This window comes from Candidatus Njordibacter sp. Uisw_039 (assembly GCF_047730075.1).
Lineage (GTDB): Bacteria > Pseudomonadota > Gammaproteobacteria > Pseudomonadales > Balneatricaceae > Njordibacter.
In genome coordinates this window covers 1-42,500 of sequence record NZ_CP159831.1, presented here as the reverse complement: position 1 = coordinate 42,500, position 42,500 = coordinate 1, and the positions used below count along the sequence as shown (strand labels likewise).

The window sequence follows — 42,500 nt, the reverse complement described above, 5'->3', positions numbered from 1 at the left end:
AAATCAATAATATAGTAGCGATAGGGATTTCAAATACGATGCCAAAGGCAAAAAAGAGTTTCAATACAAAATCGAGGTAAGCGGAGATATCAGTCATCACCTTAATGTCTTCCGGACCCGTTGCCGTAAAGAAGCCAAAGATAAGTGGGAAAACTATGTAGTAAGCAAAAGCAATGCCCAAATAGAACAGCACGATACTCGACCCTAACAAGGGAAAAGCTAAACGCTTCTCTTTCTTATATAGACCCGGAGCAATAAAACTCCAAGCTTGGTGCAATATGAATGGCATACCCAAAAATAGTGCCAGCACCATGGTTAATTTAAATGGTGCCAAAAATGGAGAGGCTACCTGGGTAGCTATCATAGTTGAGCCTTCAGGCAACAAGCTGCGCAACGGATCAGATAAGTATAAGTAGAGATCATTAGCAAAAGGGAACATGCAGGCAAAAAACAACACCACCAAGACTACTGCCTTTAATAACCGGTTACGCAGCTCTATTAAGTGCCCCATTAGGGGTAGTTCGGACTCTTGATCTTTGGTGTAGGCCTTTGTTTCGTTCATACTATATTCCAAAAACGGTTAAGACCCACCAATTGAGGGTTCTTTGGGTTCAGCTTGATTTTCTTGTGCTGCAACTACTGGAGCTTCCATAATATCCGTTTCTGCTTGTAATTCAGCCATTCGACCTTCAATAGCTTTGCGGTTTTCATCAGCCTTTTTACGAATTTCGTCGATCCTTAACTCTTCTTGAATCTCTTTTTGAACACCACCAACGGTGCGCTTTATCTTGCCCACCCACATCCCGACAGTTCGCACCGCAACAGGCATGCGCTCTGGGCCCAGTATTAGCAACCCAATAACAGCCACCAACACTATTTCTGTAAAACCAATGTCAAACATAGAGTCAGCCGTTACTTGTCAGTTTTTTCTGATTCTTTTTCAACAGAAGTGTCTGCAGTAAAACTGGCGTCCTGCTTGTCATTGATAGCTTTTGGCTCTGCTGTGCCATCTTTCATCGCCGACTTAAAGCCCTTGACTGCGTTGCCTAAATCGCCACCAATGTTACGGAGCTTCTTGCTGCCAAATAACAACAAGATAATCGCTAAAACGATCACTAACTGCCAAATACTAATTCCACCCATACCCATACCTTATCTCCTAATAAATAAATTACTGGCCACGATTAGCCTTTTCTACTAAACCCGACAGATCAAACCGACGTTCTAACTCTTGTAACACAGCGGTATGATCTTCACCCAAATGCGATAGCATAACCATACAATGGAACCATAAATCCGCCGTTTCAGCAATAACGTCTTTAGTCGTAGCCAGATTTTGTGCATCTTTCGCGGCCAAAATTACTTCCGTGGTTTCTTCGCCAATTTTTTCTAGTATTTTGTTCAAACCTTTTGCATGCAAGCTGGCTACGTAGGAAGATTCTGGCGCCGCCTGCTTGCGCTCTGCCAACACCAGTTGCAGAGCATTCAACACATCATTCATGATTATAGATCTCCTTTGGGTCTTTAGCTACTGCAACATCTTCGAGCCACTGACCAGCCTCCAAACATTTAAAGAAACAATGGGGGCGGCCCGTATGGCAAGCGATACCACCGATCTGCTCAACTTTTAACAAAACCACATCAGCGTCACAATCTAAATGTAGGCTATGTAACTTTTGCACATGGCCTGATTCTTCACCCTTACGCCATAACTGTGCCCGCGAACGCGACCAATACACTGCCCGCTGCTCGTGTTCAGTTAACAGTAATGACTCTCGATTCATCCAAGCCATCATTAAGACTTGTCCCGTCTGATAGTCTTGGGCAATAGCAGGCACCAAACCTTTGTCGTCCCACTTAATTTGATCCACCCAATGGTCAGCAGACATCAGCGATTACCTCTATTCCACAACACCAGTATACCAACAAGGGTTAGCACCATACTTGCTGGTGCAACCCATACTTGATCCGCCAAGGGTATAGGATGAACCACAGCAGCGCCTATGACCAGGCTTAGGCCAATCAAACCACTCCAATGACCTTTTGGCTTTTGCGCATCTTTGAGGGCAACAGACGCTGCCAGAGGCCGTGCTGACTGCAGCAAAGCATCGTGCACTAAACTCGGTAAATAGGGTAGTTGTTGCGCCAAATCTGGCCATTCTTGTTTCAGTTGCCGATACACCTGCTTAGGACTCATTTGGCGCTTAAACCACTGCTCCAGGATTGGCTGGGCCGTTTCCCAAAGGTTCAATTGTGGGTACAACTCACGACCCAAGCCTTCTATATTAAGCATGGTTTTTTGCAATAGAACCAACTGAGGCTGTACCTGCATATTAAATCGACGGGCCGTTTGAAATAAACCCAACAACACTTGAGCAAAAGAAATTTCTGCCAAAGGTTTTGAAAAGATGGGCTCACTCACACCACGAATTGCACCTTCAAATTCATGCACCTTAGTATCTGCAGGCAACCAGCCACAATCCACATGTAGCTGGGCGATTTGCCGATAGTCACGCTTAAAGAAGGCCAACAATATGCGTGCTAAGTAGGCCTGATCTTCCTGAGTAAGACTACCTACAATGCCAAAATCCACCGCCATATACTGTGGATCATGAGGTAATGTTGGATTTACAAAGATGTTGCCTGGGTGCATGTCGGCGTGAAAAAAGCTGTCACGAAACACTTGCGTGAAGAAAATCTCAACCCCACGCTTGGCCAGTTCTTGTCGACTAATGCCAGCCTTTTCAATGGCTGCAATATCATTCACACGAAGACCGTAAATTCGTTCCTGCACCAACACCGATGGATTGCTTAACTGCCAGTATATTTTGGGGATATACAACAAATTGGAATTTTCAAAATTGCGCCTCAATTGACTGGCGTTGCCCGCCTCGCACTGCAAATCTAGCTCGTCTAAAATAGTCTTTTCGTATTCATCAATGACGTCTTGCAAGCGTAAACGGCGAAGGTCCGCAACCGCGGCATTGATGACTTTTGCCAATAAGCGCATCAGCCGTAAATCGCGCTCAATGGTCAGCCTAATACCTGGGCGTATAATCTTCACAACAACCGATTCACCACTCACTAAACGGGCGCTATGAACTTGTGCAACAGAAGCAGAAGCGAGTGGCTCATCATCAAATTCGGCAAAAGCCTGGCCTACACTTTGCTTCAAGGCTTGCTCTATTAGGCGTTTAGATTGCTGACTGTCAAACGGCGGTACATTATCTAGCAGTGTCGCCAATTGTTCCGCCAAGTCGTCATCCAACATATCCCTGCGAGTAGATAGGAGCTGGCCAAGTTTAACAAACACGGGGCCTAAATCAATCAGCGCTAAGCGGATACGCTGTGAAACTGTACCGCGCACAGGTACTAATAAACGCCACGGCATACACCAAAATATCAGCCGCACTGGCAATGGTAATGCATAGCCTAACAAGGGTAGATCTAAACGATACCGAATGATGACACGAACAATAGAGAAGCCACGGAAAATTGCTTTCATGGGTTGGTTATATTCCCACTACTTACGGCTTAACGCCGTAATGCAAAGCTACAATGCCGCCAGTCATGTTGTGGAATCGACAGTTGATCAACCCTGCCGCTTCCATCATGCCCTTTAAGGTAGCTTGGTCTGGATGCATACGAATAGATTCTGCCAAATAACGATAACTGTCTTCATCATCGGCAATGAGTTTGCCTATTTTTGGCAAAATATTGAAAGAATACGTATCGTAGACTTTGGTAAGTAGCGGGTTATCAGTTTTAGAAAACTCCAATACCAATAATCGTCCACCAGGTTTCAATACCCGCCGCATTGAGGCTAAGGCCTTATCTTTATCAGTAACGTTGCGTAATCCAAAGGCAATGGTAATACAGTCAAAGCTGTCATCAGGAAACGGCAGTGCTTCGGCGTTGGCTTGTACATAACTTACGTTGCCAACGACGCCTTTATCAATTAAACGATCACGTCCAACCTTAATCATAGACTCATTAATATCAGCCAAAATGACTCGACCTTGCGTCCCCACCAGGTCACTGAAGCGCATGGTAAGGTCTCCCGTACCACCGGCTAGATCCAACACCGAATCGCCTGTCCTAACGCCACTCATTTCAATAGTTTGGCGCTTCCACAAGCGATGAATGCCCATAGACATGAGGTCATTCATAACGTCATATTTTGCTGCTACAGAATGAAAAACACCAGCCACTCGGCTTACTTTGTCACCCGTAGGTACTTCTTTAAAACCAAAGTGTGTGGTTGGCTTGGGGCCTTGATCGCTCATGTGCGTGCATGTCCGTTTATAAACTTAGGCTTACGCCCTATGGCCCCATTCTACCTTGCTGCTATGGCCTTGTCGTGGCCTTAATCAAGCTTATTGATTTTCCAGCTCTACTAGGTAATCTACTACTGCTAGCATACCTTCCTTACTACCTGCCAACGTTGCGTTAACCATATACTTGCCGTTTACCAACATCGAAGGCACACCCGTAATTTGAGCTTGGGCAGCTAGGCGATTAGCTTGGCGTAGTTTGTTTTGTAGATCGAAAGAATCATAAGCACTATCAAAATCCGCTTTACTCACGCCATGTTCAGCAAAAAAACTAGCTAAGGCTTGACGATTAGTCATCCGGCGCTCATCAATATGTACCGCATCGTACATCGCTTGGTGGGTCTGTTCTAACACACCTAAGTTTAGGGCAACAAAATAAGCCTTGGCATAGGGTTCCCAGCTGCGGCCAAAAATTACTGGAATAGGCATAAAGGTTACGCCATCAGTTTGCTCACCAGCCCACTTGTGTAGCTGTGGTTCAAAGTTATTACAGTGAGGGCAGGTATAGCCAAAAAACTCATTAACTACCACGGCGTCAGTACGTGATGAGCTAATAGGCTCATCCAACACGACATAATGTATGCCCGCTTGGTAGTCTGCAGCCAAAGCAAATAATGGCAAACTGACTAGGGCGATGATAGCGCCAATTTTTTTCAACATAATATATCTCCTAATTGATCTTGTAAGATTTCATAGTAATGCCTAGGGCTGCATATGCGAGGTCATTTACAGTGTCTTTACTCACGCTTTATCCTGTAAATAAAAAAGGTGGCCTTAGCCACCTTTTTAGTTACCTCATGCACCTATTCAGATAAGCCTTGGACATAGCTCGCTACTGCTTCAATCTCTTTGTCACTCATCAGCGCTGCAACTTGCTGCATCATCATAGCCTGGCCGTTGGTTCGCGTTTCTGTACGGTATGCTTTGAGCTGGGCGATAACATAATCTGCATGCTGTCCACTCAAAGCAGGAAATGCTGCTTGTGCGTTACCAGCTCCAGTTGGTGAATGACAGGCTGAACATGCAGCGACGCCTTTAGCCGCAATCCCTGCACGGTATATTTGACGACCTAGGTCAAGCAATTCAGGGTCAGTTGCGCCAATAGTGACTTTTTGAGCACTATAATAGGCAGCAAGGTCCGCCAAGTCTTGGTCAGTTCGGCCAGTTAGAATGCCACTCATTTGCGGTACACTTCGAGCTCCATCACGAATGTCTATCAGTTGCTTAGTAAGATATAGCTCACCTTGGCCAGCCAGCTTGGGGAAGCTAGGAATCATACTATTACCATCAACGCCGTGGCAACCACCACATACTGCTGCCTTACCTTGTCCTGCTTCAGCGTTTCCACCTGCATAAGAAAAACTCATCCAGCCAAGGCCAATCATCAAACATACAACTAGTTTCTTCATGGGTATTCCCGTAATTTTATAAAATGAACTGTTCAATGGCAGCATTATAAGGGTCAGTTGGCCCGACTTCAATGACACAACACCTGTCTAAGGCGCAGATCGCCTGTTTAGCAGCGTTTATTTTTGTAAAAATAATGTAAAATAGGCGCCAACCTATCAATGATACCCGCTATGACAGTCCAACACCTAAAGTTTCGCTCTGCAAAATTTACTACTAGCGCAAGCAAAGTCAGTGAATGTCCTGAAGATATCGGTTGTGAAGTCGCCTTTGCTGGCCGCTCTAACGCTGGAAAATCTAGCGCCATTAACGCACTCACTCGTAACCCTAGCCTAGCGAGAACTAGTAAAACGCCTGGGCGTACCCAGCTGTTAAACTTTTTTAACCTTAACATTGACTACTGTCGATTGGTGGACTTGCCAGGATACGGCTACGCTAAGGTTCCCGTAGCGATGCAATTAAAGTGGCGCAAGCACCTTAACCAATACTTAGAAGTGCGCCAAAGTCTCTCGGGCTTGGTATTAGTCATGGATATACGCCATCCACTAAAAGAATTTGATCGTATGATCATTGATTGGTGTATTGCCTCAGAACTACCGCTACATTTGCTACTAACCAAAGCAGACAAGCTAAAAAAGAATGGCATCATGAAAGCCAAGATGGAGGTTAACAAAGGTCTACCTGAACACCCAGAGGGTTTGATCAGCATGCAAAGCTTTTCTGCCTCTAAGGGAGATGGTATCGCTGATTTAGAGCGCCAGTTGGTGCTCTGGATGAAGCCCGTTGTTAACGCTAAAGCTGCCACTGAAGAGCCTGATGACAAGGTAACAGTAGATGAAGTGAATGAATTTATTGTTGAGGGACTAAGCCCAAGAGAAGGCTAGTCTTCGTTAGTTTGCATCCATGCCACCACGGCACCCAGAACATGCCATACAAAAAAAACCCTGAAGACCGAGGGGGCGGTGTTCAGGGTGGCATTTTTTTATTATGTTGATAACACTAGCTAACTACATACTCAGATGCTTTTTATTTCATTTAGTTCCACCTAATTTATTTATTTTTGAAATTAATCAAAACTTAATGAGCCTGATCCCAGTTTTCACCCACTCCCACATCAACAATTAGCGGCACTAAAAGCTCTGCAGCTCCTTCCATTGCTGACTTTACTCCCACAATTAGTGCATCTACTTGCGTTGAATCTACCTCAAAAATTAATTCGTCGTGCACCTGCATTGTCATACGTGCATGCAAACCACTAGACCCTAGCCACTCATCTACCTTGATCATCGCACGCTTGATAATGTCTGCTGCAGTACCTTGCATCGGAGCATTAATGGCCGTTCTTTCAGATGCTTGACGGGCAATGGCATTGCGCGCTTGAATGTCTGGCAAATACAGCCTGCGGCCATAAATAGTTTCTACATAACCTTGCTCAGCAGCTTTTTCTTTGGTTTGATCCATGTATTCTTGCACCCTCGGATAGCGCGCAAAATAACGGCCTATATAATCTTGGCTCTGGGCCCGGCTAATCCCCAGTTGCTTAGCCAAGCCAAACGCTGACATGCCATAAATTAAACCAAAATTAATGGCTTTGGCACTGCGTCGCTGGTCACCAGTTACTTGGTCAACAGTCACTCCAAACACCTCTGCTGCAGTAGCCTTGTGTACATCCTGACCAGCGGCAAAAGCATTTAACAAGCCTTCATCTTTAGAAAGATGGGCCATAATGCGCAATTCTATTTGTGAATAATCCGCTGCCACCATCACTTGGCCCTTAGGCACAATGAACGCCTGTCTTATTTGGCGGCCTTCGCTGCTGCGGATGGGAATGTTTTGCAAATTCGGATCACTAGAGGACAGACGCCCTGTGGCTGCCACCGCCTGATGGTAAGACGTATGAATACGCCCAGTAGCAGGGTTTATTTCTAGGGGCAGCTTATCTGTATAGGTTGATTTTAATTTACTGAGGCTGCGGTATTCCAACAGCAATTTCGGCAGCTCATGTTCTTGAGCTAACTCTTTCAACACCGCTTCTGCTGTTGATGGTTTTCCTTTAGGGGTTTTTTTAGTCACTGGAATGCCCAATTTTTCGTACAAGATCGCACCCAACTGCTGGGTTGATGACAAGTTAAAGACTTCCCCTGCAACTTCATAGGCTTGACGTTCTAGTTCTATTAGCCGCTTACCAAGGACCTGACTTTGCTCACCCAGCACCTTGGCATCAACCAAAGCGCCAATACGCTCCATACGTGACAACACTGTAACTAGCGGCCGCTCTATGGTGTCATAAACCGAGGCTAGTTCTGGCTCTAAGGCTAAACAGTCAGAAAAATACTGCGCCAGCCTTAGTGTAATGTCTGCGTCTTCAGCAGCATAGGGTCCAGCTTGCTCTATATCTATTTGGTTAAACGTAAGTTGTTTAACGCCTTTGCCGGCAATATCCGTATATCTAACAGTTTGATAGTCAAGGTAGTGTTGCGCCAAGGCGTCCATATTATGGCGACTGGCAGTAGAGTTCAGCACGTAAGATTGCACCATGCTATCAATTATTTGCGCCCGCCAGGTGATGTCATAATTGGCTAAAACGTTGATGTCATATTTTAAATTTTGCCCACAAATAACTTGTCTAGAGTCTTCTAACAAAGGCTTTATGGCTGCAATAAGGTCTGGCCGGCTAATTTGTTCTGGCGCACCCACATAGTCGTGGCCACAAGGCACATATACCGCCGTACCTGCCTCTACGCACAATGAAATCCCCACCAATTGAGCTTCCATGTAGTTAAGGCTAGTGGTTTCCGTATCAAAGGCAAATACAGAGGCCTCTCTGCAGGCTTTTAGCCATGGTTTCAGTTCAGCCAAAGTGGCGATTGTGCTGTACTGCTTAGTGGTCACAACTGCAGGAATAGGCGCTGCTATCTTAGGTTTGGCATCCGCTAGGGGTATAACATTAGAAATGCCCTGCCCCTGAGTCAACGCCTTAGGCAGACTGCTTGCAGTCACTCCATCTTGAATCAACACATTGGCCCATGACCTAAATTCCAAATCTTGGTACAAAGCCAACAATGCTGCCTGGTCTACTGGTTTAGGTGCCATTTGATCTAGCGCTTGTTCCAACTCTACATCTAACTTAATGGTGGTTAGTGCCTGGGAAAGGGGCAAGAACTCGAGGGCATTGCGTAGCTTTTCACCGATTTTTCCACCAATTTCATGGGCATTTTTCATCAGCTTCTCTAACGTATCGTAAGTCGCCAACCACTTCACTGCCGTCTTGGGGCCGGCTCCTGGCACTCCCGGTATGTTGTCTGCTGTATCGCCAACAATTGCTAAATAATCAATGATCTGATCTGGCCTTACGCCAAACTTTGCTACCACGCCCTCTTCATTGAGGTAGGTATTGGTCATGGTATTCACTAGGCCAACATGAGGGCTCACAAGCTGAGCCATGTCCTTATCTCCAGTGGATATTAGCGTATCAATGCCCTGAGCCGTAGCTTGTGCAGCTAAAGTGCCAATAACATCGTCAGCCTCCACGCCTGAGATCATCAACAGTGGCAGGCCCATGGCCTTAATGATTTGATGTATTGGCTCTATTTGTGGGCGCATGTCATCAGGCATAGGTGGCCTATGGGCTTTATATTCTGCATACATTTCATTACGAAATGTTGGCCCCTTGGCATCAAATACCACTACAATATTAGCATTGGTGTAATCCTTCGCTAGACTACGCATCATATTCACCACGCCCTTAATGGCGCCCGTAGGCATACCTTTACTGTTATTCAACGGCGGCATCGCATGGTATGCCCTAAACAGATAGGATGAACCATCTACCAATACAACAGGGGTGGAAAGTTTTGCAGTCATGATGTCTTCTCAAACGAATCTTGGTGGGTGCTTATGGTTTAAATAATACCATAATGGAGCACCCTAAACTTGAATTGAAGTCTCTCTCGGCGTACTATTTGCAGCCGATTCAATGACCACATTAAGTTTTATAAAGTAGTAATCTTATGGCCGTATACACCCACCTTAGCAGTGCCCAAATTAGCGCTTACATTGCTCCATTTAGCCTAGGCGACTTGGTGGACTTTAAAGGCATTAGTGGTGGCATTGAAAACACCAACTATTTCGTTACCACTCAGCTAAAGGGTCAACCACAGCAGGATTTTGTGCTCACACTATTTGAGGACCTCAGTTATGACGAAATGCCCTACTTTGTTGACTTAACAGAGCACTTGGTGGCCCATAATGTTACTGTTCCCGCGCCCTTCCGGGACAAGGACGGTAGAGCTTTGAGCCTATTGGCTAATAAACCAGCATTATTATTCCCTCGATTTGCAGGCGATCACTTGGCCCGATCAGAAATTGGGGTAAGCCAATGCGCCGTCATGGGCCGTGAGTTAGCTCGTTTACATGTGGCTGGTCAAGAGTTTGCTAAAGTCCGCCATAGCCACCGTGGCCAAAAATGGTGGAGTGAGTTAGGCCCTAGAGCTGCGAAATGTATTGATGGAGAAGGTGCAACCATGCTGATGATGGCCATTGGACAGTACGATGCCATGGTGGCGCAGCAACCAGATTTACCTATGGGAGTGGTACATGGTGATTTATTTCACGACAACGCACTGTTCAACCAAGGTCAGCTTAGCGCCACTATTGATGTGTACAACGCCAGTAATGACTACTTATTGTTTGATGTAGCCGTCACCGTAAATGACTGGTGTATAGCTCCCGATGGCAGCATCTCCCCACGTCTATATGACTCGTTTTTACAAGCTTATGCTGAGGTGCGTGCATTTAACCCCGCAGAACAGCAGTACTGGAACGCCATGCTAGTGGCAGCAGCTATGCGCTTTTGGCTGTCTCGCTTAGAAACCTACCACGGCTTAGATGCTCATCAGCGCGAGGACGGCGTTACCGTACTTAAAGACCCCAATGTATTTCGGGATATCTTAAGCCACCGGATGCAACAATTTCAGCAACTGCCATAGCTATTGGTAACATTTCACTTATCTGCACCACAGCTTAATACAGCCTTCTGAAGTTCGTTCACATAACCGATTAGGGAATCGCTATTAGTTGCTAAAATATCAATTGTGATGCGATCTATACTAGGACTGAGGACAGCATTTACAAGCTTAGGCCTAACCTCGTGGTCTATCAAAACACAGGCCACTTTCTGCTCTTGTGCAAGTTGAGCAATAGTAGCTAACTGCTTGGCTCCTGGTGGCTGATCATCAGCACCAGTAAAACTAGCCAAGTGTTGTAGTCCAAAATATCCCTCAAACCCACCAATGCCATCGTGGTAAACTAAATAGCCTTGATTTTTTTGAGTTAATGTAAACTGATGTGCAAGTAGTTGCTGCTTTAATTTATTCATCTGGTTGAGCCATGCATCACTATCCCAGTCTTTGCCCATGCGTAGGCTTAGTTGCTGTAACCCTTGCAACAAATATTCAGGACTTGTCCATGGGTGCTGGCCATACTCTAACGCCAGTTGCCCTTGGTTAATAATAAATTGTTGGTGATCTGGTATTTGCGCCATCACTTTGGCTAAGTATGGTTCTACCTTGGGCCCAAGCCAAACCACAAGCTCTGCTCCTTGCAGACGACGAATATGACTAGGCTTTAGGCTAAAATCATGGGGCGAGACATTGGCAGGCAATAGTGGCAGACGAACATCCCCTGTCACCTCTTTGACTATTAGAGAAAGGGCCTGCGTACTGGGTAAAATACTTACGGCATCTGATGCACTGGTGCCTGAGCACCAGACAGTAAACAACAATAGCATTTGAGCGGCAAAACGCACAGTAAACAACATAATAGTGACCATTTGTTAGAGAGTATTCGAAATCTGCGCGCATGTTATGTTATATTATAACAATAATCAAACTATGAAGATATTCTAATGCAAGCTACAGCATTTTCACCCCACGACCATACTCACTGTATTAGTAGCGCCATAAGCCATGCTCAAAGCCTATGTGCTAACCGTGGCGTAAGACTCACCCCTGTGCGCCAACGAGTGCTCGAATTGGTATGGCAGAGCCATCAACCGATCGGTGCCTATGAGTTGTTAGCCAGTTTAGCTAAGGAGGGCTTTAATTCGGCACCACCTACCGTGTATCGTGCCCTTGAGTTTTTAAGTGATCAAGATTTGTTACATAAATTAGAAAGTGTTAATGCCTATGTGGGCTGCTGTAATCCAGACACACCACATCAAGGGCACTTCCTGCTCTGCCAAATCTGCCATCAAGCCCAAGAGCTGGACAGTCAATACATTACCTTAGCCCTTAAACTTAGTGCCGATCAGCATGGTTTTGAAATACAACACCACACCATTGAGATTGTGGGCACCTGCCAAGGCTGTCTGGACAAGTCAAAAACGCCGGAGTCAGTCCTATGAGTGAAGTTTTGCTCTCAGCCACAAACCTAGGTGTAAAGCGTGGCAACAGGTGGCTTATTAAAGATGTAAACATTTCTCTAGCAGCAGGCCAAATCACTACCGTGATTGGCCCTAATGGGGCTGGAAAATCTACCTTAGTTCGTAGCTTACTAAAATTGATTAACACCACTAGCGGAGACATTAGCGCCATAAAGGGACTACGTATTGGCTACATGCCCCAGAAGCTAAAACTGGAAGATACCTTACCGCTAACGGTGGCTCGCTTTTTAGATTTGGGTCGCCATAAACAACACCAGCTGAGCCCCCAACTGTGGCACAATCTGTTACATGAATGTCGCACCGAAAAGCTCCTCAATCGCCCCATGCAACAGCTTTCCGGCGGTGAAACACAAAGGGTGCTATTGTTACGGGCCCTACTGCGAAGACCCCATCTATTGGTATTAGACGAACCAGTTCAAGGTGTAGACGTTACTGGCCAAGTGTCTTTGTATAACCTTATTGGCGAGGTGCGGAATATTTTAGGCTGTGGCATCCTTATGGTTTCCCACGACTTACACCTAGTGATGGCAGCAACAGATCAAGTGATTTGTCTAAACCAACACATTTGCTGCTCTGGGCACCCTGAACAAGTGACTCAAGATCCTGCATTTACAGATTTATTTGGCCCCCAAGGCGCTGGTAATTTGGCCTTGTATAACCATCAGCATAATCACCACCACACCAGCCATGGCGACATTATTGCGGGCCAACACAACGAGGACTGTGATCATGGCTGATTTTCTATTATGGGCGTGGCTAGGCGGATTAATGATTGCTGCCATTGCTGGGCCTTTAGGATCTTTTATGGTGTGGCGAAGAATGGCCTATTTTGGCGATACTCTTGCCCATGCAGCTCTTCTAGGGGTTGCTTTAGGTTTATTGTTACACGTAAACATTAGCCTAGCAGTGGTGCTGGTATGTTTGTTGTTGGCCATATTACTCAGCACACTAATGCATAAGCGGATTATTGCAACAGATACCTTGTTGGGTATCCTCTCCCATGCTAGCTTGTCTCTTGGACTTGTAAGCTTGAGCCTTTTTGATCATCAGAACATTGATTTAATGGGTTTTTTATTCGGTGACTTACTAGCCATTGGTCAACAAGACCTCATGTGGATCGCCTTAGCCTGCGCTCTCGTCTTAGGTATATTGGTATGGATATGGAAACCTTTATTGTCCATTACGGTGAACGAAGAATTAGCTCAAGTTGAGGGCATTAACGTGGCTTGGATGCGTACCTTGCTGATGCTGTTGGTAGCTGTGGTAATTGCTGTGGCGATGAAAGTGGTTGGCGTTTTACTAATTACTTCGCTATTGATTATACCTGCCGCTGCAGCCCGCCGCTTGTCCGATTCACCAGAGCAAATGGCGCTGCTTGCCAGCTTACTTGGCATGTTAGCCGTAAGCGGTGGTTTGGCTTTGTCTTGGTTTTACGACACCCCTGCTGGCCCCTCTATAGTGGTCATCGCCAGCGCTCTGTTCTTTTTGTTGTTTAGTTTCCCTCGTTCATTTAGTTCGTCTTAACAGTGAGTAAAAATAGACGACTCGAATACGCACCCAGGGCAAAGCATATGGGGCAGCTTTGGCATCTTGCTTGGCCCTTGATCATCTCCAACATAAGTGTGCCTTTGTTGGGTTTGGTAGACACGGCCGTCATGGGTCATTTAGATGACGCCCGTTATTTAGGTGCGGTTGCTTTAGGCGCTACGTTGTTATCATTTATCTACTGGGCCTTTGGCTTTTTACGTATGGGCACCGTAGGTCTTACGGCACAAGCCCATGGCGCCAGAGATAACCAACGCTTAATGCAGCTGTTGTTGATGCCAGGTCTTTTTGCTTTGGCCATTGGTGTGGCTATTATGGCATTACAGAACTGGCTAATCCCTTTGGGTGTATCTCTCATGGGCGCCAGCACTCAAGTGTCTGCATTAGCTCAAGAGTATCTCACCATACGTATTTATAGCGCCCCAGCAGTGCTGATCACCTATGTCTGTTTGGGATGGTTGTTGGGCCGCCAAGATAGTCGTAGTCCATTGGTTTTGCTGGTGGTGACTAACGTCAGCAATATCTGCTTTAATCTGTTGTTTGTTATTGGTTTTGATATGACCAGTGCAGGCGTAGCATGGGGCAGTTTGTTGGCCGATTATTGTGGTCTTTTATTAGCATTGGTTTTAGTTTGGCGCCACTTAGCTCGATTTGATCAGCAATTCCAACTGCAATGGCGTACGTTTTCACCTTTGGCTAAGCGGCTGATGCGCCTCAACAGCTACCTGTTTGTACGAACCTTAATGCTATTGTTCGCTTTTGCCTTTATCACCTCCCAAAGCGCCCGTATGGGGGATGATGTATTGGCCGCCAATACGCTGTTATTACAGTATGTAACCTTACTTGCTTATGCTTTGGATGGCTTTGCTTTTGCTATTGAGGCGGCTTGTGGAGAAGCCTTGGGAGCCAATAAAAGGCGCCGGTTTTATCAGCTATGTAATGCCGCAGCCATTTATTCCATAATGGTAGCTGTAGCTGCAACCCTTGGTTTTTGGTTCCTCAGCGATGCTTTTATCAACATGCTCACCACCTTAGAGAGTGTGCGGCAAATTGCTAATGACCATGCGTTTTGGGTGATGTGGGTACCGATCATCAGTGTGTGGAGTTACTTGTTTGATGGCATTTTTGTTGGCGCTGCCCAAGCTCAGGCCATGTTTTACTCAGTGCTTGCCAGCCTAGGAGCCCTCCTGCCCCTTTGGTACCTATTAGAACCTTGGGGGAATAATGGCCTGTGGTGGGCATTCTTAGGCTTTTGTGGCGTTAGAGCACTGGTAGCCTTGGCTGGCTACCTCTGGTTAAGTCACAAACAAGCCTGGTTCATTACCACCTAAACTAGCCTCAATTACTGTAATTTAAGCACTTGCGGCTCAACTTCTTGAACTGCGGCAGACTCTTTGTGGTTAACCCTTGTGATCATTTCCTGCCTTGTTGATGCGCTTTGTCCCATGCGTTCTTCATGCCCGCAAGTAACACAGTCTCTCAATTGTTCATCCACCTCACCCTGCTCCGGAATATGGATACGCACACTGTCTTGGGCACCACACTTTGGGCACACGATGCCTGCAATAAATCTAACTTTCATAACTTGCTCCCTTGCTTACTCCCTGTTTGTCTCCAGGGGCCAAACCTTTACTAAGCATTAACGCGGCTACGCTCGGTTTACGGCCCATGAACTGGGTGAACAGATCCATAGCATCGCGACTGCCTCCCTGACCAGTGATGTCTGACCATAGCGAAGCACCCGTGTTTGCGTTAAAAATGCCTTCGTCTTCAAAGCGACTAAAGACGTCTGCTGCCAACACTTCTGCCCACAAATAGCTATAGTAACCAGAGGCATAACCACCAGCGAAAACATGGGCAAAGCCGTGTTGAAAACGATTCCACTGAGGCGCCTTTATAACCGCAACTTCTTCTCGCACTGAATTTAACACTGATTGTATAGACTGAGGAGCGCTAGGGTCGTAATTCATGTGCAATCGCAAATCAAACAACGCAAATTCCAGTTGACGCATTACAAACATGCCCGCTTGGAAGTTTTTAGCTGCTAACATTTTTTGTAACAGGTCTTCTGGCAAAGCTGCACCTGTTTGGTAATGCTTAGCAAACAAACGCAGAGACTCTTCACGCCAACACCAGTTTTCTAATAATTGGCTTGGTAATTCCACAGCGTCCCATGCCACTCCATTGATGCCGGCAACACCTGCAACGTCAATATTGGTCATCATGTGGTGCAACCCATGGCCAAACTCGTGAAACAGTGTGGTCACTTCTCCATGAGTTAGTAAGGCTGGTTTACCTCCCACAGGGGGGGCAAAGTTGCATACTAGGTAAGCCACAGGCAATTGCAACTCACCGTTGGCTTTGAACTGACGATTACGACATTCGTCCATCCAAGCACCACCACGTTTTTGGTCTCGTGCATAAAGATCGAAATAGAAGTATCCAATGGCTTTACCTTGATAACCCACTTGGTAAAAACCAACGTCTTCGTGCCACGTGCTAATACCTTTACAGGATGTCACTTCGACGCCATAAATACGCTGCACTACATTAAATAGCCCTGCCTGCACTTGTGGTAGTGCGAAATAAGGCTTTAGCTCTTCTTGGGATAAGTGGTAACGGTTTTGGCGCAATTTTTCGCTGTAATAGGCCACGTCCCATGCTGCAAGTGGAGTTGCCCCACCTTCTTTGGTAGCGAATTTCTGTAGCTGGCGCATGTCTGCTTCGGCTTGTGGTTTGCAACCTTTAGCGAGATCTAATAAAAACACTTCAACAGCTCGCCCAGAATCTGCCATTTTTGTGGCTATAGAATAATCAGCATAGTGATCAAAACCTACAAGGTTAGCCACCTTATGGCGCAAATCCACCAGTTCTTCCATTACCTGACTGTTATCAAACTGCCCCCCTTGGGGGCCTTGATCTGACGCGCGGGTATTGAAGGCTTGATACATTTCTTGTCTAAGCTCACGTTGGTCTGCAAAGGTCATGACCGAGTGGTAACAGGAAAAATCGAGTTTTAATAAGTAACCTTCTAAAGCCTTAGCTTTAGCTGCCTCTTGGGCCTGCTGCAAAGCAGACTCTGGCAATCCTAGTAAGCGATCACTATCAATAATATGCTTATACCAAAACTCTGTGGCATCCATAAGCTGATTTGAAAACCGTGTAGAGAGTTCTGCCATTTGTTGTTTTAACTGGCCATATTCGATCTTCTGTTGTGAATTTAATGCGACACCTGCAAGTTTAAAATCTCTAATCTGAAGCTTCACAAACTGCTGTTGGGGTTGGCTTAGGTGGCTAAATTCCTCACCCTCTTGCAAGCCCACGAAAGCTAAATATAAAGCCTTATTCTGTCCCATCTGCGTGACATAGGCAGTAAGCTTTGGCAAACACTCATCAAAGGCCATTCGTATGTCGTCTTTATTACTTACACCATGCAAATGGCTTAATGGCCCCCAGAGCTGGCTGATCTCATCATCCAACTGTTCCAGTGTCGGTACCAGCTGTTTATAGCTTAAGTCTGCTTGGTTATTCAGAAGTTGGTCAATTGTTTGCTGGTTATGTGCCAGCTTTTTATCCAGAGTTGCAGCCAATCCAGCTGGGTCCATTGTAGAAAAATTTGGCAGTAATAATGCATCTTGCAAAGAAAGGACAGTCATAGCGTCTCGTCGATTGTTTTGTATCTTAGTGAGGTTATAATAGTGCCTCTTTTAGTAATACCCAACGCTTTACTGCAAATTAGGAACAACAATGTCCATTCGACCACTTAAACACGTCACCCCACAGATTGATTCGAGTGCGTTTGCAGATGAAGAGTGCATTATTATAGGTGACGTTCACATCGGTGCTGACTCATCTATCTGGCCCTACAGCGTCGTGCGAGGGGACGTTAATCACATTCGTATCGGCCACTCTACCAGCATTCAAGATGGATCAATTTTGCATGTCACCCATAAAAGCGCTCACAACCCAGAGGGCCATCCATTAATCATCGGTGACCAAGTGACCGTGGGGCACCGTACTATTTTGCACGGTTGCACCATCGGTAATCGAGTTTTAATAGGCATGGGTAGCACCATTATGGACGACGTGGTGGTGGATGACGACGTAATGATTGCGGCCAACAGTCTAGTCACACCAGGCAAACGACTCGTTAGTGGCTTTTTATATGCCGGCAGCCCTGCCCGACAAAAACGGCCATTAACTAATGAAGAACTATCAAGCCTTACCTACATGGCTAACAATTATGTGAATCTTAAAAATCAGTACTTGGCACAGGACAACTCATGACTAACCCCTACAATAAAGATTACCCTATCTCTTGGGAAGAATTACACCGTAACGCCCGAGCGTTAGCGTGGCGCTTGCTAGATCATGGGCCTTGGAAGGGTATTATTGCCATTACGCGCGGCGGCCTGGTGCCTGCGGCCATTGTTGCCCGTGAACTCGACATTCGCTTGATCGACACTATTTGTATTTCTAGCTATGGCCAACTTGAAACAGGTGTCGAGGCTAGCAAACAGGGCCAGCTTAAATTACTTAAAGGCTTTGATGGTGACGGAGAAGGATATTTGCTTATTGATGACCTTGTAGATACGGGCAAGACAGCGGCCGCAGTGCGAGAAATAGTACCTAAAGCCACGTTCGCCACTGTATATGCGAAACCGGCGGGTAAACCTGGGGTAGATATGTACGTTACTGAGGTCAGCCAAGATACTTGGATTCGTTTCCCATGGGACATGGCGCAGAGCTTCGCTACGCCTATTGCAAATCTTCAAGACTAAAGACCACAAGCTAGCCAAAAGGACCCGGCGTGACACAATTTTTATATTTATCCACCATCCTCATCTGGGGTACAACTTGGATCGCCATCCCTTTTCAGTTGGGTGAGGTTCCAGTACTCACTTCAGTGTTTTACCGCTTTGCCTTAGCGGCTGCTATTATGCTGTCCTTGGTACTTGTTAGCCGTCGTTTACAGGCCACAAGCAAACAAGACCATGGGTTTATGGTGCTACAAGGCATGTGTTTGTTTTCTCTAAATTTTGTCTGTGTTTATACGGCAGGTTTAGCAATATCTAGTGGTCTATTGGCAGTTATTTTTTCTGCCTCCACCCTTTTCAATGCCGTTAACAACCGCATTTTTTGGGGAGAACAACCAACCCCTGCGGTATTTGCTGCAGGTGTACTGGGCATAATTGGCCTTAGCTTAATGTTTTGGCCAGAGTTAGAAGCAGATTCAGATAAAGGGGCAGACTTAGCCAGCATCGGATTTGCTTTTCTGGGCACCTTTTTCTTTTCTCTTGGAAACATGATTGCTGTGAGGCACAACAAGAAAGGCCTCAAACCCTTTACTAGTAATGCTTATGCGATGATTTACGGCACCCTATTTTTAGCTGCACTGTTAGTCATTACCGAGACACCGTTAGCTTGGGACTCACGGCCTCAATACCTTGGCAGTCTGTTTTACTTAGCTATTATTGGAAGCGTTGCGGGTTTCACCGCCTACCTTTCCCTCGTTGGCCGTATTGGTGCCAACAAAGCAGCCTATGCCACCGTTATGTTTCCAATAGTAGCACTGGCCTTATCAACAGTCTTTGAAGGGTATGTATGGACCCTAAGCAGCGTGAGTGGTTTAGTGCTAGTTTTACTGGGCAATGGTCTTATTTTGGGTTTAAAACTGCCTTTTATTATACGGGCTAAGAATTGACAGCCCACCTTAACCTGACTGAGAATGGTTTTCCTCCATCACTGCCACTAAGATTGAGGGTGCAGTGCTTACTATTCATGATTGATACCCCAGTTATTACGCTGGTAGAGTATTGAGCTGCATCAATCACTCGCTTATTTCTTGGCATATTGGCTAGGTACTGCATTTGGTTCAGGTTTAACCCCCTGCAGAATTCAACTCTAACCACTTATACATAACGATTGCATCTACATAACCTAGACTTGGATGTAGAAAGGCTTTTGGCAAACAGCCCACTTTTTCAAACCCTAACTTTTGCCATAGATTTATTGCAGCTATATTGCTTGCTGCTACAAAATTAAACTGCATCGCTTTATAGCCCAACACACGCGCCTCTTGTTGTGAGTGTTGACACATAAAAGACGCAATGCCCCGGCCTCGGGCCTCAGGCGCAACCATGTAGCCACAGTTACAGACGTGACTCCCTGGGCCTGACTGATTGGTCTTGATGAAGTAAGTGCCAACAATAATTGCAGCCTCTTCAACCACATAAGTCTTCTGTGGGTCTTCTAACCATATTTTCTGGGCTTGCGCCCTAGTGGTGTTGTTTGGGTAGGCGTAGGTTTCACCTGCATTAGCAATGTCATGAAAAATAGGCCAGATCCCATCAAAATCAGCATTTGTAGCTTGCCGGATGTTCATGCTATCGAATCCTAAGTTAATTAGCACTTGTTTCAACACTGTCAGGGAAGTTTACAACTGTAGCTTTCACCAGATCAAATATAAAGGTAAAATTAAAACCAATTTTTCCACAGGACAAAGACCATGGGTAGAGCCTACCAAAACAAAAAATTATCCATCGCCAAAACATCTGACGCTAAAGCCAAGGTGTATAGCAAGTACGGACGTGAAATTTATGTTTGTGCAAAATCTGGTGGTGTTGAGCCCGATGGAAACTTAGCACTTCGTACGCTCATAGATAAGGCTAAAAAAGATCAAGTACCAAGCCACGTAATCGATAAGGCGTTGGAAAAGGCCAAAGGTAGTGGTGGTGAAGACTATTCCACAGCACGTTATGAAGGTTATGGCCCCGGCAGTTCTATGGTAATTGTTGAGTGCCTTACAGACAACCCTAATCGTACTTTTGGTGACGTCCGTCTATGCTTTACTAAAACTAAGTGCAAGATTGGCACCCCGGGCAGTGTAGGCCATATGTTTGATCATAGTGCTATTTTTGTTTTTAGCGGTGATGACGAAGATACCGTATTAGAGGCACTAATAATGGCCGACGTTGATGTAACGGACATTGAGTGCGAAGACGACATGACAACCGTGTTTGCTCCTCACACTGAGTACAATAAAGCCAAGCAAGCACTTATTGACACATTGGGCAATGATAAAGGCGAATTTGAGTTTGAGGTCGATGAGATCCAATTCATCCCACAAAACACCCACCCGGTAACGGGTGATGATGCGATTATGTTTGAAACCTTTTTAGATATGCTTACCGACCTTGATGACGTGCAAAACGTTTATCACAACGCAGACCTTAATTAAGTTTAGCTGCACCTCACACGTTATCTAATGCGGCCTCGACCGCGCTTTGAGCGTGAATGGCGGTGGTGTCGTAAAGTGGTATTGAAGTATCAGCCTGTTGCACCAGTAAGGTGATTTCTGTACAGCCTAAAATTATTGCTTGAGCACCTTGGTCAAATAGATCTTCAATCACATTAAGGTAGTAGCGCTTAGATTCTTTGTCAATTTGGCCAAGACACAGTTCTTGGTAAATAACCTCATGAACCTTCTGTTGTTGCTCGGCATTGGGCGTAATCACCTCTATACCAAACTCTTCAACCAAACGTCCTTTGTAAAATTCCTGCTGCATAGTAAATGCTGTGCCTAGCAGGCCTACTTTGGTGATGCCATCTGTTAACAGCTCATTAGCTGTAGCATCTGCTATATGAAGCAGCGGAATCTTCACAGCTGCCTGGACCTCAGCCGCCACCTTGTGCATGGTGTTGGAACAAATCAAAAATAGATCTGCCCCGCCGGCTTCTAAAGCTTTGGCCGCCTTAACCAAAATGTCTGCCGTGTCTTGCCATTTACCTAGACGCTGAAGCTGCTCAATTTCATGAAAATCCACACTATACAGGCAAATTTTAGCGCTATGTAAGCCCCCTAAAGTTTCCCTAACCCCTTGATTAAGCGCGCTGTAATAGAGACTGGTTGATTCCCAACTCATACCTCCTATAAGACCGATGGTTTTCATCGTTTAACGTTCCAGTAACTTACAAATGGTGTTCTTAGGTAAGGGAACGGTAATTGAAAATTCCACTTTCTCGCAAAAGCATTTGCCTTTCATAACATGATACCCCTAGATTTCCTTTCGCAACTCACTTCGTAGTGCCAGCAATACCTCTGCAGTTGGTGGCAACAAACCCCGCCATAGTTTAAAGGACTGAGCAGCTTGTTCAACTAACATGCCTAGACCATCGTTTGCTTGTGCTACGCCTTGTTTGACTGCCCATGTGTTGAACACTGTGGTTTTAGCAGAGTACATCATGTCGTAGCAGTGGGTATTATTGGTCAGTAAGCCATCTGGCAACGGTGGAAGGTCTCCAGCAAGACTAGCAGAGGTGCCATTGATAACCCAGTCAAATTGACCCTTTAGTTGGCCCATAGGTAAGGCATCAATACTTCCTAAGTCGGCAAATGAAGCTGCCAGCGTTTGCGCTTTACTATGGGTTCGGTTGGCGATTATAAGCTGCTTTGGAAGCTGCGCAAGGAGAGGTTGTAACACACCTCTAACCGCCCCACCTGCTCCTAATACTAAGATTCGTTTAGCTTTTAATTCGCCATTAAGGTTATGGCAGATGTCCCTCACCAAACCTACACCATCAGTATTTTCTGCCACTAATTGCCCTTGTTCATTTAAGTACAGAGTATTGGCGGCTTCTGCCTTTTCAGCAGCTGGACTAATAGCCTGTGCCATAGCAAAGGCCCGCTGTTTAAAGGGCACCGTAATATTTAGACCCTTACCACCGGTTGCAAAGAATTCCTTAACAGTGTGCTCAAACACAGCTTCTAGTACTAGTTGTGCTTGGTAGTTGATATGTTGTTTGGTAGCCTCTGCAAATGCCTTATGAATATTAGGAGATTTGCTTTGATGGATAGGGTTACCAAACACACGGTACTGATCTATAGACATGGGTTACTCCAGCCAATTTTTGGCAGGTAAAAAATCCCGCCCTAGTATAGCTTCTTCTGAACTCTCATCGATTTGGTAATCGTAGCTCCAGCGCACTTCGCTTGGCAATGACATGAGAATAGATTCTGTACGCCCCCCTGTTTGTAAACCAAACAAGGTGCCTCGGTCATATACTAAATTGAATTCTACATATCGACCACGACGGTGCAACTGGAAATCCCGTTGCCGCTCGCCATATGCCATGTCCTTGCGACGCTCAATGATGGGGCCATAGGCCTTAAGGTAGCTATCGCCTACACTTTGCATAATGGCAAAAGCAGTATCAAAATCAGGGTCATTTAGATCATCAAAAAACAGACCGCCCACACCTCTAGCTTCTTCCCGATGGGGCAAATAAAAATATTCGTCACACCAGGTTTTTAATCGCAGGTAAAGCGCTTCACCAAACGGATCACAGGCAGCTTTGGCCGTAGCATGCCAATGGCGGCAGTCTTCTTGGTTACCATAGTATGGTGTTAGGTCATAACCACCACCAAACCACCACACAGGTTCTTCGCCTGGCTTTTCCGCAACAAAAAATCTTACATTGGCGTGGGATGTTGGTGCATAAGGGTTTCGAGGATGAATTACCAGCGACACTCCCATGGCCTGAAAAGTACGTCCAGCTAGTTCTGGTCGATGAGCAGTGGCAGATGCGGGCATAGAATCGCCCATCACGTGGGAAAAATTCACCCCCCCTTTTTCAATAACGCTGCCACCAGCCAATACACGGCTGATACCGCCACCACCTGCTTCACGTTGCCATTCGTCGGCGATAAATTGAGCACCGCCATCTAATTCTTGCAAGGCATCACATATAGTTTGCTGCAGACCAAGGAGGTATGTTTTTACTGCCTTAATGTTGACGTTGGACACGAAGTATTCCTTAAATATTGATTTACGCTGGACGAATGACTTGTCCCGAAACTAAATCTTTCACTTGGCTGGGTTGTTTACTCTGGCCTAGCTCGCCATTAACTACGTAATCAAGTTGGTCGCCAAAGGTACGTGCTATGTGCAAGCGGCTTCTGATTGGTTGGTGCCCAGCTAAATTGGCAGAAGTAGATACTATTGGGCCGTTAAAACGATCACATAATGCGGTCACTATAGGATGGGCCGATACCCGCAAGGCAACGCTCGCATGCTGACCTTTAATCCATGGTGGCACCCAACATTGTGGGTCTGGTATTAACCAAGTGGTTGGGCCCGGCCAAGTTAGGTTAAGCTGCTCGATTTGTTGCGCCGTCAATGCGTCTAACAAGGGCTGAAACTGGCCCCATTGGGACGCAATTAATATTAGGCCTTTGTACATGGGCCGTTGTTTTAATTTGAGCATTCTATCTACCGCTGCCGCATTCCATGGGTCACAGCCTAAGCCCCATACCGCCTCTGTAGGATAGGCGATGACGCCACCGGTGATTAGGGTTTGTGTGGCGCGGTTTAAATGCCAATTGCTGGGTCGCATAGATTTCCTAAGACGCTTGTGCCTAAAGCACTTTTTCATAACCACCGACCGTCAGTCGCACCAGGCCAAGTAGCTCTAATTCTACCAATTGTGCTGCAACAACATTATACGGCTCATCCAATTGAGCGCAAAGTATATCAACTGGCACAGGGTCATAGCCAAAAACTCGCAGCAATTTTTGTAATTCTTCCACAATATACCCAGAATCTTGCTGTATAGTTAGGTCTTGGGGTTGGTAGCGCCCTACCCATGGCCGCAATTGAAGGGCCAATTCTGTCAAAACTTGTTGTGGTTGATCCACTAGTATAGCTCCGTTACGTATCAATTGGTGGCAGCCATGGGCTTGAACATTGTGCACGCTTGAGGGCACAGCAAAGACCTCCCGCCCTTGTTCCAATGCGGTTTTGGCGGTAATGAGAGAACCACTTCTAAGCGCCGCCTCCAAAACTAAAACGCCCATACTCAACCCACTGATGATGCGATTACGTGCTGGAAACCGGTATCCTAAGGGTTTGGCCATAAGCGGCCAAGGTGACACCAGCAATCCAGCGCCCGCAAGTATACGTTGTGCCAATGGCTGATGTTTTAATGGGTATATTTGACCTAACCCCGATCCGAGTACCGCAATAGTATCCGCTTGGGCGTCAAGGGCCCCTTGATGACAAGCACCATCTATACCTAAGGCCAAGCCACTGACGATTGTTAAACCACTGGCACCAAGGCTAGCAGCAAAAGTTTTGGCTAATGCCATCCCATTGGCTGTGGCTCTACGGGCACCCACCATGGCAATGCAGGGTTCATTAAGCAGGCTAGAGCGACCTTGCAACCATAAGAATGCAGGTGGGTGGTGAATTGATTTCAAAGCTTCTGGATAGTTCATATCATCATACAGTAGCAACAAGGCGTTGTTACTCTCTACCCAATGCAATTGCTTAGCGAGGCTCAATTGTAAAGGTTGAGACGTTAACCGGGCTAGACACTGGCGCTGCTTATGGCTCAAAATAGAGACTAACTGAGGCGACAATTGTTGCTCTAAAATAGTGGCTCCGTGGCTATAAAGTTGAGCTAAGTCGAAGCCTTGCTTAAAGGTTAGGTTGAGTTCGCTCAACGCAAGCCAAGCTAAATGATGATCATCCATAATCATTCCATTACTAAAGACAGATAGTGCTATAATTCTAGCTAATAAATTTATATTTGCGTTAGTAATCCTCAAACCTGCTGCGCCAGACCTCAACGAACACAGAATCCCATGGCACTATTACCAATTTTAGAGTTTCCAGATCCACGTTTGCGCAAAGTTGCAGTGGATGTGGTGCAAATTAACGATGACACCCGCCAACTGGCTAAGGACATGCTAGAAACCATGTACCATGCCCCGGGCATAGGTTTAGCCGCTTCACAAGTGAATGTTCACCAACGCGTTGTGGTGATTGATGTAAGCGAAGATGGTGACGACCCAAGGGTGCTAGTTAACCCTAGTTGGGAACCATTGACCGACGAAGTGCAAAGCTACCAAGAAGGTTGCTTGTCGGTGCCTGAGTTTTACGACGATGTAGCACGTCATAGCAAAATTCAACTCTGCGCCTTTGATGAAAATGGTGAAACTATTTCTGAGCAAGCCGAGGGCTTGTTTGCTGTTTGTATTCAACATGAACTAGACCACCTTAACGGTAAGTTGTTTGTGGATTACCTTTCACGTGTTAAAAGGGACCGCATCCGTAAAAAACTTGAGAAAAAACACCGTGATGAAGCCAAAGATGCGCTCTACGAAGCTAGGGCCAAAATTGACGAGGAAGCCCAAGCGTGAGCGAAACGGGTTTAAGAATTATTTTTGCAGGCACACCAGAATTTGCAGCCCAACATTTACAAGCCTTGCTTGATAGTTCACACCAGGTAGTTAGTGTTTACAGCCAGCCAGACCGCCCTGCTGGTCGGGGCCGCAAATTGACAGTTAGCCCAGTTAAGACCCTCGCCCTTGAACACTCGATTGAAGTACAACAACCGTTAACTCTAAAAGACCCACAAACTCAGCATGTATTGGCTAGCTACAAAGCCGACATCATGGTGGTCGTAGCTTATGGTTTACTACTCCCTCAAGTCGCTTTAGACACGCCTCGCTTAGGTTGTATTAATGTGCACGGCTCCTTATTACCCCGTTGGCGTGGCGCAGCGCCCATTCAACGAGCAATATTAGCCGGTGACGCAACGTCTGGTGTGACGGTTATGCAAATGGAAGCGGGCCTAGACACCGGTCCTATGTTGCTTAAAACAGGCATTCCCATTACATTAGCTGACACTAGCGCTAGCTTGTACAAAAAGTTGGCAGAGCTTGGTTGTAATAGCCTAGTTAAGGTTTTAAATGGCCTGCAAAGTGCAAAACTTACGGCGGAAGTTCAAGACAACGCTGAAGCCAACTATGCCGCTAAGTTAACCAAAGCCGAGGGCGCCATTGATTGGCACCAAAGTGCCCAGCAAATCAGCCTGCAAGTACGCGGTCTTAACTCCTGGCCAGTGGCCTACAGCGATTGGCAAGACAATCGCCTACGCATCTGGATGGCCCACGCAATAGAGTCCTCTGGTAACCAACCAGCTGGCACTTTAGTTACGCTTGATAAAACGGGTTTAGAAGTGGTGTGTGGTAGGGGCCACCTTAAAATCACTCAATTACAATGGCCTGGTGGCAAGACCCTAAATCAAAGTGAAATCATGAGCCTAAAACAAAAAATGATACTTGGTGAAGCCTTTACCAGCCTTAAGGTGGACAACTAACCATGGCAAACCCACGCTTATTGGCAGCCCAAGCCCTTACCTCTGTGTTGTGCCAAAAGGGCTCTTTAGCTTCTAGCCTACCTAAGGCCTTAGAAGCTGCAGAACATGGAGACCGCGCCCTCATTCAGCAACTGTGCTACGGCACCTGTAGGCATTTCCCACAACTGGAACTCATTGCGGAACAGCTTCTACACAAACCTATAAAGAGCCAGGATCAGGATATTTATGCACTCATTCTTATGGGTTTATACCAAATTAAGGCCATGCGTACGCCTGACTACGCGGCCGTAGATGCTACCGTGCAAGCTGCTAAGGCTAGTGGCAAACGCTGGGCAGACAAACTGATCAATGGTGTATTGCGTTCTTATATTCGTGGAGGTGTAGAACTTGCTGAAGTGCTTAATGAGCATGATGCCTACCGTTATAATCACCCCGAGTGGCTCGTGTCTAAGCTAAGCCACCATTGGCCAAATCATTGGCTACAAATTATAGCGGCCAACGACCCCCAAGGGCCTCTTACACTCCGCGTCAATAGCCGAAAAATCAGCCCTAGTGATTATTTAATCGCTTTAGCAGACGCAGGTCACCTAGGCCACGCATGCCAGATAAGCAATGTTGGAGTGCAACTTGTAAAACCTTGCGATGTCACTCAATTGCCAGGTTTTTCGGAAGGTTGGTTTAGTGTGCAGGACGAAGCACCGCAACTATCTGCGCAGTTATTACAACTAGAAGCGGGCCAGCGCGTGTTAGATGCTTGTGCTGCGCCCGGTGGTAAAACCTGCCATTTATTAGAAGCGCAGGATCTAGATGTCGTTGCGGTTGAGCTTGAACAACGGCGTATTGGTCGCATGGAAGAAAACTTACAGCGTATGGGGCTAGAAGCAAAGATCATCTGCGCCGACGCCAGTGAGCCAGATCAGTGGTGGGATGGAGAAACCTTTGACCGGATACTGCTTGATGCGCCCTGTTCGGCTACTGGTGTAATTAGACGCAACCCCGACATAAAAATTCTACGCACTAGCGAAGACGTTTTGGAACTGGCCCAATTGCAACTAAAACTACTACATAATCTATGGCCTTTGTTGAAACCCGGAGGTTATTTGCTCTACGCCACTTGCTCCATATTACGCCAAGAAAATGATCGCCTTGTGGCCCGCTTTTTAAAGCAGCAAACACAGGCCCAACATTGTGTCATTGATGGTGATTGGGGCATTGAAATGGATGTAGGCCGCCAGCTATTTCCTAATCCAACAAGTCACGATGGCTTTTACTACGCCAAACTTCACAAGCCACTCTAACAGTTGCAGTCATGATGGTAGATTCTGCCATGTGTTCTGCTATCATGGTGGCCATAAAAAGCTCTTGAGGCATTTTGCTCTAGTATGAAAATCATCATTCTTGGTGCAGGTCAGGTTGGCCGTACCCTTGCTGAAAACTTGGCCAACGAGGCCAATGATGTGACTATGGTGGACCAAGACGCCGGCCACTTAAAAGATTTACAAGATCGCCTTGATATTCGTACCGTGCGCGGGCATGCATCGCTTCCCAATATTCTAGCCAGTGCCGGTGCCGAAGACGCTGATATGTTAGTGGCTGTTACCAACAGTGACGAAGTAAACATGGTGGCCTGCCAAATCGCTAAAACCATGTTCCAAACACCTACCATTATTAGCCGTATCCGCGAACATCAGTATTTGTTAGAGCGCGAAGCCTTATTTAAACAAGAGCCACGAGCGTTTCCTATCGACGTCATTATTAGCCCAGAAAAGTTGGTTACCGCCCACGTTCAGCGACTGATAGAAAACCCGACGGCCCTACAAGTGCTCGATTTTGCCAAAGGTAAAGTGCAGCTGGTTGCGGTGACCGCCAGCCATGGTGGCCCATTAGTGGGTAAACCTGTATCTGATTTGCGAAGTCATATGCCTAACGTTGACACTCGCGTTGCGGCCATTTTCCGCAACGATAAAGCCATCGTACCTTCCGGTAAAACCCATATTCATGTCGATGATGAAGTCTTTTTTATCGCTGCTAAGGCGGATATTAGTAAGGTCATGAGTGAACTTCGTCGATTAGAAAAACCATATAAACGCATCATGATCGCAGGTGGTGGTAATATTGGTTCTAGGTTAGCCCAAAATTTACGTAATAATTTCCGCGTCAAAGTTATTGAACGCGGGCTAGAGCGTTGTGAGCACCTAGCCGATATCCTTGACGATGTCATCATCCTACATGGTAGTGCTTCCGACAAAGAGCTACTAATCGAAGAAAACATAGAATCTACGGATGTTTTTTGTGCCTTAACTAACGACGACGAGGCCAATATTATGGCGTCTATGTTGGCTAAACGTTTAGGCGTGCGCACGGTGATGACCCTAATAAACAATCCAGCTTACGTTGATCTAATAGAAGATGGCACCATCGACATTGCCATTTCTCCTCAACAGACCACCATCAGTAGCCTACTAACCCATGTCCGCCGTGGCGATATCGTCAACGTTCACTCCTTAAGGCGAGGTGCCGCAGAAGCTATCGAAGTGGTAGCTCATGGAGACACAAAAACGTCCAAAGTGGTTGGCCGTAATGTTGCTGATATTAGCCTGCCCCAGGGCACCAGTTTTGGCGCCATTGTACGTGGTGAAGACGTGCTCATTGCACACCATGACACTGTCATCAAAAACAATGACCATTGCATTCTATTCTTGACAGATAGACATATGATTCACGATGTTGAGCGACTATTCGCCGTTACACTTGGATTCTTTTAGGCCTTAATATGCACTTTCGTGTTACCTTAAAAATCATTGGTATGCTGCTAATGGCTTTCAGCGCCTCCATGTTGCCGTCATTAGTCATTGCCCTAAGCCTCCATGACGATGGTGCAGAAAGTGCGTTTGCGATCTCTTTCTTCATCACTTTTATTGCTGGTTTTTTGTTGTGGCTATGTTTTGCGAAACACAATAACGTTTTGCGCACGCGAGATGGTTTTGTGATTGTGGTGATGTTTTGGTCTATTCTAGGCCTGTTTGGCGCCTTGCCCTTTTACTTCTCCACGCCCTTGTCTATAGTTAACCCAAATTGGAGTTATGTGGACGCTCTGTTTGAATCCCTTTCTGGCCTTACCACCACCGGTGCTACGGTCATTACGCATCTTGATGTATTGCCTAAATCGCTATTGTTTTACCGTCAATTTCTACAATGGTTTGGCGGTATGGGTATTATCGTATTAGCCGTCGCAATTCTTCCTATGCTGGGCATTGGCGGTATACAACTATATCGAGCAGAAACTCCAGGGCCAGTAAAAGACTCCAAACTCACCCCCAGAATTACCGAAACAGCCAAGCAACTTTGGTATATTTACTTAACTCTTACGGTCACTTGCGGTTTAGCCTACTGGTTTGCAGGCATGAACGCCTTTGATGCTATCACCCATAGTTTTTCCACCGTTGCTATCGGAGGCTTCTCTACCCATGATGCCAGCTTGGGGTATTTTAATAGTGCTGCTATAGAAACCATTGCCATCGTTTTTATGTTACTAGCGGCGGTAAATTTTGGCCTCCATTTCCACACTGCGCGCACCATACGACAAAAACACTATAGAGCTAGCTTATTACATTATTGGAAGGACGAGGAATTCCGCTTCTTCCTAACTGTGATCGCCATCATTTGTCTTATCACTGTGACCACTTTGTGGCTCACCAATAACATGAGCTTTAACGATAGTTTCCGTCAGGGTGTGTTTGAAGTGGTCTCTATTGCCACCACTACAGGCTATGCCACAGCAGATTTCGCCCAATGGCCAGCCATGTTAGCCTTCCTTTTGTTCAGTGCGGCCTTCATGGGCGGCTGTGCCGGCTCTACCGGCGGTGGCATGAAGGTGGTACGGGTACTTATTATACTTAAACAAGGGCTTCGAGAAATACAACGGCTTATCCACCCTAACGCTATCGTTCACGTAAAGTTGGGCTCTAGCCCAATCCCAGATAGAGTGGCCGAAGCTGTGTGGGGGTTTGTCTCCGTTTACATTTTAGTCTTTTTGATCATGATGGTTGCCCTGTTAGCGACAGGCTTAGATCAGGTTACTGCTTGGTCAGCCGTAGGTGCTACCATCAATAATCTTGGCCCTGGTCTGGGTGACGTTGCACTTAACTATGGTGATATTAATAACACTGCTAAGTGGATACTATGTTTCTCTATGCTCTTGGGTCGTCTAGAAGTCTTTACCTTATTAGTGTTATTCACTCCCATGTTTTGGCGCGAGTAGGTTGTTCTATTAGCTAGTTTTTCTGAACCTATTCACAGACTTATCCACAGGAATTATTTGCTATGCCAGAGTGCTGGAACCAACGTTATTCTTTAACCTCTGAGTTACCTTGCGTCAGTTATGGCCTGCAAAATTACACCCATTTATTTCCCAACACTGGCTCCGGTTTAGACTTAGCGTGCGGTTTAGGACAAAACGCTATATTCCTTACAAATCATGGGCTTACGATGCATGGGTGGGACTATTCTACAGCTGGACTTAAGCAAATGCTGCACCATTGTGGCATGCAAAAAGTTGAGGTAAATCAACGGTGTATAGATCTTACAGATACGCCATGGCCAAACCAGATGTTTGACCTTATTTGTGTAACAGCATTTCTTAGTCGCACACTTTGTCCACAGATTATATCGCACCTCAATCCAGGTGGTATGTTAGTCTATCAGACGTTTAATCAAGTTACTCACATAGCAGGTGAAGCCCTTAGTAAGCCTCGGCGCCCAGCTTTTTTGTTGGCAAGAGGCGAGCTGTTAGAATTGTTTAATGAGCTAGAGCCTCTGGTCTATCTCGACGAACAAGAGCTGGCCCACCTAGATCACCCATTAGCCGGCAAAGCCTTGTTGATAGCCCGCAAGCCCTTAACTGTCTGAGCAACCATCAAACTAGCAAACACATGATCTTGGTTAACTGGCTGTCAGTTTTACTCCTGCTGTTGTCTAAAATGCACTAACGGTGCGATTTATTTTTAGCTAGTCCGCTCTAAAGTATTTTTGAAACGTCGGTATTCCCATTGGTATTGTTCTGGAGCGCTTTGGACCAACCTTTCTATTGATGTATTGATTGCTTGTACCTTGGCTGTCAGCACTTCAGTATTGTCATCGCTACAATTATCCGCCACACACCGGTCAGTAATGTCTTCTAGCTCAATAACGAACCCTTCGCTGGCATCCAAACGACGCGCAAAACCTAGAATAATGCGTGTGTTTTTAGTGTTAGCCAACTGCGCTGCTAATGTCATGGTATAAGCTGGCTGGCCAAACCATTGGCTAATTGTACCAGCTGCTGGCGGCGGTTCTTGGTCTGGCAATATCAGATTAACTTCACCTTTTAATAATGCTCGTTTAAGCAGCATTACGCCTTTCGCCGATGCTGGTGCCAGTTTCATGCCTGCGTTGCTTCTTGCTTGATGTATCAGTTTATCAAGGCCAGGCAATTTAGCAGGTTTATACAGGGCTGTGACCTTGGCTTCATGCGCAGCCCAATTAGCAAACAGTTCCCAGTTACCCAAATGAGGCGTTAATAGCACCACACCTCCTTTGCTTTGGGCTTGGCTAAGACATGCTGACCCTTGCACCGCCTTGATACTATCTAAACCGCGCTGACTAGGCTGTGTCCAATTGATACCCATCTCAAGTGCGGCGTATATAGTATGTAGCAAACTTTGGCGTACTAATTTTCCTTGTTGCTGACTGGTGAGGCTTGGACAACAGCGCCGGATGTTTAGCCGAGTCTGTTTGAGGTTTTGATTCGGCAACACCACCATGAGAGCTAATATTACCTTAGATATACTATGCAGCCACCACAGGGGTAGCTTTCCTAATATTCGTAATAGGCCCACAGCGAGGCTGGATTTCATTTTTTCAGACATAAAGTGGTCAAAGATTCTTTCTTAAGGCCTAAGTTTGGCTCAGTTAGGTAATGATACCTCGTAAATGGCCTATAAACGAGGGACTAGCGTGCTTTTAGGTACATGCCAGCCGCGTACTGCTAGTGTATAATATGGGGCTTAAATCTTGCTCTTGGCGTTGTGCTGAAGCAACTCTTTCTTTTACTTAATGCGTGGATTTAGTCGTGGATAAAACAACCGATACCAGTACTTTTCAAGGACTCATTTTTGCCTTGCAACAATACTGGTCTGCTCAAGGCTGCAACATCATGCAGCCACTCGATATGGAAGTCGGGGCTGGCACCTTTCATCCTGCGACTTTTCTTAAGGCCATTGGCCCTGAAAGCTGGCGCGCGGCATACGTTCAGCCCAGCCGCCGCCCTACAGATGGCCGCTATGGTGAGAATCCTAACCGGTTACAACATTATTTCCAGTTTCAGGTAGTCATTAAGCCATCACCAACAAATTTTCAAGAATTGTACTTACAATGCCTAGATCACCTGGGTATTGATACCCAGGTACATGATGTACGTTTTGTTGAAGACAACTGGGAATCTCCAACACTGGGCGCATGGGGCTTAGGCTGGGAAATCTGGCTTAACGGTATGGAGGTGTCCCAATTTACCTATTTCCAACAAGCAGGTGGTCTTGAGTGCTTCCCGGTGATGGGTGAGATTACTATCGGTCTTGAGCGTATCGCCATGTACCTACAAAACGTTGATAGCGTGTATGATCTCGTGTGGAGCCGCGCTGCTGATGGCACTACTGTGAGTTATGGCGACATATTCCATCAGCAGGAAGTAGAAATGTCGACCTACAACTTCGAACACGCGCAAGTAGATACACTGTTTAGTAACTTTGACCATTACGAGGTTGAATGTGTCCGTATGGTTGACGCTAAACTGCCCTTACCCGCTTACGAATTTGTCCTTAAGGCATCCCATGTATTCAACTTGCTTGACGCACGCCATGCCATCTCAGTCACAGAGAGGCAGCGTTATATTCTAAGGGTTCGCGCCCTCGCCCGCCAAGTTGCATTGGAATATTATGCCGCCCGCAAAGCACTTGGTTTTCCCCTTGCTAGCCAGGACTTGAAAGACGAGTTATTGCAGCACGAGGAGCAAAGCTCATGAGCCAAGCCGATTTTTTGTTTGAGTTAGGTACTGAAGAGCTGCCTCCAAAATCTTTAATGGCCTTGTCTAGGGCATTAGAATCCAGCATTACAGGCCAGTTAAAAGAGCTTGGTTTGGAACATGGCCAAGTCATACCTTACGCTACGCCACGCCGATTAGCCGTGATCATTGAGGCCTTAGAAGTGCAGCAGGCTGACCGTCACGAAAGCCGTCGCGGCCCTTCTGTTAAAGCGCCAGAAAAAGCAGTTGAAGGTTTTGCTCGTTCCTGCAAAGTTACGTTAGACGATTTGGCTATTGTTGATACAGAAAAAGGTCAATATTACCAATTTGAGTGCCAAATTAAGGGTTCCAAAACGCTTGATCTTTTGGCAGATGTAATCGACGTCGCCTTAGCTAACCTACCTATAGCCAAGCGTATGCGCTGGGGTGCATCACGTAATGAATTTGTGCGTCCGGTACAGTGGTTCATCCTCTCCTTAGGCAATGAACTCGTGGATACCCAGTTGTTTGATTTGAGTAATAGCCACTCTAGTCGTGGGCATCGTTTTCATAGCCAAGGCCAGATCACCATTGATTCACCTTCGAGTTATGCACAACAGTTGCGCAACCAAGGTCATGTTGTTGTTAGCTTTGATGAACGTAAAACCATGATCCGTACACAAATATCGGAGCAGGCTAAAGCTCTCAATGCTACAGCTGTAATCGATGAAAAATTACTCGACGAAGTGACTGGGCTAGTCGAATGGCCGGTGTGTTTAACCGGTCGCTTTGATGAGGCATTTTTGAAAGTGCCTGCCCAGGCTTTAATTTCTTCCATGAAAGAACATCAGAAATATTTCCATTTTGTAGATGACAAGGGTGATATTTTGCCCCTGTTTCTTACCGTCAGCAACATTATTAGCAAGGATGCTAACCGCGTTATTGCGGGTAATGAACGTGTTATTCGTCCACGGCTTGCCGACGCTGTGTTCTTTTTTGAAACTGATAAGAAAACCACATTAGAGAGCCGTAACGAAGCTTTGGGAAAAGTGGTGTTTCAAGCAGAACTAGGCACCGTGCTTGACAAGACCCGACGGGTTTCTCAATTGGCTAGCCGTATTGCCCGCCTAATTGGCGCAGACAGTGCTCTGGCAGCTCGTGCAGGCGCCCTATCTAAGGCTGACCTTAATACCGATATGGTGCTTGAGTTTAGTGACTTACAGGGCCTAATGGGCCACGTTTACGCTCTCAGCGATGGTGAGGATGTTACGGTTGCAGCCGCCCTAGAGCAACACTACTGGCCTAAGTTTGCCGGCGATTGTTTGCCACAATCCTCTATTGCTAGCGCTGTTGCTATTGCTGATAGGTTAGATACCTTGGTAGGGCTGTTTGGTATTGGTCAACCGCCTACGGGTAGTAAGGACCCGTATGCCTTAAGACGGGCTACCGTTGGTTTATTACGCATTATTATTGAACAAGATTTGGAACTTGATCTTGCTGCGTTGCTTCAGGCCTCTTATGCTTTGCATGAAGATTTACCATCACCCTTAGCAAAAGTTCAACCACAGTTATTGAACTTTATATTCGATCGTCTACGGGCCCACTATGAGGATCAGAAAGTTTCAGTTGATATTTATTTAGCCGTCATGGAGAACAAATCTAATTCACCATTAGACTTTGATCGCCGTGTTCAAGCTGTAAGTCAGTTCTTGAAGCTTGACGCAGCGCCAGCTCTTATCGCGAGTAATAAACGTGTGAGTAACATCCTTAGCAAAAATGGTAATGGTGATTCCTCGTTTGATGCAGCATTGTTGTTAGAGGCTGCCGAGATCACATTAGCTGACTCGTTGGAAAAAATTAAACAAAGCAACTTGGCTGTTATAACTCATGGCAACTACCATGATGCGCTACAAGCACTTGCTCAGCTGGCAGGCCCACTTGATCAATTCTTCTCAGACATCATGGTAATGACTGATGATGATGCCCTTAAGAACAACCGTTTGGCATTGCTGTCAGAACTTCAAACTGAGCTTGGTCGTGTGGCTGACATTAGTTTGTTGGCCCATTAGAATTTGATTTTTTAGAGTGTTTCACGTGAAACATTATTGTTAATTTTTCCCATACAACACCGCTAGTCACTTTCTACAGCCAATAAAAAGCCTCCGTTTGGAGGCCTGTTTATTGGCTATAGTAGCTTCTAAACGCCAGAGCTAGAAGTCCAAATTGGCAACCCGTAGGGCGTTTTCTTCGATAAAGATTCTGCGGGGCTCAACCTCGTCACCCATAAGAGTGGTAAACATTTGGTCTGCCGCAATGGCATCATCAATGGTTACACACAACATACGACGTTGCTCCGGATCCATAGTGGTCTCCCACAATTGGTCTGGGTTCATTTCACCTAAACCCTTATAACGCTGAACAGAAAGACCACGGCGTGCTTCCTTCATTAGCCAGTCCAAACCATGAGCAAAGCTTTCCGTTGGGAAGGTCTTTTCGCCCCGCTGGAAGTAACCATCTTCTTCTAATAACCCAGATAGGGCGGCATTAAGAGCGACGATAGACCGGTACTCACTGGAACTCAAGAAGTCGAAGCTAATCATATAGTCATCGTCGATACCGTGGGTTGTGATGGTAATCATGGGTAAGTAGCCATCACGCTCTGGGTTTGCGCGCACCTGGCCATCGTACATGGCGCCACCCACTTCCTGCCCTTCTAAACTCTCCAAAATTGAATCTAACCATGCCGCAACCTTATCTTGATCATGCAATTCGTCTAGGGCAAGTACCGGCGCATAAATCATTTGCTTCAAGATGACCCCTGGAATTATACGCTCAACACGTTTAACAGTTGCCATGACCTGACGATACTGTACCGCCAAACTTTCCAAACCAGTACCCAAAATTGCTGGAGCACTTGCACTGGAATGCAAAGATGCACCGTCCATTGCGCCTTGTAGTAAGAACCCATCCAGTGCTGGATCATCTTTGAGGTATTGCTCCTGCTTACCTTTCTTCACCTTGTAAAGTGGTGGCTGGGCAATAAACAAGTGGCCATTTTCAATCACCTTGGGTAAATGACGGAAGAAAAAGGTTAACAACAAAGTACGTATGTGGGCACCGTCGACGTCGGCATCGGTCATGATTATCACACTGTGGTAGCGTAACTTCTCAATATCGAACTCATCACGACCAATACCACAACCTAAGGCAGTGATTAATGTCCCAACCTCAACAGAGGAAAGCATCTTGTCAAAACGAGCCTTCTCGACATTGAGAATCTTACCCTTTAGCGGCAGGATCGCTTGGGTTCGGCGATTACGTCCCTGCTTAGCAGAGCCACCTGCAGAGTCGCCCTCCACTAGATAGATTTCAGAAAGACCAGGGTCTTTCTCTTGGCAGTCTGCTAACTTACCAGGCAGACCTGCGATATCTAAGGCTCCCTTGCGACGAGTCATATCACGCGCCCTTCGAGCCGCTTCCCTTGCTCTTGCCGCATCGATCATCTTGCCAACAATGACACGTGCCTCTTGAGGGTGTTCTTGTAGAAATTCAGACAAACAACGACCCAGCTCCTGCTCTACAGCAGACTTAACTTCTGATGAAACCAGCTTATCTTTAGTTTGGGAGGAAAATTTTGGGTCTGGCACTTTAACGGAAATAATGGCGGTTAAACCTTCTCGTGCATCGTCCCCAGAAGTTGCTACCTTGGACTTCTTCTGTGCCGACTCTGCTTCTATGTAGTTATTTAGGGTACGGGTAAGGGCCGAACGAAAACCACTGAGGTGAGTGCCACCATCTCGCTGAGGAATATTGTTTGTAAAGCAGTGGATACTTTCTTGGAAAGAGTCATTCCACTGCAATGCGACCTCTACACCAACACCATCTGCATGCATGGTATTAAAGTGCATACACTTGTTGATTGGGGTCTTGTTGGCATTCAAATATTCAACAAAGGCAGCTACGCCACCTTCGTAACAAAATACTTCTTCTCGCCCAGAGCGGTCATCTTTAAGACGAATGGCCACACCTGAATTTAGAAATGAAAGCTCACGTAAGCGTTTAGCCAAAATATCAAAATGGAACATGATGTTTGTAAAAGTATCAGGTGAAGCCGTGAACGTACAGGTGGTGCCGGTACCTTCAGTTGTGCCCACTACCGCCAAAGGAGCTTGTGGAACACCGTGATGGTAAATCTGCTCATGAACCTGGCCGTTACGACGAATGGTAAGTTTTAATTCCGTAGAAAGTGCGTTTACTACACTTACGCCTACACCGTGTAAGCCACCTGACACCTTATAACTATTGTCGTCAAATTTACCACCGGCGTGCAGCACCGTCATGATAACCTCAGCTGCAGACACCCCCTCTTCCAAGTGAATGTCTACGGGAATACCACGTCCATCATCAACAACAGTTACCGTATCATCAGACTGAATGGTTACGCTAACTTCACTACAATAACCAGCTAGAGCTTCATCGATACAGTTATCGACAATTTCAAACACCATGTGGTGCAAACCTGTACCATCATCCGTATCACCAATATACATGCCTGGGCGCTTACGCACCGCGTCCAATCCCTTAAGGACTTTGATACTGGACGAATCGTAGACTGTCTCTTCGCTCATTAATTACTCCGAAGTCATTTTCTTAAATAGTGGCAGCCAATCCTAAATGGATATTTATTCCTGGCTTACTTGCCCGTGTTTCACGTGAAACATTTTAATTTGCGCTTCTTCTGGCCAACAATCAGTTAGCTCATCGGGTCCAACACTAGTGACAAATACCTGTGTATCTAAACTCACTAACTGCCGGCATATCTCTCGCCTGTGGGACCAGTCCAACTCAGCCGCTAAGTCATCAACTAAAAAAACACACTTACGACCCTCAGCCTCACTTAACAATTTTCCTTGGGCTAACTTAAGCGCAACGACAACTAACTTTTGTTGGCCACGAGATAGGCGCTCAACAGCATTTACGCCATGCAAGGTTAACTTAACGTCTGCACGTTGAGGCCCTTTCTGGGTATAACCGAGCCGTAAATCACGTTCCAAGGCTTCTTCAAGTATGTCTGCATAATTACGATTAGCAGACCAGCCCGAATAATACCCAAGCTTTAAATCAGGCAAATTCACCAAACCAGACAGCAACTCGAAGAATACTGGCTCAAGGAGCTTCAAATAGGCCTCTCTGAGGCCATTTAACTGCTCGGCAACCTCTACCAAACCTGGGTCAAAACTAGCCCTTACATCGGCGCTCATTGTACCACATTTCAGGGCGCTATTACGTTGTTTTAGCAGCCTCTGAGCCTGTTTCCACAGGCCAAAAAAGATTGGGTTGTGATGATACACTCCCCAGTCCAAATACTGCCTACGAACACTTGGTCCCGCCTCGATCAAGCGCGCACTATTAGGGTCAATCAGTTGAATAGGTAATAGGCTAGCAAGTTCAGCGACAGACGACAGGTTTTCACCATTGAGACGCACATTATGATCACCATCCAAACGGCGATTCATACCCAAAGAGTCAGTAACTCCCTGTGGATTTTTTATCTTGGCAAACAACAGGCAATCAGTGTGCCCTTGAGCAATGACAGAGGCCAATTTTAGACTACGGAAAGAGCGGCCTAAAGCAAGCATGTGTATCGATTCTAAGATACTAGTTTTGCCACTGGCATTAAGCCCATAAAGTAGATTGATACCCCCATCAAATTGAAGGTCAACATGATGCAGGTTGCGCAACCGCTGAATACTTAGTTGCTGTACAGACATTAGCCATAGCGCCTGTGGATAACACCTTTCACAAGATGTGTATAAACTACATTCACCAGCTTGGCCAGTGATTGAAAAACAGGTTGGATTTCAAGCTCTGTTACAGACGCATAGGCATGATGACGTATTGGGCCGCACCATTACCACCGTCCGCCAACAACGCACTAGAATTAGAATCACTCAAAGTAATTTTAACCTGATCACTATGCAGTACATTAAGCACATCAAGGACATATCCAACGTTAAAACCAATTTCAATTTGAGCACCTTGATAATCTACCATCAGACTTTCTTCAGCTTCTTCCTGCTCTGGGTTATTAGCGACAACTTGCAAGTTCGTATCACTTACAGTCATGCGCACGCCACGGTACTTTTCATTAGATAATATAGCTGCACGGCTTAACACTCCGCGCATAGCTAAGCGATCAACAAGCACAATCTTGTCGCCATTACGTGGCAATACGCGCTCATAATCTGGAAACTTGCCATCAACTAGTTTGGAGGTGAAAATAAAATCATTGGTAAATGCGCGAATGTGGCTGGCGCCAATTACCAAGCGAACGGAGGCATCTTCTTCCGTCATTAAGCGCGCCAATTCCAGCACACCCTTACGAGGCACGATCAACTGCTGTCCAGCTTCGTCAGGCAAACCAACCGGCATAAAACTGGTTGCCAAGCGGTGGCCATCGGTGGCCACTGTGCGCAACTGACTATCTTTAATCTCAAACAACATACCGTTTAGATAATAGCGCACATCTTGCTGCGCCATGGCAAAACCGGTTTGATCCACAAGTTGTTTAAGGGCCATTTGAGGCACCTCAAATTCGAACGACTCAGGGCTATCTTCGACGTTGGGAAAGTCTGTCGCAGGCAATGTGGATAACTTAAATTTACTGCGCGCGGAGCGCACCAAACATTGTTCTTCGTTTTGGGAAACTTCAATCATGGCGTGATCAGGTAATGATTTGCATATGTCCATCAACTTACGTGCCGGAATCGTCACCCCACCATCCTCACCTGCCTGATCTAAACTCACCCGGCCCACTAACTCTACTTCCAAGTCAGTGCCTGTAAGCGTAAGTTGATCACCCTCCACCACGACCAATATATTGGCCAACACAGGTAGGGTTTGGCGCCTCTCAACAACACCTGCAACTAACACTAAGGGCTTTAAAAAGGCTTCTCGGCTGATGGTAAATTTCATACTACAATCCTGTTAACGGTTTTTGCTCCGTAAACTATCGGCTTAGACAGTTAATGAGCGATATAAGTTATCATAATCATCGTGAATGTCACGATCTGCTTCGCGTAATTCTTTTATTTTGCGGCACGCGTGCAAAACTGTTGTATGGTCTCGCCCACCAAATGCATCGCCAATTTCGGGCAAGCTATGATTGGTGAGCTCTTTCGACAACGCCATGGCCAACTGGCGTGGTCGAGCCACTGACCGTGAGCGACGCTTCGACAAGATATCAGCAATTTTAATCTTATAGTAGCTTGCCACAGTTTTCTGAATGTTATCTATACTGACCTTTCTATCCTGAAGCGCCAACAGGTCACGCAGTGACTCTTGTATAAAGGGTGTAGTAATGGCCTCACCAGTAAAATGAGAGTTTGCAACCACCCGTTTGAGGGCGCCCTCTAATTCGCGTACGTTGGAACGAATCTTTTTTGCAAGGAAAAATGCTGCGTCTTCGGGCAAAGCAATATTTCCTTCAGCGGCTTTCTTCATCAAAATGGCCACCCGCGTTTCTAGCTCAGGAGGCTCTACTGCTACAGTTAAACCCCAACCAAAGCGAGATTTCAAACGATCTTCTAACCCCGCTATCTCTTTAGGGTAACGATCACAGGTTAAAATCATCTGCTGACCACTCTCCAATAGGGCGTTAAAGGTATGAAAAAACTCTTCTTGTGAGCGCTCTTTGCCGGCAAAAAATTGTATATCATCTATCAACAAGGCATCAACTGAGCGATAAAACCGTTTAAATTCATTAATAGCGTTGAGCTGCAAGGCCTTAACCATATCGGCTACAAAGCGCTCTGAATGCAGATAGACCACTTTTGCATTAGGGTTGCGTTCTATTAGAGCCGCTCCAACCGCATGCATTAAGTGAGTTTTACCTAAACCTACTCCACCGTATAGAAACAGTGGGTTATAAGAACTACCAGGGTTTTCTGCCACTTGTTTAGCTGCCGCTAAGGCCAACTGATTAGACTTACCTTGAACAAAGCTTGAAAAAGTAAACGCACGATTCAAATAGCTCTGATGCCGCACTGACCCTTCAACCTGAACCACACGCTGTCGCGCAGGCTCCTCACCAAACTGAGGTTGTATAATCGCACTTGCTTGCCTTGGTATGGCAGGCGTAGCCGTAGCAGCATTGGGTGCAAAAGCAGAAGGAGGAGTAGTTGGGGACCGTTCACTAAGGTGATTAGCTACTCTTTTTGTAGAGCCACCAGAAGGGTCCACCACCAACTCCACATTTTGAGTCGTATCTGAGGCGTAATCTGCAACCAATTCACGTATTCTAGAAAAGTACTTATCTCTAACCCAGTCTTGCACAAACCGATTGGGTGCCAACAATTGAATGACTCTGCCCGACTCATTAACCTTCAGGGGTCGAATCCAAGTATTAAATTGCTGACTAGGCAGTTCATCCTGAAGACACGCCAAACATTGTTGCCAAATCACTTGAGCCATTTTTAACTAGAGCCAAATTAAACTAAATTGCCAAAGCCAGATGACTGGCCTTAGCTGATGTAATAACGACAATCATTTTATCACCAAGTGCCTAAAGTTA

General features: G+C 46.1%; 42 protein-coding genes (1 of these 42 running past the window's edge). 18 read left to right on the top strand and 24 right to left on the bottom strand.

What is annotated here, in order from left to right; all coding sequences use genetic code 11:
• The 9 genes from tatC to ABXT70_RS00170 all read right to left on the bottom strand — a co-directional run.
• Window positions 1-562: the 5' portion of a twin-arginine translocase subunit TatC gene (gene tatC / locus ABXT70_RS00210; RefSeq protein WP_443641171.1), read on the bottom strand. The gene continues 230 nt to the left of window position 1, outside the view; the window shows 562 of its 792 coding nt (coding positions 1-562); it begins with the start codon at window positions 560-562; its stop codon lies beyond the left edge, outside the window.
• A gap of 18 nt (window positions 563-580) precedes the next feature.
• Window positions 581-901 carry a Sec-independent protein translocase protein TatB gene (gene tatB, locus ABXT70_RS00205; RefSeq protein WP_443641170.1) on the bottom strand — a complete coding sequence of 107 codons (321 nt, stop codon included), beginning with the start codon at window positions 899-901 and terminating at the stop codon, window positions 581-583.
• Between the two features lie 11 nt (window positions 902-912).
• Window positions 913-1,149 (bottom strand): Sec-independent protein translocase subunit TatA, encoded by a 237-nt coding sequence (gene tatA / locus ABXT70_RS00200; protein ID WP_443641169.1) that lies wholly within the window; start codon window positions 1,147-1,149, stop codon window positions 913-915.
• Between the two features lie 22 nt (window positions 1,150-1,171).
• Window positions 1,172-1,501 carry a phosphoribosyl-ATP diphosphatase gene (locus ABXT70_RS00195; RefSeq protein ID WP_443641168.1) on the bottom strand — a complete coding sequence of 110 codons (330 nt, stop codon included), beginning with the start codon at window positions 1,499-1,501 and terminating at the stop codon, window positions 1,172-1,174.
• Window positions 1,494-1,889, bottom strand: coding sequence for a phosphoribosyl-AMP cyclohydrolase (hisI, locus tag ABXT70_RS00190; protein ID WP_443641167.1), 396 nt, complete (start codon window positions 1,887-1,889; stop codon window positions 1,494-1,496). Before hisI ends, ABXT70_RS00195 begins: the two co-directional genes overlap by 8 nt.
• Entirely contained in the window at window positions 1,889-3,505 is a 1,617-nt protein-coding gene (gene ubiB / locus ABXT70_RS00185) for a ubiquinone biosynthesis regulatory protein kinase UbiB (protein ID WP_443641166.1), read from the bottom strand. Before ubiB ends, hisI begins: the two co-directional genes overlap by 1 nt.
• Window positions 3,506-3,527: 22 nt before the next feature.
• Window positions 3,528-4,286 (bottom strand): bifunctional demethylmenaquinone methyltransferase/2-methoxy-6-polyprenyl-1,4-benzoquinol methylase UbiE, encoded by a 759-nt coding sequence (gene ubiE, locus ABXT70_RS00180; protein ID WP_443641165.1) that lies wholly within the window; start codon window positions 4,284-4,286, stop codon window positions 3,528-3,530.
• Window positions 4,287-4,376: 90 nt separating this feature from the next.
• Window positions 4,377-4,994, bottom strand: coding sequence for a thiol:disulfide interchange protein DsbA/DsbL (locus ABXT70_RS00175; protein ID WP_443641164.1), 618 nt, complete (start codon window positions 4,992-4,994; stop codon window positions 4,377-4,379).
• A 143-nt stretch (window positions 4,995-5,137) separates the two neighbouring features.
• Complete coding sequence (locus tag ABXT70_RS00170; protein ID WP_443641163.1) at window positions 5,138-5,743, bottom strand: c-type cytochrome; 606 nt, start codon at window positions 5,741-5,743, stop codon at window positions 5,138-5,140.
• A 171-nt stretch (window positions 5,744-5,914) separates the two neighbouring features.
• On the opposite strand from ABXT70_RS00170, the gene yihA reads away from it, so the two are divergent.
• Window positions 5,915-6,625 (top strand): ribosome biogenesis GTP-binding protein YihA/YsxC, encoded by a 711-nt coding sequence (gene yihA, locus ABXT70_RS00165; protein ID WP_443641162.1) that lies wholly within the window; start codon window positions 5,915-5,917, stop codon window positions 6,623-6,625.
• A 193-nt stretch (window positions 6,626-6,818) separates the two neighbouring features.
• On the opposite strand, the gene polA is transcribed toward yihA, so the two are convergent.
• On the bottom strand, window positions 6,819-9,605 hold the full coding sequence (gene polA, locus ABXT70_RS00160) for a DNA polymerase I (RefSeq protein WP_443641161.1): 2,787 nt from the start codon (window positions 9,603-9,605) through the stop codon (window positions 6,819-6,821).
• A 146-nt stretch (window positions 9,606-9,751) separates the two neighbouring features.
• Here polA and ABXT70_RS00155 point away from each other — a divergent pair, with 146 nt between their 5' ends.
• Complete coding sequence (locus tag ABXT70_RS00155) at window positions 9,752-10,729, top strand: homoserine kinase (protein ID WP_443641160.1); 978 nt, start codon at window positions 9,752-9,754, stop codon at window positions 10,727-10,729.
• A 14-nt stretch (window positions 10,730-10,743) separates the two neighbouring features.
• On the opposite strand, the gene ABXT70_RS00150 is transcribed toward ABXT70_RS00155, so the two are convergent.
• Window positions 10,744-11,559, bottom strand: coding sequence for a metal ABC transporter solute-binding protein, Zn/Mn family (locus ABXT70_RS00150; RefSeq protein WP_443641159.1), 816 nt, complete (start codon window positions 11,557-11,559; stop codon window positions 10,744-10,746).
• An 87-nt stretch (window positions 11,560-11,646) separates the two neighbouring features.
• Here ABXT70_RS00150 and ABXT70_RS00145 point away from each other — a divergent pair, with 87 nt between their 5' ends.
• From ABXT70_RS00145 to ABXT70_RS00130, 4 genes are read left to right on the top strand one after another with little or no spacing between them, the layout of a single operon-like run.
• A complete protein-coding gene (locus ABXT70_RS00145) occupies window positions 11,647-12,144 on the top strand; it encodes a Fur family transcriptional regulator (protein ID WP_443641158.1) in 498 nt (165 codons plus the stop codon).
• Window positions 12,141-12,920, top strand: a complete 780-nt coding sequence (znuC, locus tag ABXT70_RS00140; protein WP_443641157.1) for a zinc ABC transporter ATP-binding protein ZnuC — start codon at window positions 12,141-12,143, stop codon at window positions 12,918-12,920. The genes ABXT70_RS00145 and znuC overlap by 4 nt, the downstream gene beginning before the upstream one ends.
• On the top strand, window positions 12,913-13,707 hold the full coding sequence (gene znuB, locus ABXT70_RS00135; RefSeq protein ID WP_443641156.1) for a zinc ABC transporter permease subunit ZnuB: 795 nt from the start codon (window positions 12,913-12,915) through the stop codon (window positions 13,705-13,707). The genes znuC and znuB overlap by 8 nt, the downstream gene beginning before the upstream one ends.
• A gap of 47 nt (window positions 13,708-13,754) precedes the next feature.
• Window positions 13,755-15,059 (top strand): MATE family efflux transporter, encoded by a 1,305-nt coding sequence (locus tag ABXT70_RS00130; protein WP_443641155.1) that lies wholly within the window; start codon window positions 13,755-13,757, stop codon window positions 15,057-15,059.
• Window positions 15,060-15,070: 11 nt separating this feature from the next.
• Here the strand turns inward: ABXT70_RS00130 and ABXT70_RS00125 are convergent, their stop codons facing one another.
• Both ABXT70_RS00125 and ABXT70_RS00120 read right to left on the bottom strand, forming a co-directional pair.
• Window positions 15,071-15,310, bottom strand: a complete 240-nt coding sequence (locus tag ABXT70_RS00125; protein WP_443641154.1) for a YheV family putative metal-binding protein — start codon at window positions 15,308-15,310, stop codon at window positions 15,071-15,073.
• A complete protein-coding gene (locus ABXT70_RS00120) occupies window positions 15,300-17,384 on the bottom strand; it encodes a M3 family metallopeptidase (protein ID WP_443641153.1) in 2,085 nt (694 codons plus the stop codon). The genes ABXT70_RS00125 and ABXT70_RS00120 overlap by 11 nt, the downstream gene beginning before the upstream one ends.
• Window positions 17,385-17,475: 91 nt before the next feature.
• Here ABXT70_RS00120 and ABXT70_RS00115 point away from each other — a divergent pair, with 91 nt between their 5' ends.
• Genes ABXT70_RS00115 through ABXT70_RS00105 form a run of 3 tightly spaced genes read left to right on the top strand, consistent with a single transcriptional unit; the run spans window position 17,476 to window position 19,432 of the window.
• Complete coding sequence (locus ABXT70_RS00115) at window positions 17,476-18,015, top strand: gamma carbonic anhydrase family protein (protein WP_443641152.1); 540 nt, start codon at window positions 17,476-17,478, stop codon at window positions 18,013-18,015.
• On the top strand, window positions 18,012-18,509 hold the full coding sequence (gpt, locus tag ABXT70_RS00110) for a xanthine phosphoribosyltransferase (protein WP_443641151.1): 498 nt from the start codon (window positions 18,012-18,014) through the stop codon (window positions 18,507-18,509). The genes ABXT70_RS00115 and gpt overlap by 4 nt, the downstream gene beginning before the upstream one ends.
• A 29-nt stretch (window positions 18,510-18,538) precedes the next feature.
• Entirely contained in the window at window positions 18,539-19,432 is an 894-nt protein-coding gene (locus ABXT70_RS00105) for a DMT family transporter (protein ID WP_443641150.1), read from the top strand.
• Window positions 19,433-19,609: 177 nt separating this feature from the next.
• Here the strand turns inward: ABXT70_RS00105 and ABXT70_RS00100 are convergent, their stop codons facing one another.
• Entirely contained in the window at window positions 19,610-20,113 is a 504-nt protein-coding gene (locus ABXT70_RS00100) for a GNAT family N-acetyltransferase (RefSeq protein ID WP_443641149.1), read from the bottom strand.
• 123 nt (window positions 20,114-20,236) lie between these two features.
• Between ABXT70_RS00100 and ABXT70_RS00095 the strand changes: the two genes are divergently transcribed.
• Window positions 20,237-20,968 (top strand): YebC/PmpR family DNA-binding transcriptional regulator, encoded by a 732-nt coding sequence (locus tag ABXT70_RS00095; protein ID WP_443641148.1) that lies wholly within the window; start codon window positions 20,237-20,239, stop codon window positions 20,966-20,968.
• 13 nt (window positions 20,969-20,981) lie between these two features.
• Here the strand turns inward: ABXT70_RS00095 and ABXT70_RS00090 are convergent, their stop codons facing one another.
• The 5 genes from ABXT70_RS00090 to dprA form a co-directional block, all read right to left on the bottom strand.
• Window positions 20,982-21,680: an aspartate/glutamate racemase family protein gene (locus ABXT70_RS00090; protein ID WP_443641147.1), complete on the bottom strand. Its 699-nt coding sequence runs from the start codon at window positions 21,678-21,680 to the stop codon at window positions 20,982-20,984.
• 105 nt (window positions 21,681-21,785) lie between these two features.
• Complete coding sequence (aroE, locus tag ABXT70_RS00085; RefSeq protein WP_443641146.1) at window positions 21,786-22,619, bottom strand: shikimate dehydrogenase; 834 nt, start codon at window positions 22,617-22,619, stop codon at window positions 21,786-21,788.
• Window positions 22,620-22,622: 3 nt separating this feature from the next.
• The gene (gene hemF / locus ABXT70_RS00080; protein ID WP_443641145.1) at window positions 22,623-23,534 is read right to left on the bottom strand and encodes an oxygen-dependent coproporphyrinogen oxidase; all 912 of its coding nucleotides are present in this window, start codon (window positions 23,532-23,534) and stop codon (window positions 22,623-22,625) included.
• 22 nt (window positions 23,535-23,556) lie between these two features.
• Entirely contained in the window at window positions 23,557-24,123 is a 567-nt protein-coding gene (locus ABXT70_RS00075) for an L-threonylcarbamoyladenylate synthase (RefSeq protein ID WP_443641144.1), read from the bottom strand.
• A 22-nt stretch (window positions 24,124-24,145) separates the two neighbouring features.
• The gene (gene dprA / locus ABXT70_RS00070) at window positions 24,146-25,261 is read right to left on the bottom strand and encodes a DNA-processing protein DprA (RefSeq protein ID WP_443641143.1); all 1,116 of its coding nucleotides are present in this window, start codon (window positions 25,259-25,261) and stop codon (window positions 24,146-24,148) included.
• 111 nt (window positions 25,262-25,372) lie between these two features.
• Here dprA and def point away from each other — a divergent pair, with 111 nt between their 5' ends.
• The 6 genes from def to ABXT70_RS00040 all read left to right on the top strand — a co-directional run bounded on the left by def (window position 25,373) and on the right by ABXT70_RS00040 (window position 31,800).
• The gene (def, locus tag ABXT70_RS00065) at window positions 25,373-25,930 is read left to right on the top strand and encodes a peptide deformylase (protein ID WP_443641142.1); all 558 of its coding nucleotides are present in this window, start codon (window positions 25,373-25,375) and stop codon (window positions 25,928-25,930) included.
• Window positions 25,927-26,892, top strand: coding sequence for a methionyl-tRNA formyltransferase (gene fmt, locus ABXT70_RS00060; protein ID WP_443641141.1), 966 nt, complete (start codon window positions 25,927-25,929; stop codon window positions 26,890-26,892). The genes def and fmt overlap by 4 nt, the downstream gene beginning before the upstream one ends.
• A gap of 2 nt (window positions 26,893-26,894) precedes the next feature.
• The gene (gene rsmB / locus ABXT70_RS00055) at window positions 26,895-28,190 is read left to right on the top strand and encodes a 16S rRNA (cytosine(967)-C(5))-methyltransferase RsmB (RefSeq protein ID WP_443641140.1); all 1,296 of its coding nucleotides are present in this window, start codon (window positions 26,895-26,897) and stop codon (window positions 28,188-28,190) included.
• Window positions 28,191-28,274: 84 nt separating this feature from the next.
• Entirely contained in the window at window positions 28,275-29,657 is a 1,383-nt protein-coding gene (trkA, locus tag ABXT70_RS00050; RefSeq protein ID WP_443641139.1) for a Trk system potassium transporter TrkA, read from the top strand.
• An 8-nt stretch (window positions 29,658-29,665) separates the two neighbouring features.
• Window positions 29,666-31,153, top strand: a complete 1,488-nt coding sequence (locus tag ABXT70_RS00045; protein ID WP_443641138.1) for a TrkH family potassium uptake protein — start codon at window positions 29,666-29,668, stop codon at window positions 31,151-31,153.
• Between the two features lie 62 nt (window positions 31,154-31,215).
• Window positions 31,216-31,800 carry a class I SAM-dependent methyltransferase gene (locus ABXT70_RS00040; RefSeq protein ID WP_443641137.1) on the top strand — a complete coding sequence of 195 codons (585 nt, stop codon included), beginning with the start codon at window positions 31,216-31,218 and terminating at the stop codon, window positions 31,798-31,800.
• Between the two features lie 95 nt (window positions 31,801-31,895).
• Here ABXT70_RS00040 and ABXT70_RS00035 read toward each other — a convergent pair whose 3' ends face one another.
• Window positions 31,896-32,798, bottom strand: coding sequence for a lysophospholipid acyltransferase family protein (locus ABXT70_RS00035; protein WP_443641136.1), 903 nt, complete (start codon window positions 32,796-32,798; stop codon window positions 31,896-31,898).
• A gap of 203 nt (window positions 32,799-33,001) precedes the next feature.
• Between ABXT70_RS00035 and glyQ the strand changes: the two genes are divergently transcribed.
• Together glyQ and glyS are read left to right on the top strand one after the other, a co-directional pair.
• Entirely contained in the window at window positions 33,002-33,949 is a 948-nt protein-coding gene (gene glyQ, locus ABXT70_RS00030) for a glycine--tRNA ligase subunit alpha (RefSeq protein WP_443641135.1), read from the top strand.
• The gene (gene glyS / locus ABXT70_RS00025; RefSeq protein ID WP_443641134.1) at window positions 33,946-35,997 is read left to right on the top strand and encodes a glycine--tRNA ligase subunit beta; all 2,052 of its coding nucleotides are present in this window, start codon (window positions 33,946-33,948) and stop codon (window positions 35,995-35,997) included. Before glyQ ends, glyS begins: the two co-directional genes overlap by 4 nt.
• A 141-nt stretch (window positions 35,998-36,138) precedes the next feature.
• Here glyS and gyrB read toward each other — a convergent pair whose 3' ends face one another.
• From gyrB to dnaA, 4 genes are all read right to left on the bottom strand, one after another.
• Entirely contained in the window at window positions 36,139-38,556 is a 2,418-nt protein-coding gene (gene gyrB, locus ABXT70_RS00020; RefSeq protein WP_443641133.1) for a DNA topoisomerase (ATP-hydrolyzing) subunit B, read from the bottom strand.
• A gap of 54 nt (window positions 38,557-38,610) precedes the next feature.
• Window positions 38,611-39,699, bottom strand: coding sequence for a DNA replication/repair protein RecF (recF, locus tag ABXT70_RS00015; protein ID WP_443641132.1), 1,089 nt, complete (start codon window positions 39,697-39,699; stop codon window positions 38,611-38,613).
• Between the two features lie 100 nt (window positions 39,700-39,799).
• Window positions 39,800-40,903, bottom strand: a complete 1,104-nt coding sequence (gene dnaN, locus ABXT70_RS00010; protein WP_443641131.1) for a DNA polymerase III subunit beta — start codon at window positions 40,901-40,903, stop codon at window positions 39,800-39,802.
• 42 nt (window positions 40,904-40,945) lie between these two features.
• Window positions 40,946-42,400 (bottom strand): chromosomal replication initiator protein DnaA, encoded by a 1,455-nt coding sequence (dnaA, locus tag ABXT70_RS00005; RefSeq protein ID WP_443641130.1) that lies wholly within the window; start codon window positions 42,398-42,400, stop codon window positions 40,946-40,948.
• Window positions 42,401-42,500: the final 100 nt, after the last annotated feature.

Bases quoted from the DNA above. Each gene is read 5' to 3' on its own strand.
- ABXT70_RS00175 (WP_443641164.1), bottom strand. From the start codon at position 4,994: ATGTTGAAAAAAATTGGCGCTATCATCGCCCTAGTCAGTTTGCCATTA.
- glyS (WP_443641134.1), top strand. From the start codon at position 33,946: ATGAGCCAAGCCGATTTTTTGTTTGAGTTAGGTACTGAAGAGCTGCCT.
- ABXT70_RS00155 (WP_443641160.1), top strand. From the start codon at position 9,752: ATGGCCGTATACACCCACCTTAGCAGTGCCCAAATTAGCGCTTACATT.
- ABXT70_RS00125 (WP_443641154.1), bottom strand. From the start codon at position 15,310: ATGAAAGTTAGATTTATTGCAGGCATCGTGTGCCCAAAGTGTGGTGCC.
- ABXT70_RS00045 (WP_443641138.1), top strand. From the start codon at position 29,666: ATGCACTTTCGTGTTACCTTAAAAATCATTGGTATGCTGCTAATGGCT.
- ubiE (WP_443641165.1), bottom strand. From the start codon at position 4,286: ATGAGCGATCAAGGCCCCAAGCCAACCACACACTTTGGTTTTAAAGAA.
- znuB (WP_443641156.1), top strand. From the start codon at position 12,913: ATGGCTGATTTTCTATTATGGGCGTGGCTAGGCGGATTAATGATTGCT.
- recF (WP_443641132.1), bottom strand. From the start codon at position 39,699: ATGTCTGTACAGCAACTAAGTATTCAGCGGTTGCGCAACCTGCATCAT.
- yihA (WP_443641162.1), top strand. From the start codon at position 5,915: ATGACAGTCCAACACCTAAAGTTTCGCTCTGCAAAATTTACTACTAGC.
- ABXT70_RS00195 (WP_443641168.1), bottom strand. From the start codon at position 1,501: ATGAATGATGTGTTGAATGCTCTGCAACTGGTGTTGGCAGAGCGCAAG.
- ubiB (WP_443641166.1), bottom strand. From the start codon at position 3,505: ATGAAAGCAATTTTCCGTGGCTTCTCTATTGTTCGTGTCATCATTCGG.
- gyrB (WP_443641133.1), bottom strand. From the start codon at position 38,556: ATGAGCGAAGAGACAGTCTACGATTCGTCCAGTATCAAAGTCCTTAAG.
- rsmB (WP_443641140.1), top strand. From the start codon at position 26,895: ATGGCAAACCCACGCTTATTGGCAGCCCAAGCCCTTACCTCTGTGTTG.
- polA (WP_443641161.1), bottom strand. From the start codon at position 9,605: ATGACTGCAAAACTTTCCACCCCTGTTGTATTGGTAGATGGTTCATCC.
- hisI (WP_443641167.1), bottom strand. From the start codon at position 1,889: ATGTCTGCTGACCATTGGGTGGATCAAATTAAGTGGGACGACAAAGGT.
- def (WP_443641142.1), top strand. From the start codon at position 25,373: ATGGCACTATTACCAATTTTAGAGTTTCCAGATCCACGTTTGCGCAAA.
- dprA (WP_443641143.1), bottom strand. From the start codon at position 25,261: ATGGATGATCATCATTTAGCTTGGCTTGCGTTGAGCGAACTCAACCTA.
- ABXT70_RS00090 (WP_443641147.1), bottom strand. From the start codon at position 21,680: ATGAAAACCATCGGTCTTATAGGAGGTATGAGTTGGGAATCAACCAGT.
- gpt (WP_443641151.1), top strand. From the start codon at position 18,012: ATGACTAACCCCTACAATAAAGATTACCCTATCTCTTGGGAAGAATTA.
- ABXT70_RS00100 (WP_443641149.1), bottom strand. From the start codon at position 20,113: ATGAACATCCGGCAAGCTACAAATGCTGATTTTGATGGGATCTGGCCT.
- tatB (WP_443641170.1), bottom strand. From the start codon at position 901: ATGTTTGACATTGGTTTTACAGAAATAGTGTTGGTGGCTGTTATTGGG.
- ABXT70_RS00150 (WP_443641159.1), bottom strand. From the start codon at position 11,559: ATGTTGTTTACTGTGCGTTTTGCCGCTCAAATGCTATTGTTGTTTACT.
- trkA (WP_443641139.1), top strand. From the start codon at position 28,275: ATGAAAATCATCATTCTTGGTGCAGGTCAGGTTGGCCGTACCCTTGCT.
- ABXT70_RS00130 (WP_443641155.1), top strand. From the start codon at position 13,755: ATGGGGCAGCTTTGGCATCTTGCTTGGCCCTTGATCATCTCCAACATA.
- ABXT70_RS00095 (WP_443641148.1), top strand. From the start codon at position 20,237: ATGGGTAGAGCCTACCAAAACAAAAAATTATCCATCGCCAAAACATCT.
- znuC (WP_443641157.1), top strand. From the start codon at position 12,141: ATGAGTGAAGTTTTGCTCTCAGCCACAAACCTAGGTGTAAAGCGTGGC.
- dnaA (WP_443641130.1), bottom strand. From the start codon at position 42,400: ATGGCTCAAGTGATTTGGCAACAATGTTTGGCGTGTCTTCAGGATGAA.
- ABXT70_RS00170 (WP_443641163.1), bottom strand. From the start codon at position 5,743: ATGAAGAAACTAGTTGTATGTTTGATGATTGGCCTTGGCTGGATGAGT.
- tatA (WP_443641169.1), bottom strand. From the start codon at position 1,149: ATGGGTATGGGTGGAATTAGTATTTGGCAGTTAGTGATCGTTTTAGCG.
- ABXT70_RS00120 (WP_443641153.1), bottom strand. From the start codon at position 17,384: ATGACTGTCCTTTCTTTGCAAGATGCATTATTACTGCCAAATTTTTCT.
- dnaN (WP_443641131.1), bottom strand. From the start codon at position 40,903: ATGAAATTTACCATCAGCCGAGAAGCCTTTTTAAAGCCCTTAGTGTTA.
- ABXT70_RS00145 (WP_443641158.1), top strand. From the start codon at position 11,647: ATGCAAGCTACAGCATTTTCACCCCACGACCATACTCACTGTATTAGT.
- ABXT70_RS00040 (WP_443641137.1), top strand. From the start codon at position 31,216: ATGCCAGAGTGCTGGAACCAACGTTATTCTTTAACCTCTGAGTTACCT.
- ABXT70_RS00115 (WP_443641152.1), top strand. From the start codon at position 17,476: ATGTCCATTCGACCACTTAAACACGTCACCCCACAGATTGATTCGAGT.
- ABXT70_RS00035 (WP_443641136.1), bottom strand. From the start codon at position 32,798: ATGTCTGAAAAAATGAAATCCAGCCTCGCTGTGGGCCTATTACGAATA.
- aroE (WP_443641146.1), bottom strand. From the start codon at position 22,619: ATGTCTATAGATCAGTACCGTGTGTTTGGTAACCCTATCCATCAAAGC.
- ABXT70_RS00075 (WP_443641144.1), bottom strand. From the start codon at position 24,123: ATGCGACCCAGCAATTGGCATTTAAACCGCGCCACACAAACCCTAATC.